Below are 56,659 nucleotides of genomic sequence, written 5' to 3'. Positions count from 1 at the left end.
GCCCACCAGCACCGCGAACGCCGAGATGCCGATCCACAGCAGGACCGCCACGGGCGCGGCCAGCGAGCCGTAGATGGTCGGCCCCTCCACGGTGTTGGTGAGGTAGATCCGCAGCAGGAAGGAGCCGAACACCCACATCGCCAGGGCCACCAGCGCGCCCGGCACGTCCTCGATCCACGGGGAGCGGACCGGTACGGATACGTGGTAGAGCGTGGTGAGGAAGGCGATCGACAGCAGGGTGACGGTCGGCCAGTACAGGACCGCGATCAGGCTGGTCCCCCAGGGCACCAGCCGGACCACCGCGTCGGGCCCCACCACCATCAGCGGCAGCACCACCGCGCCGATCAGCAGGGCCACCACGTACAGCAGGAAGGCCAGCAGCCGGGTCTTGACGATCCCGCGCTGCCCGTCCAGCCCGTACATCACGGTGATGGTGTCGATGAAGACGTTCACCGCCCGGGAGCCGGACCACAGGGCGAAGGCGAAGCCCAGCGAGACCAGGTCGGGCCGGCCGGTGCGGGTGACGTCGTCCAGGAGGGGTTTGGCGATGTCGTTGACCCCCCGGTCGGACAGCACCGTGCCCACCGCGCGCAGGATGTTCTCCTCGATGCTGGCGACGGTGGTGGTGTCGCTCCAGTTGTCCACGTACCCGAGCAGGCCGAGCAGACCGAGGAACAGCGGCGGCAGTGACAGCAGCGTGAAGAACGCCGCCTCGGCGGCGAGACCGAGGATCCGGTACTCGATGCACGAATTGACGGTGTCCTTCAGCAGCAGCCAGGCCATCTTGCGTTTGGAGACGTTGCGGTAGAGGGCACGCGCCCGGTGTAGCCGCCCCGGGGGCCGCTCGGGTGTTTCTTTTGCTGGCTGCACGTCTTTACCGTATCGGCATGGCAGCCACCACCCACACAGTCAGCAACCAGACCCCACCCCTTGTGGGGTACGACGTCTACGGCGGTGACCGGGCGCTCACGGAGGGAGTGGAACGGCACCTGGCCCCCGAACTCCTGGACACCGCAAGGGAAGAGCTCACTCTGCTCGGGCGCGCCGCGGGCTCCGCGCAGGCCCAGGAGTGGGGGGTGCTGGCGAACGAGAATCCGCCTCGGCTGCGCACCCACGACCGGTTCGGGAACCGGATCGACGAGGTGGAGTTCCATCCGGCCTGGCACCGGCTGCTGGGGAAGGCCGTGTCCTCGGGGCTGACGGACGCCTGGGGACGGCCGGGCGGGCATCTGCGGCGGGCCGCCGGGTTCTTCGTCTGGTCGCAGGCCGAGGCCGGGCACGGCTGTCCGGTGTCCATGACGCACGCGGCGGTGCCCGCGCTGCGGGCGGACCCGGAGCTGGCCGCCGTCTGGGAGCCCCGGCTGACCTCCCACGTGTACGAGGAGGGGCTGCGCCCGGCCGCGGAGAAGGGCGGGGTGCTCTTCGGCATGGGGATGACGGAGAAGCAGGGCGGCAGCGACGTCCGGGCGAACACCACCTCGGCCGTGCCGCTGAACGCCTCCGGGGAGTACCTGCTGACCGGGCACAAGTGGTTCTGCTCGGCGCCGATGTCGGACGGGTTCCTGGTGCTGGCGCAGGCCCCTGCCGGACTGAGCTGCTTCCTGGTGCCGCGGGTGCTGGAGGACGGCGGGCGGAACGTCTTCGCCGTGCAGCGGCTGAAGGACAAGCTGGGGAACCGGTCGAACGCCTCGGCGGAGGTGGAGTTCGACGGGACCTGGGGGCGGCTGGTCGGGGAGGAGGGCCGGGGGGTGCGGACCATCATCGAGATGGTCGCGGCGACCCGGCTGGACTGCGTGATCGGTTCGGCGGCGCTGGTGCGCCAGGCCCTGTCGCAGGCCGTGCACCACGCGGAGCACCGCTCCGCCTTCGGGGCGAAGCTCTACGACCAGCCGCTGATGCGGAACGTGCTGGCCGACCTGGCGCTGGAGTCGGAGGCGGCCACCGCGCTGATGCTGCGGCTGGCCGCGGCCTACGACGCGGGCACCGAGCGGGAGCGGGCCTTCCTGCGCCTGGCGGTGCCCGCCGCGAAGTACTGGGTGACCAAACGCTGTACGCCCGCTGTCGCGGAGGCCCTGGAGTGCCTGGGCGGCAACGGCTACGTCGAGGAGTCGGGACTGCCTCGGCTGCTGCGCGAGTCCCCGCTGAACTCCATCTGGGAGGGCTCGGGCAACGTCCAGGCCCTGGACGTGCTGCGGGCCCTCCAGCGGGAGCCGCTCGCCCTGGACGCCTTCCTCCGGGAGGTGGGGCTGGCCCGGGGCGCGGACCACCGGCTGGACGCGGCCGTCAAGGACCTGCTGACCGAACTGGCCGACCTGGACGGGATCGAGGCGCGGGCCCGCCGGGTGGTGGAGCGGATGGCCCTGGTCCTCCAGGGGTCGCTGCTGGTGCGCTGGGCGCCGCCGGCGGTGGCGGACGCCTTCTGCGCCTCCAGGCTGGGCGGCGACCGCGGTTCCGCCTTCGGCACGCTGCCGCACACCCTGGACCTGCGGGCGGTGGTGGAACGGGCGCGGATCACGGGTTAGGCCGGGGCCGTCAGACGGCCCGGGGGTGTCCTGAACACCCCGCGGTCCCCAAACCGCTCCGAGTCCGGATCCGGGCCCGTTGCCGGGAACGGAGGTGGCACCGCGCCGACTCGGCACCACCCCTGCTCCCGTAGTAAGCCCCGAGGAGGAGCTGGACGCCGCAGGGCGGCGTCGCGCACAGTTTCGGTCGGGTGACCGGGGCTTGGCCAGAGTTGCATACCGTTGCACCCTGTAGGTCCTTGTCAGTCACGGGGAGGCACCGGTGGCCCACACCGCGGTGGATTTGGCCCGGCTCGCGGCCATGGACGCGCGCGAGGCGGCGCGGCTCCTCAAGGGGGTCCGCGAGGCGGCGCTGGCCGGGGACCGGCCGCCGGCCGTACCGCGCCCGGAGATCGCGGAGTCCTGGCGGCGGATGCTGGCGGGCGGGGTGCACCCGGACCGGGACAGCCGGTCCCGGATGCTGAGCGCCGCCGAGATGGAGGAGCGGCGGCAGCTGTCCCCGCTGCGGCAGCTGCTGCCGGTGCTGCGGGAGGGACTGCTGCCGGCCCTGGACGAGTCCCTGCACATCATGGTGGTCGCGGACGCGGACGGCCGGCTGCTGTGGCGCGAGGGCGCCCCCTCGATCCTGCGGAAGGCCGACCGGCTGGGCTTCGGGGTGGGCGCGGACTGGGACGAGGCGGTGGTGGGCACCAACGGGGTGGGCACCGCGCTGGTGACCCGCCGCCCGGTGCAGGTGTTCTCGGCGGAGCACTTCGTCTCCTCGCACCACGACTGGACCTGCGCGGGGGCCCCGGTGCACGACCCGCGGGACGGCCGGCTGCTGGGCGTACTGGACGTGAGCGGGCCGCTGGCCACCATGCACCCGGCGACGCTGACCTGGGTGAGCTCGGTGGCCCGGCTCGCGGAGCGGGAGCTGCGGGTGCGGCACCTGGAGTCGCTGGAGCGGCTGCGCCGGGTGGCCGCCCCGCTGCTGGCCAGGCTGCCGGGGCAGGCCCTGGCGGTGGACGGCAACGGCTGGACGGCGGCGGTGACCGGGCTGGCGCCGGTGGACCGGATCGCGCTGGCCAAGCCGCTGGCCGCGGGCCGGATGTGGCTGCCGCGGCTGGGCGAGTGCCTGGTGGAGCCGCTGCCGGGCGGCTGGCTGCTGCGGGTGGACCAGGCTCCGGCGGCCGGGTCGGCGGCCGGCCGGGTGGTGCTGGACCTGAGCCGGCCGGGGGCCGCGAAGGCCACCGTGTACGGGGCGGCCGGCAGCTGGTCTCAGGAGCTCAGTCCGCGCCATGCGGAGCTGTTGTTCCTGCTGGCGGAGAGCCCGCGCGGGCGGACGGCGGCGGAGCTGGCCCGGGAGATGTTCGGGGACGCCACCCGGACGGTCACCGTGCGGGCGGAGCTGTCGCGGGTGCGGCGGAACCTGGCGGGGGTGCTGGCGCACCGGCCGTACCGGTTCGCGGAGGAGGTGGAGGTGGAGCTGGTGCGCCCGGCCGATCCGGCCCGGCTGCTCCCGCATTCCACGGCTCCGGCCGTGGTCAGGGCCCGGATCGCCGGTCCCGGGCCGGGCGTGGTTCCCTGAACGGCATGAGCGATTCCGGCACTTTCACCCTGACCACCTGGTCCCTGGAGATGACCTCTCCGGCCGATCTGGTCCCGTCCGCGGCACCGCCCGGCGACGATCTGCGGATCGTCCGTTCCGAGGTGCCCTCCCCCGAGTTCAGCCGCTTCCTGTACGCCTCGGTGGGCGGGGACATCCACTGGACGGACCGGCTGGCGCTGACCCGCGCCGAGTGGGTGGCCCAGCTGGACCGGCCGGGCGTGGAGACCTGGGTGGCGTACGAGCGGGGCACCCCGGCCGGTTACGTGGAGCTGGATCCGCAGCCGGACGGGGTGGTGGAGATCATGTACTTCGGGCTGCTGCCGGAGTTCCGGGGGCGCCGGATCGGCGGGCACCTGCTGTCGGTGGGGGTGTCCAGGGCCTGGGACCTGGCCGAGCGCTGGCCGGCGGACCGGGAGCCGACCCGCCGGGTCTGGGTGCACACCTGCAGCCTGGACGGGCCGACCGCGATGGACAACTACCTCAAGCGCGGCTTCCGGCTCTTCCGGACGGAAACGGAACCGAGGACGGCCGCCCCGACCCCGGGCCCCTGGCCGGGCGCCTGACCGGCGGAGGAAGGGCGGCGGAACGGGTCCGGCGGACCCGCCGCGGGTGACCCGGAACACACTGTCCCACCATCCGGGACGGATCTGTCCGGATTATGGACAGTAGTGGACTCCTCCAAGACACGCATGCCACGCTTCCCCCCATGAATGGAGCTGGAATCGCCTTGGTGAGTCGACGGCACGTCGATCTCTGCCGCATGTCCAGCGCCATCTGTCCGGCGGGCTGACGGAACCAGCACCTCCGAACAGCGCCCGTCGTCCCCGCAGCGCAGCGGTATCAGACGCGTCGAAACCCTTGAAGGCCGAATCGGCCCGTGCCCACCGGCAACGGGCCGGCTCAGCCGCACCTGCCCCCCGTTTCGCAGGCCTCCCGCCCTTGCCCTGAGCCGCCGAAGAAGGACGTACCGCCATGGCCGCCACCCCCGAAAAGCCCGCAGCCGCTCCCGCTGCCGCGCGCCGCAAGACCGGCCGTCACCGCGGTGAGGGCCAGTGGGCCGTCGGACACCACACCCCCCTCAACGGCAACGAGCAGTTCAAGAAGGACGACGACGGTCTCAATGTGCGGACACGCATTGAGACGATCTACTCCAAGTCGGGATTCGACTCGATCGACCCCAACGACCTGCGCGGCCGGATGCGCTGGTGGGGTCTCTACACCCAGCGCAAGCCCGGGATCGACGGCGGCAAGACCGCGATCCTGGAGCCGGAGGAGCTGGACGACAAGTACTTCATGCTGCGCGTCCGGATCGACGGCGGCCGGCTGACCACCGAGCAGCTCCGGGTGATCGGCGAGATCTCCGAGGAGTTCGCGCGGGGCACCGCCGACCTCACCGACCGGCAGAACGTGCAGTACCACTGGATCCGGATCGAGGACGTCCCCGAGATCTGGCGCCGGCTGGAGGCCGTCGGCCTCTCCACCACCGAGGCCTGCGGTGACACCCCCCGCGTCATCCTCGGCTCCCCGGTCGCCGGCATCGCCGAGGACGAGATCATCGACGGCACCCCCGCCATCGACGAGATCTACCGCCGCATCGTGGGCAACAAGGACTTCTCCAACCTGCCCCGCAAGTTCAAGTCCGCGATCTCCGGCTCGCCGCTGCTCGACGTGGCGCACGAGATCAACGACATCGCCTTCGTCGGGGTGAACCACCCCGAGCACGGCCCCGGCTTCGACGTCTGGGTCGGCGGCGGCCTCTCCACCAACCCCAAGCTCGGCGTCCGGCTGGGCACCTGGGTCTCCCTGGACGAGGTCCCGGACGTCTACGAGGGCGTCATCTCGATCTTCCGCGACTACGGCTACCGCCGGCTGCGCACCCGCGCCCGCCTGAAGTTCCTCGTCGCCGACTGGGGCCCGGAGAAGTTCCGCCAGGTCCTGGAGGACGAGTACCTCAAGCGGAAGCTGACCGACGGCCCCGCCCCCGAGCAGCCCTCCGGCCAGTGGCGCGACCACGTCGGCGTGCACCGCCAGCAGGACGGCCGCTTCTACGTCGGCTTCGCCCCGCGGGTCGGCCGGGTCGACGGCGCCACCCTCACCAAGATCGCGGACGTCGCCGAGCGACACGGCTCCGGCCGACTGCGCACCACCGCCGAGCAGAAGATGGTCGTCCTCGACATCACCGAGGACAAGGTGGACTCGGTGGTCGCCGCCCTGGAGGCGCTGGACCTGCGGGTCAACCCGTCCCCGTTCCGCCGCGGCACCATGGCCTGCACCGGCATCGAGTTCTGCAAGCTGGCCATCGTCGAGACCAAGGCGCGCGGCGCCTCGCTGATCGACGAGCTGGAGCGCCGGCTGCCCGGCTTCGAGCAGCCGCTCACCATCAACATCAACGGCTGCCCGAACGCCTGCGCCCGTATCCAGGTGGCGGACATCGGTCTCAAGGGCCAGCTGGTCCTGGACGAGGACGGCAACCAGGTGGAGGGCTACCAGGTCCACCTGGGCGGCGCCCTCGGCCTGGAGGCCGGCTTCGGCCGCAAGGTCCGCGGCCTCAAGGTCACCTCCGCCGGACTGCCCGACTACGTGGAACGCGTGGTCAAGCGGTTCGAGGAGCAGCGCGAGGACGGCGAGCGGTTCGCCGCCTGGGTCGGCCGGGCCGGCGACGAGGACCTCTCATGAGCGAGCGCGCCGCCCCCTTCTACTGCCCCTACTGCGGCGACGAGGACCTGTTCCCCAACGAGCAGGGCCACGGCGCCTGGGAATGCCGGGCCTGCAACCGGGCCTTCCAGCTCAAGTACCTCGGGCTGCTCGCCCGCGGCCTGACGGGCAACGGCACGGAAGGGGAAGCGATATGACGACCGCTCGGACCACTGCGGTCACCGGCGACGAAGACCTCCGGGAACTGGCCGAGCAGGCGGGCCGGGACCTGGAGGACGCCTCCGCCCTGGAGATCCTGCGCTGGGCCGCCGACACCTTCGGCAGCGGCTTCGCCGTGACCTCCTCCATGGAGGACGCGGTCGTCGCCCACCTCGCCTCCCGGGTCCGCCCCGGCGTGGACGTGGTCTTCCTCGACACCGGCTACCACTTCGAGGAGACCATCGGCACCCGGGACGCGGTGGAGGCGGTGATGGACGTCCACGTCATCACCCTCACCCCCCGCCAGAGCGTCGCCGAACAGGACGCCGAGTACGGCCCCAAGCTCCACGACCGGGACCCGGACCTGTGCTGCGCGCTCCGCAAGGTCAAGCCCCTCGAAGAGGGTCTGACCGGCTACCGGGCCTGGGCCACCGGCCTGCGCCGCGACGAGTCCCCGACCCGGGCCAACACCCCGGTGGTCGGCTGGGACCAGAAGCGCCGCAAGGTCAAGGTCTCCCCGATCGCCCGCTGGACCCAGGACGACGTGGACGCCTACGTCGCCGAACACGGCGTCCTCACCAACCCGCTGCTGACGGACGGCTACGCCTCCGTCGGCTGCGCCCCCTGCACCCGCCGGGTCGCCGCGGGCGAGGACGCGCGGGCCGGCCGCTGGGCCGGACTGGGCAAGACCGAGTGCGGACTGCACGGCTGATGACCGCACGGCCGACGACTACGGAGAAGAAGCAGATGAGCGTGAGCGACCAGGGCGCCACGGTGTGGCTGACCGGGCTGCCCAGCGCCGGCAAGACCACCATCGCCTACGCGCTGGCCGAGCGGCTGCGCGCGGAGGGCCACCGGGTGGAGGTCCTCGACGGGGACGAGATCCGCGAGTTCCTCTCCGCCGGACTGGGCTTCACCCGCGAGGACCGGCACACCAACGTCCAGCGGATCGGCTTCGTCGCCGAACTGCTCGCCAGCAACGGCGTCAAGGCGCTGGTGCCCGTCATCGCCCCGTTCGCCGACAGCCGCGAGGCCGTCGCCAAGCGGCACGCCGCCACCGGCACCCGCTACCTCGAAGTGCACGTGGCCACCCCGGTCGAGGTGTGCTCCGAACGCGATGTGAAGGGCCTGTACGCCAAGCAGGCCGCGGGCGAGATCTCCGGGCTCACCGGGGTCGACGACCCGTACGAGGCCCCGGAGTCCCCGGACCTCCGTATCGAGTCGCACACCCAGTCCGTCCAGGAGTCCGCCTCGGCCCTGCACGCGCTGCTCACCGAGAGGGGTCTGGCATGACCACCGCCGCACACCTGCACGCGGACACCGGTTCCGACGCTCCGTACGCCCTGTCCCACCTGGACGCCCTCGAATCCGAGGCCGTGCACATCTTCCGCGAGGTGGCGGGCGAGTTCGAGAAGCCGGTGATCCTGTTCTCCGGCGGCAAGGACTCCATCGTCATGCTGCACCTGGCGCTGAAGGCGTTCGCGCCGGCCCCGGTGCCGTTCACCCTGCTGCACGTGGACACCGGGCACAACTTCCCCGAGGTCCTCGAATACCGCGACCGCACGGTCGCCCGGCACGGCCTGCGGCTGCACGTGGCCTCCGTCCAGGACTACATCGACGCCGGCAAGCTGCGCGAGCGCCCCGACGGCACCCGCAACCCGCTCCAGACCCTGCCGCTCACCGAGGCCATCCAGAACCTGAAGTTCGACGCCGTGTTCGGCGGCGGCCGCCGGGACGAGGAGAAGGCCCGCGCCAAGGAGCGCGTCTTCTCCCTGCGCGACGAGTTCTCCCAGTGGGACCCGCGCCGCCAGCGCCCCGAGCTGTGGCAGCTCTACAACGGCCGGCACGCCCCCGGCGAGCACGTCCGGGTGTTCCCGCTGTCCAACTGGACCGAGCTGGACGTCTGGCAGTACATCGCCCGCGAGGGCATCGAGCTCCCGGAGATCTACTTCGCCCACGAGCGCGAGGTGTTCCTGCGCAACGGCATGTGGCTGACCGCCGGCGAGTGGGGCGGCCCCAAGGAGGGCGAGGTCCCCGAGACCCGGCTCATCCGCTACCGGACCGTCGGTGACATGTCCTGCACCGGTGCCGTCGACTCCGACGCCACCACGCTGGACACCGTGATCACCGAGATCGCCGCCTCCCGGCTCACCGAGCGGGGCGCGACCCGCGCCGACGACAAGATGTCCGAGGCCGCGATGGAAGACCGCAAGCGCGAAGGGTACTTCTAGCCATGACCTCCACCACCGATCAGGCCGCCCAGCTGGCCGACCTGGCCGCCACCACCCTGCTGCGCTTCGCGACCGCCGGATCCGTCGACGACGGCAAGTCCACCCTGGTGGGCCGGCTGCTGCACGACTCCAAGTCGGTCCTGACCGACCAGCTGGAGGCCGTCGAGGCGGTCTCCCAGGCCCGCGGCCAGGACGCCCCCGACCTGGCGCTGCTCACCGACGGCCTGCGGGCCGAGCGCGAGCAGGGCATCACCATCGACGTGGCCTACCGCTACTTCGCCACCGCCCGCCGCCGGTTCATCCTGGCCGACACCCCCGGGCACGTGCAGTACACCCGGAACATGGTGACCGGCGCCTCCACCGCCGACCTGGCCGTGGTCCTGGTCGACGCCCGCAACGGGGTCATCGAGCAGACCCGCCGGCACGCGGCCGTGGCCGCCCTGCTGCGGGTGCCGCACGTGGTGCTGGCCGTCAACAAGATGGACCTGGTCGGCTACGCCGAGGACGTCTTCGCGAAGATCGCCGAGGAGTTCACCGCCTACGCCTCCGACCTGGGCGTCCCGGAGATCACCGCGATCCCGATCTCCGCGCTGGCCGGGGACAACGTGGTCGAGCCCTCCGCGAACATGGACTGGTACGGCGGCCCGACCGTGCTGGAGCACCTGGAGACCGTCCCGGTCAGCCACGACCTGACGGCCTGCCCGGCCCGCTTCCCGGTGCAGTACGTGATCCGCCCGCAGACCGCCGAGCACCCCGACTACCGCGGCTACGCCGGCCAGATCGCCTCCGGCGTGCTGCGGGTCGGCGAGCCCGTCACCGTGCTGCCCTCCGGCCGCACCTCGGTGATCGAGGGCATCGACGCGCTGGGCGAGTCCGTGGACATCGCCTGGGCCCCGCAGTCGGTGACCCTGCGCCTCAAGGACGACATCGACATCTCGCGCGGAGACCTGATCGCACCGACCGCGAGCGCCCCGGCGACCACCCAGGACGTCGAGGCCACCGTCTGCCACGTGGCGGACCAGCCCCTCTCCGTGGGGGCCCGGGTGCTGATCAAGCACACCACCCGCACGGTGAAGGCCATCGTCAAGGAGATCCCCTCGCGGCTCACCCTGGACGACCTGTCCCAGCACCCGGCCCCCGGGCAGCTGGTGGCCAACGACATCGGCCGCGTCGTGGTGCGCACCGCCGAGCCGCTGGCGCTCGACGCGTACGCCGACTCGCGGCGCACCGGATCGTTCCTGCTGATCGATCCGGCCGACGGCACCACCCTGGCGGCGGGCATGGCGGGCGACTCCTTCGCCTCCACGGCCCGGACCACCGTCCAGGCGGATGAGGAAGGGTGGGACTTCTAGACCATGCTCGCCGACATCTACTCGACCTTCGCGAAGGAGGGCGGCCGCGTAGGCAGCGGCGCCCTCGGCAGCGGCCAGGGAGGGGTGGCGCGATGTGCGCGATGACGTACGCGCACCGCATGCGCGCCCTCACCCCCCACGAGCCGTACCTGCCCCCGCACCACCGACGAAGACGTGTGTCATGAGACCACGTGCCGAGAGGAAAGCCTCCCGTGTCTGCCAACGGAAACACCCGCACCACCCGTAACACGCTGCGCCGCAGCATCGTCGCCGCCGCCGCGCTGCCGCTCCTGGTCGGTGCCCTCGCCTCCTGCGGCTACGGCTCCGACGCCAAGAAGGACGAGCCCTCGGACCCGAAGGCCAACGTCGCGGCCGACGCCAAGAAGCTCTCCGCCGACGAGGTCCGGATCGGCTACTTCCCGAACCTGACGCACGCCACCGCGCTGATCGGCGTCCAGGAGGGCCTGATCGCCAAGGAGCTGGGCGGCACCAAGCTCAAGCCCCAGACCTTCAACGCCGGCCCGTCCGAGATCGAGGCCCTCAACGGCGGCTCCCTGGACATCGGCTTCATCGGCCCCTCGCCGTCCATCAACGCCTACGTCAAGTCCAAGGGCCAGAACCTCCGGATCATCTCCGGCTCCGCCTCCGGCGGCGTGAAGCTGGTCGTGAACCCGGCGAAGATCAAGACCCTGGACGACCTCAAGGGCAAGAAGATCGCCACCCCGCAGAAGGGGAACACCCAGGACGTGGCGCTCCTGAACTGGATCGCCGAGAAGGGCTGGAAGGTCGACCCGGAGTCCGGCAAGGGCGATGTCTCCGTCGTCCGCACGGACAACAAGGTGACCCCGGACGCCTTCAAGTCCGGCTCCATCGACGGCGCCTGGGTGCCCGAGCCGACCGCCTCCAAGCTGGTCTCCCAGGGCGGCTCGGTCCTCCTCGACGAGACCACCCTGTGGCCCGACAAGAAGTTCGTGATCACGAACATCATCGTGTCGCAGAAGTTCCTCAAGGCCCACCCGGACGTGGTCGAGGCCGTGCTGACGGGCACGACCAAGACCAACGCCTGGATCAACGCCAACCCGGACCAGGCCAAGGCCGCCGCCAACAAGGCCCTGGAGGCCCTGAGCGGCAAGCCGCTGGACGCCAAGGTCATCGACCCGGCGTGGCCGAGCATCGCCATCACCGACGACCCGCTGGCCGCGACCCTGAAGACGCAGTCCGAGTGGGCGGTCAAGGCCAAGCTCATCAAGCAGCCCGACCTGGCCGGCATCTACGACCTGACGCTCCTCAACAAGGTGCTGAAGGCCGCCGGCAAGCCCGAGGTCTCCGACGCCGGTCTCGGCGCCAAGTAACCCCGCCGAGAACCCGAAGTCAGCGAATCCGTAACCCCAGGAGGTGACGACCATGGCCACGACGCTCGCCAAGGCTGCCGAGGGCACCGTAGCGGAGCAGACGCACGCCGCCCGGATCGAGCACGTCTCGAAGTCCTTCTCCGGCCCGGCCGGAAACCAGCTCGTCCTGGACGACATCAGCCTCGATGTCGCGCCCGGCGAGTTCGTCACCATCCTGGGTGCCTCGGGGTGCGGAAAGTCCACCCTGCTCAACCTGGTCGCCGGACTGGACCGGCCGACCCAGGGGTCCATCGCGACCCCGGGCGGCCGGCCGGCCCTGATGTTCCAGGAGCACGCCCTCTTCCCGTGGCTGACCGCGGGCAAGAACATCGAACTGGCCCTGCGGCTGCGCGGGGTCCCCAAGTCCCAGCGCAAGCCCGAGGCCGAACGGCTGCTGGAACTGGTCCGACTCGGCGGCGCCCACGGCAAGCGGGTCCACGAACTGTCCGGCGGCATGCGCCAGCGCGTGGCCCTCGCCCGGGCACTCGCCCAGGACAGCCGGCTGCTGCTGATGGACGAGCCGTTCGCGGCCCTCGACGCCATCACCCGCGACGTCCTGCACGGTGAACTCACCCGCATCTGGGCGGAGACGGGCCTGTCGGTCCTCTTCGTCACCCACAACGTGCGGGAGGCCGTGCGCCTCGCCCAGCGGGTGGTCCTGCTCTCCTCCCGGCCCGGCCGGGTCGCCAAGGAATGGACCGTGGACATCCCGCAGCCGCGCCGCATCGAGGACGCGGACGTCGCCGAACTGTCCCTTGAGATCACCGAACACCTGCGTGGGGAGATCCGCCGCCATGGCCAGCACTGACATCACGCCCAAGCCGGCGGCGAAGGCCGGCGGCCAGGACGACCTGGCCGGCCTGGAGGCCGGGCTCGACGCCCTGGACAGCGTGGAGATCCGCCGCACCCCGGTCCGGGAGGTCCTCCTCAAGAAGGTGCTGCCGCCGTTCGTCGCGGTCACCCTGGTCCTCGCCGTCTGGCAGATCCTGGTCTCCGCGGAGGTCACCGACGAGACCAAACTGCCCTCGCTGACGGCGGTCGGCTCCAGCCTCGCCGACATGTGGGCGCAGGGCACCCTGCTGGAGGTCATCTGGACCTCCGTCTCCCGCGGTCTGGCCGGCTTCCTGCTGGCCCTGGCCATCGGCACCCCGCTGGGCCTGCTGGTCGCCCGGGTCAAGTTCGTGCGCGCCGCGATCGGCCCGATCCTGTCCGGACTCCAGTCGCTGCCCTCGGTGGCCTGGGTGCCGCCCGCCGTCCTCTGGTTCGGCCTGAACGACGCGATGATGTACACGGTGATCCTGCTCGGCGCCGTCCCGTCCATCGCCAACGGTCTGGTCTCCGGCGTGGACCAGGTCCCGCCGCTGTTCCTGCGGGCCGGCCGCACCCTGGGCGCCACCGGGCTGCGGGGCACCTGGCACGTGGTCATGCCGGCCGCGCTGCCCGGCTACCTGGCCGGTCTCAAGCAGGGCTGGGCCTTCTCCTGGCGCTCCCTGATGGCCGCCGAGATCATCGCCTCCTCGCCGGACCTGGGCCTGGGCCTGGGCCAGCTGCTGGAGAACGGCCGCAACAACATCGACCTGCCCGGCGTGTTCCTGGCGATCCTGCTGATCCTGGTGGTCGGCATCGCCATCGACCTGCTGATCTTCAGCCCGCTGGAGCGGTGGGTGCTCCGCAGCCGCGGCCTGCTGGTGAAGTGACCGCCATGCACCACGCCACGCACCACGCCACACCCTGCGCCACGCCCCGGCAGGCGCCCCCCGTCCTCCTGGTGATCGCCCACGGCAGCCGCGACCCGCGGCACGCGGCGACCGTGCACGCCCTCACCGGGCGGGTCCGGGCGCTGCGGCCGGGGCTCCGCGTGGAGACCGCCTACCTGGACTTCAACGCCCCGTCGGTGCCGAGGCTGCTGGCCTGGCTGCACGCCTCGGGGGTCCGGGAGGTGGTGGCCCTGCCGCTGCTGCTGACCCGCGCCTTCCACGCGAAGGCCGACATCCCGGCGGTACTGGCCGAGTCCACCGCCCGGCTGCCCGGACTCTCGGTCCGGATCGCCGAGGTGCTGGGCCCGGACCCGCTGCTGGTGGCGACCCTGGAGCGGCGGCTCACCGAGGCGGGCCTGGACCTGTCCACCCGGGCGGCCCGTTCCACCACCGGCGTGGTCCTCGCGTCCGCCGGTTCCACAGACCCGGAGGCGATCGCGGTGATCGCTGAAATCGCGCGGGAGTGGCGGCACACCGGTTGGTGCGCCGTGCGGCCCGCGTTCGCCTCCGCTGCCCTGCCCCGCGTGGAGGACGCCGTACGCGCCCTCCGCGCGGAGGGGGTCCGGCGGATCGCCGTGGCCCCGTACGTGATCGCCCCCGGCCGCCTCCCGGACCGCATCGCGGCGGGCGCGGCCGCCGGCGGCGCCGACATCACGGCCGAGGCCCTGGGCCCCTCCCCCGAACTGGCCCGCCTCCTCCTCACCCGCTACGACTCCGCCACCGCGCTCCCCGCCCGAACCCCCCTCCCGGCCCTGTCGGCATAATGGCTCGCGCGTACGAATTCCGCGGAACCGGGAGGCGCACACAGCCATGGAGAACGCCGAACTCGCCGTCAAGGCCGACGAGCTGACCAGGCTCGCCGACGCGCTCGACGTGATGCAGGGGCGTCTGGAGAAGCAGGCGGAGAAGATGGACGGCATCGTGGCCGCCATCGGAGCGGGCTGGAGCGGCGCCACGGCCACCGCCTACCGGAGCCTGCACCGGGGCGTGATCGAGGACGCCGTACGGATCCGCCAGGTTCTGGTCCTCCTCGAACAGGCCGCCCGGCTCGGCCGCGACGGATTCAGCGCCCAGGACCTCGACGTCCTCGCCGAGATGCAGCGGGTCCAGGGCTACCAGAACGTCTCCGCGGTGGCCCGGGCCATGGTGGCACCCGGCCCGATGGCGGCCTCCGGTGCCCCGGCCGCCCCGCAGAGCCGCCTCGAAGCCCTCTGATGGGCGACCACGACGACCGCATCACGGTCGACTTCCCCACCCTGCGCCGGCTGTCCGGCGAGACGCGGGCGGCGCCGGCACCGACGCCACCGCGTTCTCCCAGGAGTACATGAAGATCGGCAACCGCTGGCTGGAGGTCTGGGCCAAGGGCGTCGTCGGCGTCGGCGGGGTCGCGGTCGGCTTCGTGGAGACCGCCAACGCCTACAGCCGGGCCGAGGCCGCCGCCCACCCGAAGGCCGGTACCTCCCCCGAGCAGCGGCCCCGACCCGCCGGAATCATCGAGAAGGCCCCGTCGTACGGCACGGTGCCCGACCTGAAGTGGGGGGACGACGACGGTGGTGACGACTTCCTCCGCTCCCTGATCGAGTCCATCCCGTCGGCGGTCCGGGGGGTCCTCCAGCCGGTCATCCGCAAGACGTTCCGGGTCGGCAAGGTCGCCGAGGTCTACCCGTACCCCCAGCAGCACTACCTGCGCTTCCTCTCGCAGAGCTGGGCGCGCAGCCTGAACTGCCTGAGCCTGGTGTCGGGTTCGCTGACCTCGGAGGTCGGCACGATCACCAACCCCAACCAGGCGGACTGGCACGACGCCATGACGGTGTTCTGCAGCGCGCTGTGGGGGGCGACCGGCTGGGGCGGGCAGCGGGAGGGCTACCAGTGGGCCCAGTCCACCGACAGCGGGCCCGGCACGCCCAAGGTGCCGACCGGCAGCCAGCCGGTGATGACGGTCCTCTTCGACACCGCCTACAAGATCAGCAAGATCCTGTACGAGTACGCCCAGGCGGCGGTGGTCCTCAACCGCGAGGTGTGGGAGGAGTACCGGAAGGCCGTGGCTCGGGAAGACCGCCGGCAAGGGCCTGGAGCTCCTCACCGAGTTCAACGTCCAACTGATCTTCAAGCTGGACACTGCCGCCCTCAACCGGATCGTCACCGATTACCAGAACACCCTGCGCGAGCTCACCACCCGCTTCGCCGCCCTGAAGGGCCCCTTGGACGAGGCTTACCTCTCCGCCCCCGAGTTCGAGGCGGGCGTGGCCCGCGCCCAGGGCTACGGCGCCCGCGCCCTGGACGAGTTCAAGGAGCCGCAGCACTGGCTGGCCCAGGACGGCAAGACGGGCCACTACACCCTGGACCTGGCGGGCAACGAGTGGCTGAACAACGGCCACACCCTGGACAAGCACGTCGGCAAGACCGATGAACAACTCCTCCAGCGGCTCCGGGACGAGCAGGTGCCCGCCTCGCAGACGGCCTGGCCGCATGGCCGACCCCGGCCCAGCGCCTCATCGTCGTTCCCCGACTACGCCACCGCCGAGCGACTCACCCAGTACAACATCAACAACAACAAGGCGGAGATAGCGGCCTGGCTGGCCGGGCCGCCGAGTCCGCCGACGCGCAACCTCCTCCTCACGGAGACCGCCCCCGGCAACGATTTCAGCGGCCGCAGCGTCCAGCGCAACGCCGATCCCAACCACCCTCCGTCGGGCTGGCGGTACAACGGCATGAACGCGGAGGTCGTGGACGTCAAGGGGATCCAGACGATAGTGAAGTACAACCGGGACACCGATCCCCCGTTCACCGTACTCACCTCGATGCCGACCAAGTGACGCCCCCGTGACGACCGGAAGGAAGCACCCCGCGTGTCCGTAGACCAGGCCGGCTGGGAGGCCACCGTGCAGTTGCTGTACGACGGCTCGTTCGCGTTCGTCGCCACCGGGCCGCGGCGGCACGCGGACTGGCGTGCCGACGTGCTCGACGTGATGGCGCGGGCGGTCCCCGACCCAAGGGGCTGGGCCCGGCTGGACGACTGCCCGGGGGGCTACGCGGAGGACGGCGACGAGCGGCCCCCGTATCCCTTCCTGCCGACCACGGCGGAGGCGCTCGGCGGACAGCTGTACGAGATCGAACCGGAGGCGGCGGCCGAGCAGCTGATCGCCATGACGGCAGCGCCCGGCGGGATGCTCTCGAAGGCCCTGCTGGGCTTCGCCGAGAGCCGGGAGGAGCTGCTGGCCTCGGCGGGCACCCTGCTGGCCCGGCACGGCCCGGACATCACCTGCCACACCAACCTCACCCGGGCCCACGGCAACCGCCACCCCGACTACGACGCCACCGCCCTCGGCTGGCACTCCCTGACGGTCTACGTCCAGGACCTCGGCCTGGTCGTGGCCTCACCCACCGAGGTCGGCCTGTACTGGGTCTTCACTCCCGAGTACTGACCCGTGAGGGAGAATGACGCCCGGGCCCGGCTCACCATCGAGGCCGAGTGGCCGTCCCGCGAGGAGCCGATCGGACGGGTCGCGATCCAGGCCATGGCGCTGGCCGGCCGGGACCCCGTCGACGTCCGGGCCGCCCGGGTGGTGCTGCGGCGGGAGCCCGGCGTGCCGCACGGCTTCGTCGTGCAGGCGTCCTTCCCGATCTACCTCTGAGGCCCCGCCATGCCCATGAAGCCCCTTGAGCACGACCGCCGCTACGGCGAGCTGGACCAGGTGATGCGCGCCTACCTCGGCCGCCCGGGCGACGACACCGCCGAGAAGAGCAGCGCGGCCCTGGACGCCTATCTGCGCCACACCTGGCACACCCGTCCCTGGGCCCTCGCCGAGGCGGAGCGCCAGCTGCGCGAGTACGCCCGGACCCCGCCCGGCCGGCTGCGGGTCGGACTCGGCGAGTACTACGCCGTCCCGGACGTCGGCCTGCCCGAAACAGCCGTCCAGGACTGGCTGCTGGTCCTCGCCGACCACCTCGGGCGGAGCATCGGGGAAGGGGCAGTCCCGCCGCCCGCCACCCCCGAGACCCACTGGGAGTGGCACGCCCGGTTCCCGGAGACCGCCCAGCTGCTGGGCGGCTGGTTCTCCCAGGACATCGTGGACGAATTCCCGGACCACGAGGCAGCCGTACGGGACTACGCCGCGACCACCCACCCGCAGCTGGTGGCCCGGCTGGTCGGGGAGCTGCACGAACTGCTCGCGCTGGCGCTCTCCGACTCCGAGTACGCCTGGGCCGCCGCCGAGCTGGGCATGGAGGTGCAGCCCCCGGAGCCGTTCTCGCACGGCGCCTGGTTCCGTTCCGTGGCCGACGGGCTGGCCGGCTGAGCGGCCGGCGGGCCGGGTGGTCCGGTGGGCGGGAGGCTAGCCGCGGGTGGTGGCCTCGTCGGCGAGGGCGGTGAGGTCCTCGATGGACATGGCGCCCGGCGGGAGTCCTTCGCGGGCCAGGATGTTGGCGGTGTGGCGCAGGACCTCGTTGACCGGGGTCGGGATGCCGTGCAGGCGGCCCAGCAGGGAGATCTCCCCGTTGAGGTAGTCGGCCTCGATGGAGCCGGTGCCCCGGCGGAGGCTCTGCCAGGAGGAGCCGCCGCGGTCCCCGGGCGGCTGGTTCACCTTGCCGTCGCGGGCGGCGGACTGCTCCTCCGGGGTGGCGTACGCGATTCCGGCCGCCTCGAACACCGCCTCGGCCTCGCGGACGGCCCGGCCCGTCAGGGCCGTCTTGGCCGGGTCCGGGCGCGGGCCGGTGACCGCCTGGATGGCGTTGCCGAGATTGCCGAGGAGTTTGGCGTACTTCCAGCGCATCACGTCCGCGACCACCGGTGCCTCGAACCCGGAGGCGGCGAGGTCCGCGGCGATCCGCTTGGCGGTCCGGTCGGTGCCGCCGGCCGCCCGGCCCAGGTGCAGGATGCCGGTGAGCGGGGCGCAGAGGGCGGAGACGGTGCCGGGCTCCAGGAAGGTGGCCGGGAGCCATACGCACACCCCGTAGACCCGGGCGAACCGGCGCAGCGCGAGCCGTTCCCCCTCCACCCCGTTCTGCAGACAGAGCAGTGGCAGCCGCTGGGCGGCGGTGCCGCCGCCGGCCACCTCGGCGTCGCTCCAGCTGTCCAGGGCGGCCGTGGCGTCCTGGGTCTTGACGGTGAGCAGCAGGACGTCGTCGGGGCGGAGCTCGCCCAGCTCGGCGGGGCCGGAGGCGACCGGGAGGCGGTGCTGCCGGGTGCCGTCGGCGGTGGCGAGCCGGAGTCCGGCGGTCCGCAGGGCCTCCGCGTGGGCTCCGCGCGCGACCAGGACGACCTCGTGGCCGGACTGCGCCAGGCGTCCGCCGATGGTGGCGCCGACCGCGCCCGCGCCGATGATGATGTAACGCATGGGGGGAGCCTGGCACACCGGGCGGTCCGGGCTACGGTCGGGGGCATGGAGACTTCGGTGTTTCACATCGGCGGGGACCTTCCGGTGCGTCGGCTGGGCCTGGGGACCGGCGGGCTGGTGGGTCAGGGGTACTGGGGGCCGCGCGCGGGCCGGGCGGAGGCCCGGGAGCTGCTGCGGTCGGCGGTGGAGCGGGGGGTCACCCTGATCGACACGGCCGACAACTACGGTCCGGAGCTGGCCGAGGAGCTGATCGCGGAGGCCCTGTACCCGTACCGGGAGGGACTGCTGGTCACCACCAAGGGCGGGGTGGTGCGCACCGGCTCGGACCGGTGGCACGCGGCGGGGCGTCCGGAGCAGCTGCGGGCGATGTGCGAGGCGAGTCTGCGGCGGCTGCGGGTGGACTCGATCGGCCTCTACCAGCTGCACCGGTTCGATCCGGCGGTGCCGGCGGAGGAGCAGTTGGGCGCGCTGGCCGAGTTGCGGGCCGAGGGGAAGATCCGGCACATCGGGCTGGACACGGTGACCCGGGAGGAGGTGGAGGCGGCGCTGCGGACGACGCCGATCGCCTCGGTGCAGAACGCCTACAACCTCCTCGACCGTTCCTCGGAACCGTTGTTGGAGCTGTGCGAGGCGCGGGGGATCGCCTTCCTGCCGTACTACCCGCTGGGGCGGGGGGCGTTCGGCCGGGAGAGTCCGGGCGCGCTGACCGCGGTGGCGGCGGAGCACCGGGCCACGCCGGGGCAGATCGCCCTGGCCTGGCTGCTGCACCGCTCGCCGGTGCTCTGCCCCACCCCGGGCACCGGCTCCCCGGAGCATCTGGCGGAGAACCTGGACGCGGCCGCGGTCCGGCTGTCCCCGCGGGAACGGGAACTCCTGGACGTCCTGGCCGACACCCCCTAGAGCAGCCCCCCGGCGACGGGCTCCTCTAGGGGGTGTCCTGGGTGAGTTCGACCAGTTTGCGGACGGTGTTCCAGTTGCGGGTGGTGGTGTCGAGGCCCTTGAGGAGCGAGGGGCGCAGGATGGTCTCGGCGAGGCGGGAGCGGCCCAGGCCGTCGGGGAGGTGGAGGTAGAGGACCCGGTCGCCGAGGGCGAACTCCTCCGGGAGGAAGGCCTCGGGGTCGATGCCGGCGAACCGGTCCGGGTCGGGCTGCTCGGAGAGGAAGGTGGCGTGCAGCTGCTTGCCGTCCAGGGCGTCCGCCGGGTACGGGCAGGCCTCGGCGACGGCCCGGAGGTGGGCGCCGTCCATGACCAGGCAGGCCACCGGGAAGCCGAAGTGGTCCTCGATGGCCCGCTCCAGCGCGCGGGCGAGGGGTTCCGGTTCCGGCCCGGTGCTGCGGAACACGGCGTTGCCGCTCTGGAGGTAGGTCCGGACGCCGGTGTGGCCGAGGCCTTCCAGCAGGGTGCGGAGCTCGGCCATGGGGACCTTCTTGGCCCCGCCGACGTTGATGCCGCGCAGCAGGGCCGCGTACGTCTTCATCATGGCCGAACCATAGGACGGGGCTGTGACATCGGCCGTGACATCGGCCGTGACATCGGCCGTGAGGTCAGCGGGTGGGCAGTTCGGCCTCGATGAGGTCGGCGGCCTGCCGGGTGCCTCCCTCGGTGGCCATCTGCCGGCGGATGGCGTCGGCGCGGGCGGCGACCTCGGGGTCGGCGGTCAGTTCGAGGACCGCGGTGCGCAGGGCCTCGGGGGTGGCCTGGTCCATCGGGAGGTGGCGGGCCACACCGAGTGCGGCGAGCATGTCGGCGTTGCCGAACTGGTCCACGGCCTGGGGGACGGCCACCATCGGGGTGCCGGTGGCCAGGCCCTCCTGGCTGCCGCCGGCTCCGGCGTGGGTGATGAAGGCGTCGGCCTGGCGCAGCAGGTCCAGCTGGGGGACCCAGCGGTGGACCTCGGCGTTGGCGGGCACCTCGCCGAGTTCGGCCTCGTCGGTGAACTTGCCGATCTGGAGGACCAGGTGCCAGTCCGGGAGGCCGGCGAAGGCCTCCAGGCAGGCCCGGTAGAAGGCGGGCTGCCTGGTGAAGGTGGAGCCGAGGGAGACCAGGGCGGTCTTCCTGCCCTCGGCGGCCGGGGGGCGCTGCCAGCGGCCCTGCGCGGAGCGGTCGCCCTGGCAGGCGCCGACGAAGGTGTACACCTTCTCGTCGACCCGGTCGGCGTGCGGCTGGAGGGCCTTGGGGATCAGCACGATGCTGCGGGGCGGGCGGCCGACGAACCGGTCGGGGTCGTCGGGGATGCCGTTCTCGTCCAGCCAGGAGCGGAAGCGGGCGTAGTACGCCCGTCCGCGCTCGGAGGCCTTCAGCGGGGCGAACATGGGCTCGGAGACCTCCTGCTCGTATCCCTCCCAGGCGACCAGGTTGGGTGAGAGGGAGACGGCGGGGACGCCCCAGCGGCGGGCCAGGACCATCGCCGGATAGGCGGTGATGTCGTGGATCACCAGATCGGGTTCGTCCCCCTCGAAGGCGGCGGCGAGCTGCGGGAGGGTCTGGACGGCGTCGTCCAGGAAGGGCTCGATGTTGTCGATGAGCTCGGTGCCCCAGGCCTCGGGGTCCTCGTCGGTGGGGAGGGTGGAGGTGTAGATCACCGGGGTGGCGCCGGTCTCGGCCACCTTCTCGGCGAAGGAGGCGGGGATGGCGTAGCTGACGCGGTGTCCGCGGGCGACGAGTTCCCGGATCACCTCGATGCTCGGGTTGACGTGTCCGTGGGCGGCGATGGAGAACATCGCGATGTGCGCGGGGCGGACGGCGGCGTCGGTGATGTCGGCTGCGGGGGTTCCGGCTGAGGTCATGGCCACACAGTAATACGAGACGAGACGTCTCGTCTAGTATTTTCGATACGGAACGGTGCGGGACGGTGCGAGACTGGCCCGATGGACGAAGCACGGGCCAGGGAACTGCTGCGGAGCGCCGGGATCGACGGGCCCGCGGAACTGCTCGCCCTGGGCGAGAACGCGGTGTTCGCCGTCGGCGGGCTGGTGGCCAAGGTGGGCCGGGCGGCCGAACTGCTGCCCCGGGCCGAACGGGAACTGGCGGTGGCCCACTGGCTCGCCGGGGCCGGAGTGCCCGCGGTCCGGGCGGCCGAGCCCCGCCCCCGGTCCGCCGACGGCCACCCGGTCACCCTCTGGCACCGGCTCCCGGACGCCACCGGGCCGGCCGGCCCGGAGGACCTCGCGGAACTGCTGCGCGCCGTCCACGCCCTGCCCGCGCCGCCCTTCGCACTGCCCGGCCGGGACCTGCTGGGCGGCGTGGAGCGCTGGCTGGGGCTGGCCGGCGAGGCGATCGACCCGGCGGACGCGGCCTATCTGCGGGCCCGCCGGGACTCCTTCGCCGCCGAAGCCGCCGCCCTGATCCCGCACCTGCCGCGCGGTCCGATCCACGGGGACGCGCTGCCGCGCAACGTCCACCGCACCGCGGACGGACCCGTCCTGGTCGACCTGGAGACCTTCGCCACCGACCTCCGCGAACACGACCTGGTCGTGATGGCCCTCTCCCTGGACCGCTACGGGCTCCCGGCCGACTCCTACCGGCGCTTCACCGAGGCCTACGGCTGGGACGTCCGCGACTGGGAGGGCTGCGCGGTGCTCCGGGGCGCCCGCGAGACCGCCAGCTGCGCCTGGGTGGCCCAGCACGCTCCCGCCAACCCCAAGGCCCGCGAGGAGTTCGCCCGCCGGGTCGCCTCCCTGCGCGACCGCGCCCCCGAGGTCCGCTGGCACCCCTTCTAGAAAGGGGAGCGGCCGACACCCCCGGCCGGCCCGCCCACCCGCCCACCCGCCCACCCGGCCACCCGGCCCGTCAGGCGGCCCCACCGCCCGGTCAGACCGTGGCACCCGCCGGGGTCAGCCCGCGCAGCGGCCAGGCCGTGTCGATCACCGCGTCCGCGGTGCCCTGGCGGCGCAGATAGGACTGGAAGTCGGCCGCCCAGCGGGCATGCCAGCGGACCTGCTCCCGGTGCAGCTCGGCCGGGGTGAGCCCGGCCACCGCCGGATGCCGGTCGGCTATCGCCCGGGCCACCTGGACCGCGGCCAGCGCGTCCGCGCCCGCGTCGTGCGCGTCCTCCAGCCGCACCCCGTACACCCCGCAGACCGCCTCCAGGGTCCGCTTGCCCCGGCGGTACCGGTCCACCGCCCGGTCGATGGTCAGCGGGTCGACCACCGGACCGGTCTCCGCCCCGTCGAGCCGCTCGGCCAGCGAGGGCAGGCCGTACCGGGCCAGCTCCGCGGCCAGCAGGGACAGGTCGAAGGCCGCGTTGTAGGCGACGACCACCGCCCCGCGCCGCCACAGCCCGGCCAGGGCCGCCGCGAGCTCCTCGGCCACCTGCGGGGCCGGCCGGCCTTCCCGGGCGGCCCGCTCGGTGCTGATGCCGTGGATGGCGGAGGCCTGCTCGGGGATCGCCGTCCCCGGGTCCGCCAGCCAGCCGCGCCGCGCGCCGACCACTCCGCCGGTCACCTCGACCAGCGCGGCCGTGACGATGCGGGACTCCGCCGGCTCCGTCCCGGTGGTCTCCAGATCGAATCCGACCAGTGTGCCCCCGTGCCACTCCCCCATGACGCCCCTCCCCCGTACCCCTGCACCTCTGCGGTCAACGGGTTTCAGCCTGCCACGGGGCACTGACAGCCCGGCCGCCGGGGCTCGCCGACCGGCCGGGACCCGGGGGCCGGCCGGGCCGGACCCGGTTCCGGAGCGGCTCAGGACACCGGCCGGGAGTCGTCCCAGACCGATTCGAACTCCTCCCGGTAGGTGGTGAACAGGCCGTGGTCGGCGTCCTTGGGGACGCCCCGGCCGCCGCCCCGCAGCACCAGCACCGGGGCCTCCATGCCCCGGGCCCGGCGCAGGTACGACTGCACCACCGCGATGCCCGCCGACTCGCCCTCCACCAGATAGGCGGTGAACCTCGGGGTCTCGTCGAACACGTGGATGGAGAATCCGGAGGGGTCCCGCAGCCCCGCCCGCACCCGGCGGACGTGCAGGATGTTCATCTCCACCGAGCGGCTCAGCTCCCCCTTGCGCAGCCCCAGCTCCCGCTCCCGCCGCTTCACCGCACTGCTGGCCGGGTTCAGGAACAGCAGCCGGACCCGGCAGCCCGCCTCCACCAGCCGGACGAGTCTTCGGCCCGAGTAGTTCTGCACCAGCAGGTTCAGCCCTATCCCGATGGCGTCCAGCCGGCGGGCCCCGCCGAAGAGGTCCTCGGCGGGCAGCTGCCGCTGGAGCCGGACCCGGTCCGGGTGCACCCCGATGACGTCCGCGTAGCGGTCCCCCACCAGGTCCTCGACCGCGTCGATCGGCAGCCGGTCCGCGGAGGGGCTGCCGGCCCCGCCGCCCAGCACCTCCAGCAGCCGGGCCGAGGCCCGTTCCGCCTGGCCCAGCACGGCCTGCGACAGGGCCCGGTTGCGGGAGACCACGTTGCGGGCGACCTCCAGCTCGTCGAGGGCGAGCTCGATCTCCCGGCGGTCGTCGAAGTACGGTTCGAAGCACGGCCAGTGCTGGACCATCAGCTCCCGCAGCTGCGGCAGGGTGAGGAAGGACAGCACGTTGTCGTCGGCCGGGTCCAGCAGATAGCCCTTGCGGCGGCTGACCTCGCGGACCGCCACCGCCCGCTGCACCCACTCCTGCCCGGCCGGTCCGGCGGCGGCGACCACCCAGTCGTCCTCGCCGTGCACCGGGTGGTAGATGGGCCGCAGGACCGCGCCCACCACGGACCGCAGCCGCTGCTCGATCAGATTCAGCCAGATGTACGCGCGGCCGGCCCGCTGGGCCCTGGTGCGGACCTCCGTCCAGACGTCGGCTCCCCAGTCCAGTTCCGCCCCGGCCGGCGCGTTCCCGCCCGGTTCCGGTCCCGCCAGCGAGACCGTACCGGCCTCCGCGGCGCCGCCCTCGTGACCAGGGTCACCAGGGGGCAGCTCCAGACCTCCCGAGCTCACCCGCGTACCGCCTTCCGCTACCCCTCCAGTGATCAAGGAAGGGTACTCCGCGCACCGGGCCCCATGCAGCCGGATGGCCCTTGTGCCGCCGCCCTGTTGACCCATCATCGGATTCCCGGACAGTCTGCTGACCCGCATATCAGGTAGACGGAGTCACCCGGTAGGACCCGTGCAAGTCCCCCCGCTGAGCCCCCCTTTCGGGGAAGATCTGCCGGAGACCATCCGACGCCGGATCAGGAATGGAAGAGTCGCATCTATGCAGGTCTGGCCCGGACAGGCGTATCCACTCGGCGCGACGTACGACGGCGCCGGCACCAACTTCGCGGTCTACTCGGAGGCCGCCCGACGCATCGAACTGTGCCTGCTGCACGAGGACGGTTCGGAGACCGCGGTGGAACTCCGCGAGACGGACGCGTTCGTCCGGCACGCCTACCTGCCCGGGGTGATGCCCGGTCAGCGCTACGGCTTCCGGGTGCACGGACCGTACGAACCCGAGCGCGGCAACCGCTGCAACGCCGCCAAACTGCTGCTGGACCCCTACGCCCGGGCCATCAGCGGATCCGTGAAATGGGGCGAGGAGGTGTACGGCTACCACTTCGGCCGCCCCGACTCCCGCAACGACCTGGACTCCGCCCCGCACACCATGAGCTCGGTGGTGGTGAACCCGTACTTCGACTGGGCCAACGACCGGCCGCCGCGTCACGAGTACCACCACACCGTGCTGTACGAGGCGCACGTCAAGGGGCTGACCATGCGCCACCCCGACCTGCCGGAGGAGCTCCGCGGCACCTACGGGGCACTGGCCCACCCGGCCGTGATCGGGCACCTGGTCAAGCTGGGGGTGACGGCGCTGGAGCTGATGCCGGTGCACCAGTTCATCAACGACCACCGGCTCGTCGACGACGGCCTCAGCAACTACTGGGGCTACAACACCATCGGCTTCTTCGCCCCGCACAACGGCTACGCCTCCGGGGACCGCGGCCAGCAGGTGCTGGAGTTCAAGTCGGCGGTCCGGGCCCTGCACGAGGCCGGGATCGAGGTCATCCTCGACGTGGTCTACAACCACACCGCCGAGGGCAACCACCTGGGCCCCACCCTGTCCTTCCGGGGGCTGGACAACTCCTCCTACTACCGGCTGTCCGAGGACGCCCGCTACTACACGGACACCACCGGCACCGGGAACTCGCTGCTGATGCGGTCCCCGCACGTACTCCAGCTGATCATGGACTCGCTGCGGTACTGGGTCACCGAGATGCACGTGGACGGGTTCCGCTTCGACCTGGCCGCGACCCTGGCACGGCAGTTCCACGAGGTGGACCGGCTGTCCTCGTTCTTCGACCTGGTCCAGCAGGACCCGGTGGTCAGCCAGGTCAAGCTGATCGCCGAGCCCTGGGACCTGGGCGAGGGCGGCTACCAGGTGGGCAACTTCCCGCCGCTGTGGACGGAGTGGAACGGCAAGTACCGGGACACCGTCCGGGACCTGTGGCGCGGCCAGCCCCGCACCCTGGCCGACTTCGCGGGCCGGCTCACCGGCTCCTCCGACCTCTACCAGGACGACGGCCGGCGCCCGCTGGCCTCGATCAACTTCACCACCTGCCACGACGGGTTCACCCTGCACGACCTGGTGTCGTACAACGAGAAGCACAACGAGGCGAACCGGGAGGGCAACCGGGACGGGGAGAGCCACAACAGGTCCTGGAACTGCGGGGTGGAGGGCCCCACCGAGGATCCGGAGGTGCTGGAGCTGCGGGCCCGCCAGATGCGGAACTTCACCGCCACCCTGATGCTGTCCCAGGGCGTGCCGATGCTCAGCCACGGGGACGAGTTCGCCCGCACCCAGGGCGGCAACAACAACGCCTACTGCCAGGACAACCCGCTGGCCTGGGTCGCCTGGCCGGAGCCCGGCAAACAGGCCCCGGGACTGCTGGAGTTCACCCGGCAGATGGTCTGGCTGCGGCGGGACCACCCGGTGTTCCGGCGCCGCCGCTTCTTCCACGGCCGGCCCGTGGAGGGCACCCCCGACGAGCTGTCGGACATCGCCTGGTTCACCCCGCACGGGGAGGTGATGCGGGCCCGGGACTGGCAGGCCCAGAGCACCCGGGCGCTGACCGTGTTCCTGAACGGGGAGGCCATCTCCGAGCCCGGCAGCCGGGGCGAGCGGATCACCGACGACTCGTTCCTGCTGATGTTCAACGTGGGCGCGGAGGCACAGGAGTTCACCCTGCCGGCCGGGCACGGCGACCGGTGGCGGCTGATCGTGGACACGGCCCGCACGGAGGTGCTGCCACCCGGCACCGGACCGCAGTTCGCGGCCGGCGACCGGGTGGCGCTGACGGGACGGAGCCTGGTGGTGCTTCAGCGCCCCGCGTAGCTGCGGGTGCCGTCGCCGCGGACATCGGCGACGTCGACGTCTACGTCTACGTCTACGTCGTCAGCGTCGGCGGCGGCGGCCGGTGAGCCGGTCTGCGGGGCCGGGATGAACGCGGTGGTGCGGGTGTGGGTGCGGGCGGCCGGCACCCGGGTCAGCAGGGCGAGCAGGAAGCTGAGGCCGGCCGCGCCGACCGCCACCGCGAAGGCGCCGGACGGCCCGTACCCCTCGGCGAGCCGCCCGGACAGGGCGAGCGCGAGGGCCTGCCCGGCCACCAGCGAGCTGGCCGCCAGGGCCATCGCCTCGGCCAGCCGGGCGGGCTCCACATGCCGTTCGGTCAGCGAGAACGCGGTGATCAGATGGGGGGCGTAGGCGGCACCGAGGAAGGTCACCACCAGGTACAGGCCGAGCAGCCCACTGGTGAGGAGCAGCGGTACGGACAGCACGAGGGCCGCGCCGGTGGCGGCCCGCCAGCGCATCCGCAGCCCGAAGCGGGCCGGTAGTGCGCCCAGCGCCAGGCCCACCACGGCACTGACCACGCCCATCGCCGCGTAGACGATCCCGGCCTGGCCGGGGACCCCCAACTCGGCGGTGAGGGAGGCGATCCCGGCCTGGCAGCCGCCGAACATGGCGCCCTGGAGGGCGAGCGAGACGCGGACGGAGCGGACCACCCCCGGCGGCCTGGTCCGGGGCTGCCCGGCGGGGCGGCGCGGTGCGGGGGACCCGGCCGTGACGGCGGCGGTCGGGTGCAGGGCGTAGGCCGTGGCGAAGACGGCGACCAGGGCGGCGGCGCCGGCCAGGGCCACGGCCGGGTGGGCGGCCAGGGCGGCCAGCCCGACCAGGGCCGGTCCGATGACGAACGAGACCTCGTCCAGGGTGCCTTCGAGCGAGTGCACGGCACCGACCACGCCCTCGTCGGCCTTCGCGCGGTGCGCGAGGGCCACCGAGCGGGTCCGGGCGAGCGGTCCGATGAGCGGGACGGAGGCGCCGGTGACGGCACCGATCGCGGCCAGCGGGAGGGTGTCCAGTCCGCCGAGGGCCCCGGCGACCAGGGCGCCGGTGGCCAGGGCGTTCACCGCGGCGGCGGCCAGCACCACGGGGCGCTGTCCGCGCCGGTCGGCGATCCGGCCCAGGACGGGTCCGAAGACCACCTGGCCGGCCGAGAGGGTGCCGCCCACGACGCCGGCCGTGGCCAGTGATCCGCTGGTCTCGGCGACCAGCAGCACGCTGCCGAACTGGGACATGGCGACGGGGAGTCGGGCGAAGAAGGAGACGAGCGGGAGAAGGGGCCCGGTCAGGGCGATGACTTTTCGATAGGTGTCGACGGTTCCAACCACCGGGCCGACGCTAACCCACCGCAGTCACCCGGATGCACTGGGCAATGGCACGGAATCGGCGTCGCTGGGTACGTAGGTTTCCATGACCCAGGAGTATGCGAACGCGATCTCGTCACCCGGGGAACACCCCACGTCCACCTATCGGCTCCAGCTGCGGCCGGGCTTCGGCTTTGCGGATGCGGAGGCGGCCGTCCCCTATCTGGCCTCGCTCGGCGTGTCCCATCTGCACCTGTCCCCGGTCCTGGAGGCGGTGCCCGGTTCCACGCACGGGTACGACGTGGTGGACCACGGCCGGGTCCGGGCGGAGCTGGGCGGGGAGGCCGGCCTGCGGGCACTGGCCGGGACGGCCCGCCGGCACGGTCTGGGGCTGGTGCTGGACATCGTCCCCAACCACATGGCGGTGCCCTCCCCGCTGCGGCTCAACCGGCCGCTGTGGGAGGTGCTGAGGGAGGGCCCGGACTCCCCCTACGCCCGCTGGTTCGACATCGACTGGGCGGCCGGCGACGGCCGGCTGCTGCTGCCGGTGCTGGGCGGGGAGCCGGACTGGGAGCGGGCCGGGACCGGCGGCGGGCTGCTGTCGTACGAGGGCCACGAGTTCCCGCTGCGGGAGGGCACGGAGGGGCTGCCGCTGCCGGAGCTGCTGGCCGCCCAGTGGTACCGGCCGGCCTGGTGGCGGGAGTCCCGGACCTCCCTCAACTACCGCCGTTTCTTCACCATTTCGGAGCTGATCGGGGTCCGGGTGGAGGATCCGGAGGTGTTCGCGGCCACCCATGCCAAGGTGCTGGAGCTGGTCCGGGACGGGGTGCTGGCCGGACTGCGGATCGACCATGTGGACGGGCTGGCCGACCCGGAGGGCTATCTGCGGCGGCTGCGGGAGGCGGTGGGCGACGGCTGCTGGGTGGTGGTGGAGAAGATCCTGGCCCGGACCGAACGGCTGCCCTCGGGCTGGCCGGTGGCGGGCACCACCGGCTACGACGCCCTGCACCGGGTGGACGGGGTGTTCGTGGACCCGGCCGGGGCGGAGGCCCTGGCGGTCCGGTTCCGGGCCGCCACCGGCTCCGCGGACTGGCCGGCGGTCGCCGAGGCGGCCGGGACCGCGGTACTGACCGAGGACCTGGCCCCGGAGCTGACGGCCCTGCTCCGGCTGGCCGCCGCCGGGCCGGAGGACGGTTCCCCGGAGCCGCTCTCCGGAGACGGTCCGGGCTCCGGCGGGGCGGTGGCGGAACTGGCCGGGGCGGTGGTGGCCCTGCTGGTCGCCTATCCGGTCTACCGGCCCTACCCCGGGGACGGGAGCCTCGACGCCGGGGCGCTGGCCAGGGCCCGGAAGACGGCCGGGGCCGGCGCCGTGGACCGGGTGGCCGCCCTGGTGCGGGACTCGCCCGCGTTCGCGGCCCGGTTCGCGCAGACCTCCGCCGCGCTGCGCGCCAAGTCCCTGGAGGACCGGGCGTTCTACCGGTACGCGCCGCTGCTGTCCGCCACCGAGGTCGGCGGGGACCCCGGGCGGCCGGCGGTCAGCCCGGCCGAGTTCCACGCCTACTGCGCGCACCTGGAGGAGGACTGGCCCGCCTCCGGGACCGTCCTCTCCACCCATGACACCAAGCGCAGCGCCGATGTCCGGGCCCGGATCGCCGCCCTCTCGGAACGGCCGTCGGCCCTCGCCGCGCCCTCCCCCTCCCCGGCCGGAGGTCAGGGCGCCGGGCCGGGGGATCCCCAGCTCGCCTGGGTGGCGGCGCAGAGCGCCCTGGGCCTGGGGGTGGTCCCGGACGGACCGGAACGGCTGGCCGGAGCCCTGCTGAAGGCCGCCAAGGAGGCCGCCCTGCACACCAGTTGGATCGATCCCGATCCGGCGTACGAGAAGACCGTGCCGGTCTGCGCCGACCGCAGCGCCGGCCCCGGCATCGGCGCCCTGACCGGTCTGGCACCGGCCGTGCGCGGCAACACCCTGGGGGCGGCGGTGCTCCAGCTCACCATGCCCGGGGTGCCGGAGGTGTACCAGGACTGCGAGGCGGAGTACCGGGCCCTGGTGGACCCCGACAACCGGCGGCCGGCCCGCTTCCACCGGGAGGTGCTGGCCCGGCTCGACGGCGGGGCGGCCCCGGTGGGCCTGTCCGAGGAGAAACTGGCCCTCAGCGCCTCCCTGCTGCGGCTCCGCCGGGACCGGCCGGAGCTGTTCCGCGGCTACGCCCCGCTCGCGGCGCGCGGCCCGGCCGCCGAGCACTGCCTGGCCTTCACCCGGGCCGCGGACTCCCTGCTGGTCGCCGTGACCCGGCTGGCGCTGCGGCTCGCCGACGCGGGCGGCTGGCGGGACACCGTCCTGCCGCTCCCGGCCGGCCGCTGGAGCCCGCTGCCCGCCCCGGGAGCGGCGGCCGGGGCGGCCGGGGGCACCGGGGCGGGCGGACCGGTGCACGAGGGAACCGTCGCCCTGTCCGCGCTGCTGGGCTCCGGCCGGCCGGTGGCGGTGCTGCTGCGGCAGCCGACCTGATCGGCGCACGGCCGGGAGCCGCTCAGGAGCATCCCGGGCGCGCCTTTACGGCGCGCCCGGGAGGGGCATCTCACCACGGTGACCCTGACCCGAGACATGTGCTATCCCACACCCCGTGAACTGGCCCTGGCCGCCCGCGCCCTGGCCGACGCCCACCCCGGCCAGGCGCGGCTGCGCCGGGCCGGGACCTCCCGGGGCGGCCGCCCGCTGTGGCTGCTGTCCGTCGCCCCCGGCACCGCCCGGGGCCCGGGGGTGCTGGTGGTCGCGGGGGCGCACGCCAACGAGCCGGTGGGCGGGCCCACCGCGCTGGCGCTGGCCCGCCGGATGCTCCGGGACCCCGCCGCCCTGGGCGGCCGGGCCTGGCACTTCCTGCTCTGCGCGGACCCGGACGGCGCGGCCCTGCACCGGACCCCGCGCCCGTACTCGCTGCTGGACTACCACCGGAACTTCTTCCGGCCGCCCGGGCCCGAACAGCCTGAATGGGCGCCGTCGTTACTGCCGGGCGACCTGCTGCCGCCGGAGACCCGGGTGCTGACCGGTCTGATCGACGAACTGCGGCCCGTCCTCCAGGTCTCGCTGCACGGCACCGACCTGGGCGGCAGCTGGGTGCAGCTCACCCGGGACATACCGGGGCTGGCGGAGCCGTTCGGGAAGTCGGCGGCGGAGCTGGGGATCCCGGTGGAGACCGGGGCCTCGGACGCGGCCGGCTGGCCCTCCTCCGGGCCCGGGGTCTTCGTGATGCCGGGCCCGGCGGGCGGGCCCGGCGCCGGGGACTTCCACCCGGAGGACGCCCGGCTGAGCACCTGGTACCGCGCGCACCGGTACGCGGGCACCACCGCGATCGTCGAGGTGCCGATGTGGGCCAGTGACCTGGTGGACGACCCGGCCCCGCACCCGGACCCGCGCCGGTCGCTGCGGGTGCTGGCCGGCCGGCTGGACCGGGACGCGGCCCTGGTCGCCGGGATCCTGGCCCGGGCCCGCCCGGACCTGCCCGCCGCCGGACCGGACCTGACCGCCCCGCTGCTGCGGTCGGTGGACTGGACCCTCGCCCTGATCCCCCGGATCGCGGCCGAATGGTCCGGCCCGGGCGCGCCCGCCGAGGCCACCGCCGCGTACATCGGCAGCATCGACGCCTTCGGCCGGCGGCTGGCGCTGCGCGCGGCGGCGATGCTGCTGCGGGTCCTGCGGGCCTCCGGGCATCCGGCCGCGCCGGAGCTGGACCGGCTGGTGACGGGGTGGTGCGAGGACTTCGCCAACCGGTTCGGGGCCCGCTGGATCCCGGTGGCCACCCAGGTGGAACACCAGTCCCGTACGGTCCTGGCGGCCTACGAGCGGCTCACCGGGCACCAGCAGCCGTGACGGGCCGGGTCAGCCGGTGACCGGCAGGGTGTAGCGGAGCTTGGGCCGGCCGGTCGCGCCCAGCCGGTCGTAGAACCTGATGGCGCCCTCGTTCCATTCGGGGGTCTGCCATTGGACCTCGGGCAGGCCGAGTTCGCGGGCGAGGGCGGAGACCGCGTCCATCAGGGCGGCGCCGAGACCGAGGCCGCGGGCGTCCTCGGCGAGGTAGAGGCAGTCCATGTGGAGGTAGCGGGCGGCGTCCCAGAAGGAGAACTCGGTGGAGCAGGCCGCGTATCCGACCACCCGGCCGGCCGGGTCCTCGGCGAGCAGGACGTGGAGTCCGGCGCCGGGGTCCAGGAGCAGCGGTCCGAGCCGGTCGGCGAGACCGGGCGGGCGGGGGGCGGACTTCTCGTAGGCCACGTGCTCGTGGATCAGTTCGACCAGCCGGGGCAGGTCCTCGGGGCGGGCGGCGCGCACGCCGTGGTGATCGGTCATGCCCCCATCCTCCGGGTCCGGCCCGCCGGAGGCCCGCTAGTTCGTGGAGAGGCGGAAGCTCATCCGGCCGAAGGACACCTGGTCGCCGTCACGGACCACCGCGGAGCCGGTGACCCGGCGGCCGTTGACCGTGGTGCCGTTGGTGGAGCCCAGGTCGCGCAGCACCCACAGGCCGTCCCGCAGGCTGAGCTCGGCATGGCTGCGCGACACCGTCTCGTGGGTGAGCCGCAGCCCGTTGCCGGGGTCGCGGCCGATCTGCAGGGTGCCCGCGCCCGGCATCGGCAGCAGCAGCTTCGGCAGCCGTTCCGCGTGCCAGGCCGAGGTGATGCCCGCGCGGACCGCGGAGACCCGCCCCACCCAGCCGAAGAGCTTCGCGGTCCAGCCGCCGGCCGGCCCGCCGCGGACGGCCAGGTCGGCGGTCAGCGCCGCGAGTTCCTCGGACCGCCGGGCGACCAGCGCGAGCTCCATCCGCCGCATGAAGGTGTCGTGCGACAGCTTCCCGTCCGCGGCACCCTCCCTGAGCTGGAACAGGGCACGGTCGCGCTCCGCGTCGGAGACCCGCGGCACCGGGTGCGCGGGATAGGCGGGGAACTCGAAACTCGACGTCACAGGGTGATTGTCGGCCCGTCGGGGCCGGAGTGTCCAGAAGTCCCCCGTCCGGCCCTGGATGATGGCGGTGATTCGTGGAGGATCGTGAATGCCGGTCACCGCCGGCCCCGCCGAAGACAAGGGGACCGTCCGTGCAGTTCGAGGTGTGGGCGCCGCATGCGGCGGCGCGCGTGGACATGCGGCTCAACGGGAACACCCACCCGATGGAGCGGGATCCCGATCCGGGGCGGCCCGGCTGGTGGCGGGCCGAGGTCCCGGCCGCCGCCGGCGACCGCTACGGCTTCCTGCTGGACGGCGGGCCCGCCGTGCTCCCCGATCCGCGCGGCCGGCGGCTGCCGGACGGCCCGGACGGGCTCTCCGCGGTGGCCGATCCGGCCGCCGACCGGCCAGCCGGCGCCGCACCGCCGCCGCGGATCCCGCTCCAGGACTCGGTGCTGTACGAGCTGCACATCGGCACGTTCACCCCCGAGGGCACCTTCGACGCGGCCGCCGCCCGGCTGGGGCACCTGGTCTCGCTGGGCGTCACCCATGTGGAACTGCTGCCGGTCTGCCCCTTCCCCGGCCGGCACGGCTGGGGGTACGACGGGGTCGCCCCGTGGGCGGTCCACGAGCCCTACGGCGGGCCGGCCGGGCTGGTCCGGTTCGTGACGGCGGCGCACGCGCACGGGCTGGGCGTGGTCCTGGACGTGGTGCACAACCACCTCGGCCCGTCCGGAAACCATCTGCCGGCCTTCGGACCGTACTTCACCGACACCCACCACACCCCGTGGGGCGCGGCGGTCAATCTGGACGCGGCCGGCTCCGACGAGGTCCGGGCCTATCTGCTGGGCAGCGCCCTGGCCTGGCTGCGGGACTACCGGATCGACGGTCTGCGGCTGGACGCGGTGCACGCGCTGGCCGACGGCCGGGCCCTGACCTTCCTGGAGGAACTCTCGCAGGCCGTCGACGACCTGGCGAAGGAGACCGGGCGACCGCTGTTCCTGGTCGCCGAGTCCGACCGGTGCGATCCGCGGACCACCACCCCGCGCGGCTCCGGGGCCACCGTCGGCTCGGACACCTCCGGAGGGCTGGGTCTGCACGCCCAGTGGAACGACGACTTCCACCACGCCCTGCACTGTGCGCTCACCGGCGAGTCCCAGGGCTACTACGGGGACTTCGCCCGGGCACCGCTGGCCGCCCTGGCCAAGACGATGACCCGGGTGTTCTTCCACGACGGCACCTGGTCCTCCTTCCGGGGCCGCACCCACGGCCGCCCGGTGGACCGGCGGCGGACCCCGGCGCACCGGTTCCTGGGCTACGCCCAGACCCATGACCAGATCGGCAACCGGGCGCTGGGCGACCGGCTGGCCTCGGGGGTGCCGGCCGGACTGCTGGCCTGCGCGGCGGCGCTGGTGCTGACCGGCCCGTTCGTGCCGATGCTGTTCATGGGCGAGGAATGGGGCGCGCGGACGCCCTGGCAGTACTTCACCGACCATCCGGACCCCGGGCTGGCGGAGGCCGTACGGGCGGGCCGGCGGCGGGAGTTCACCGCGCACGGCTGGTCGGCGGAGGAGATCCCCGACCCGCAGGACCCGGCCACCCGGGACCGGTCCTGCCTGGACTGGTCGGAGCCGGACCGCCCCGAGCACGAGCGGCTGCTCGGCTGGTACCGGACGCTGGTGGCGCTCCGCCGGACCCATCCGGACCTGCGCGATCCGGACCTGGGCGCGGTGCGGGTGGCCTACGACGAGGAGCGGCGCTGGCTGACCTTCCGGCGCGGGGACGTCCGGGTGGCCGTCAACCTGTCGGCGGAGCCGGTGACGATCGCGCTGGGGCGCAACGGGGTCCGGGTGCTGGCGGCCTGGGAGCCGGTGGAGCATCCCGGCCCGGACGGCCGGATCCATCTGCCGGGCACCTCGGCGGTGGTGCTCGGGCCGTAGGTCCTCCCGTCCCGGGGCCGTGGGAGGTGGGCGGCGGCCCGGGAGTCCCCTGTTCTCCCGGGTCGCCGCCGGTCGGTGCGGCGGACGCGGCCGGTCACCGGCCGCCGGGCTCCGCCGTGCCCGTCAGCGGCCGCCCCTGCCCGTCGTAGGCCCGGAACCGGGGCGGTTCGGCACCGGCGGCGGATCCGGCGGCCGTCAGGCCGGTGGCCACGTACCAGCCGTGGTCGATGACGGCGACCGCGGTGTTCCCGCCGTAGGTGACGGTGAGCCGGTCGACCTCCGGCGCGACCCGCCCGAAGTCGCTCCATCGGGACGGGAGTTCACCGGCAGGCCGTGGCGGGCGCAGTGCGGTGGCCTCCGGGCTGCGGCGGAGCGGCGGCCCGCCGGGGAGCGTCAGGGAGTCCTGGGCCTCCCCCGGAGTGGTGTGGAGCGGGACGAACTCCTCCACCTGGCCGTCGGCGATCCCGCAGCGCACCCCGGCCCCCGGGACGGTGGTGGAGACGGCGACCAGCCAGTACCGGCCGGGCGGGCCGTCGGTGCGGGCCTGGGCCAGGAGCAGCCGCATGTCGGCGGGGCGCTGCGGCTGGAGGGTGTTGCGGAGGCAGTCGGCGAGCCAGCCGGCGGCCTGACCGTAGGTCACCCCGTCCACCAGCTGATCGGCGGTGGCGGGCCGGCCGGGCCCGTGCGGGCCGGGGTCGGGGGTCTCGGTGGGGCGGCCCATCACCACCGTGCCGGCCGGCCGCTCCTCGTACCCCCCGCCGGCCAGGAGCAGTCCGGCGAGCACGGCCGGGGCTCCGGCCAGCGCGCACACCAGGGCGGCGACGGCCACCCGGCGGCGGCGCCGGTCGGCCCGTCCGTCACGGAGGATCTCCGGGTAGGGCGGGAGGCAGGGGCGGAGCGCGGCGGCGTCCTCGGCCAGCAGGGCGCGCAGCCGCGCCTCGAAGGCCTCGTCCACCCCGACGGCGGCCGCCGGCTCCCCCTCCCACCGGGCGCCGGTCACCGGACCGCCCCCGCCCGGACGCCCTCGACCACCTGGTCCAGCCCGGGGAAGGCCCGGAGCTTGGCCAGCGCCTTGGAGGCCTGGCTCTTGACCGTGCCCACCGAGCAGCCGAGGGCGTGCGCGACCTCCCCCTCCGCGAGGTCCTCCCAGTACCGCAGCACCACCACGGCCCGCTGCCGGTCCGGCAGGGTCGCCAGCGCCGACACCAGGGCGTTGCGCTCGTCCGCCCAGGCGGCCGTGGGATCGGCCGAGAGGGTGTCCGGCGGGGCGGCGGTGAGGCGCTCCGCGACCCGCCGCTTGCGGAACCGGTCGTTGTTGCAGCTCACCAGCATCCGGCGGAGGTAGGCCTCCGGGTTGTCCGTGCCCAGGATCCGCCGCCAGGAGCGGTAGGCCTTGGTGAGGGCGGTCTGGGTGAGGTCCTCGGCATCGTGCGGGTCGCCGGTCAGGAGGTACGCGGTCCGCACCAGATGGGCCCAGCGCGCACGCACGAAGGCCTGGAACTCGGCCTCCGCGTCCTGGTGTCCCGGCATCGCTCACCCCCTCGCCCTCCAGACCACCTCCGGGGCCGATCCGGTTGCCCGGGAACGGGGGCCAGTTCCGGCCAATTCCCTTGCGGGCCTGACTCATTCGACGATGGCGAGCTCCCGGGGAGCCAGGTTGAGGCGGCGTCCGCCGTCCTCCGTGACCGTCACGATGTCCTCGATCCGGACCCCGAACCGGCCCGGCAGGTAGATCCCCGGCTCGATGGAGAAGCACATGCCGGGCAGCAGCGGCTGCTCCTCCCCCTCGACCATGTACGGCGGCTCGTGGGTGGTGACGCCGATGCCGTGGCCGGTGCGGTGGATGAACCGGTCGCCGTACCCGCCGTCGGCGATCACCGCCCGGGCCGCCCGGTCCACCTCCTGGCAGGCGATGCCCGGGCGGACCGCCTCGAAGGCGGCCTGCTGGGCCGCCCTCACCAGATCGTGCACCGCCCGCTCCTCGGCGGTCGGCTCCCCGACGTGCACGGTGCGGGAGATGTCGGAGCCGTAGCCGTGCCTGAGGCCGCCGAAGTCGAGGACCACCATGTCGCCGCGCCCGATGGTGCGCTCCCCCGCCTCGTGGTGCGGGTTGGCGCCGTTGGGGCCGGAGCCGACCACGGTGAAGTCCACCTGGGAATGGCCGTGGGCGCGCAGCAGCGCGGCGAGGTCGGCGGCGACCTCGGCCTCCCGGCGGCCGGCGAAGCGGACCCGCAGGATCTCCGCGTACGCGGCGTCGGCGGCCGCCCCCGCCGCCGCGAGCCGGTCCAGCTCCCGGCGGTCCTTCACCGCGCGCAGCAGCGGCAGCGCCTCGGTGAGCGAGGCGTACGTCGTCCCGCCGGGCGCGTTCCGCTGCAGCCCCAGCAGGTGCGCGGCCCAGGTGTTGTCGCTGACCGCGTAGCGGCCGGCGGCGGCGAGCAGCGGGGCGGCCACGGCGTACGGGTCCTCGCCGTCGGCCCACTCCCGCAGCGTGAACCCCGGCGCCCCGGCGGCGGCCGCCGCGTCGGGCGCCTCCAGCGCGGGCACCACCAGCACCGGCTCCCGCCCGACGGCCAGCACCAGCAGCGTGAGCCGCTCGGTCTCGGCGGGCCGGTACCCCGTCAGATGCACCAGATCCGCCCCCGGCGCCACCAACACCCCCTCCAGCCCCGCCCCTTCGGCGGCCCGCACCGCGGCGCCCATGCGCGCGACGTAGTCGGCGGGACCGAAGGGGGCGGGGGGCTCCTGGGGGGCCCGGCCGGGGCGCTGCCCGGGCTGGGGTGCGGGCTGGGGTACGGGCCCGGGTACCGGCTCGTCCCCGGGCCCGCCCTCGTGTGCGTGCTCGTGTGCGTACTCGCGTTCCACGTCATCAGCCATACCCGCATCCTGGCGGACCCCCGTCCCCCGGACCTGCGATTCCGGTCGGGGGGTCGGGGGCGGATGCTGGGGGGATGGATCCGCATCTGCTCCGGACCTTCGTCGCCGTCGTGCGGCTCGGGTCGTTCTCCGCCGCCGCCCGCGAGCTCGGTTACACCCAGTCCGCCGTCTCCCAGCACATCGCCGCCCTGGAGGGCGACCTGCGCGCCGAGCTGCTGACCCGGCGGCCGGTCGGGCCGACCACGGCCGGGGCGCGGCTGCTGGAGCACGCCGGGCCGCTGCTGCTCCGGCTGGACGCCGCCCGCGCCGATGTCCTCCGGCTGGCCGCCGCGCCGCCCGGCCGGGTCACGGTGGCCGTGTCTCCGCTGGCCGTCGGCCCGCGCCTGCTCGCCGCGCTGCCGCCCACCGGGGTGACCCTGCGGGTGCTGCCCGCGACCGAGGTGCCGGCCGCCGTGGCCACCGGCGGCTGCGATCTCGGGCTGGTCGACGGCCCGGCCGCGCCCAGCGATCCGCTGCGGCTGCCGGACGTCGCCCCGCTCAGCGTCACCGGCCTGGGCGAGGAGGAACTCGCCGTGCTGCTGCCCGCCGGGCACCCCTTCGCGGACCGGTCCGCCGTCCGGCTGGAGGACCTGGCCGACGCCCGCTGGCTGGACGCCCCCGAGGCCGGGATCCCGCTGTCCGCGGTCCGCACCGCGCTGGGCGCCGCCGGCCCGCGGCCGGCCCCCGCCCTGCACTACTCCGGCACCGACCTGCGCGCGCTCTGCGCCCTGGCCGCCGGCGGCCACGGGCTGGCCCTGCTGCCGCGCGGGGTGGCGGAGTCGGCCGGGGCCGGGGTGGCGGTGCCGCTGGCCGGCCCGCGCCTGGTGCACCGTACGGAGCTCCTCTCGCCCGGCGCCCCGGCCGGGGCCGCCGCCGTCCTGGCCGACCGGCTCCGCCCGCCCGCCACCACTCATCAGCAGCACTGATGGGTCGTGCAGAAACCATCGTTGGACGTGAACCACCGCCCGCCCCGACGCTGGTCCCATGACGACCACGACCACGACCGCACCCACCACCGCACGGATCGCCCTGGTCGGCGACCGTTCCCCGCACGTCACCTCGCACGCCCGGATCCCGCTCCTCCTCGACTCCCTCGCCACCCGCGACGGACTGGTCCTCGACGCGTACTGGATCCCCACCGCCGACGCCGAGGCGGCCGCCGCCTCCGGATCGCTGGCCCGGTTCGACGCCGTCTGGGTGCTGCCCGGCAGCCCGTACGCCAGCGAGGCCGGGGCGCTCGCCGCCGTCCGGACCGCCCGCGAGCACGGCATCCCCTTCCTCGGCACCTGCGGCGGCTTCCAGCACGCGCTGCTGGAGTACGCCCGGAACGTCTGCGGGCTCACCGGCGCCGCGCACGCCGAGAACGACCCGGCCGCCGAGGACCCGCTGATCGCCCCGCTGGCCTGCTCGCTGGTCGGCCACGAGGGCGTGGTCCGGATGGCGCCCGGCTCGCTCGCCGAACGCGTCCTGGGCGCCGAGCGCTCCACCGAGCGCTACCACTGCACCTACGGGCCGGACGCCCGCCGGCTGCCCACCCTGGCCGAGCACGGGCTACGGCTCTCCGGCCACGACGAGAACGGGCAGGTCCGGATCGCCGAGCTGCCCGGGCACCCCTTCTTCCTCGCCACCCTCTTCCAGCCGGAACTGGCCGGCGACGGCAGCCGCCCGCACCCGGTGGTCCACGCCCTGGCCGCCGCCGCCGTGACCCGCGCCACGACCGCCCGCGCCACGGCCTAGTACCGGCCGGGCGGCGACTGGGCGGCGGGCGGGCGGCGGGCGTCAGGGGCACGTCAGCACGCACAGGACCACTCCGCTGATCGGCTATGCTGTGCGTGCACGACGACGGGCGGCTGGCCGCCCTTCGTGGTGGGTGTAGCTCAGCTGGTAGAGCACCTGGTTGTGGTCCAGGTGGCCGCGGGTTCAAGTCCCGTCACTCACCCTGTCCCCGTGGGGGGTACGAGATCTCTCTCGTACCCCCCACGGGCTTTTCCGGTCCGCCGCCCGGACCCCCGCCACCGGGTGCCCCGGGGCCGCCGGGCGGGACGCCTGGCAGGATCAGGGGATGCGCAGCGATACCCGGACACCGACGTCCGCCCACCCCGTCCCGGCCCGGCCCGCCCGAACCCGCCGCGCGCCCCGCACGCCGTCGCGTACGTCCGGTACATCGGGTACGTCCGGTACGCATCGCCGGGTCGGCTGAGCCGTGGCCCTGGACTCCCGGCTGATCCTGGTCCTCTCGATCCTCCTCGCCTGCGCGGTCCTGGCCGGCACGGTCCGGATCTGGCCCCGGCTGTCCCGCTCCGGCGCGCGCCCGGTGCTCGGCCGGATCGGCCTGCAACTGGCGATCACCCTCACCATGGGCCTCCCACTGCTCCTCGCGGTGAACTCCCACTACGGGTTCTACGCCTCCTGGGGCGACCTGCTGGCCTTCTCCCGCGAGGCCGGCCAGGACCGGGGCGGCTCCGACGGGGTCCGGGTCCGCGGCACCCACTCCTGGCGCCACCAGGGCACCACCGACCCCGCCGTGATCGGGCGGATCGACGCGGTCACCGTACGGGGCACCCGCAGCGACCTCACCACCGAGGCCTACGTCCACCTCCCCCCGGCCTATCTGAAGGCCTCCCCGGCCGACCGCCGGCGCTTCCCGGTGGTGGTGGCCCTCAGCGGCTACCCCAGCACCACCCGGGTCCTGATCGACCTGTTCAAGTACCCCCAGATCGCGGTGGACGCCGTCCGGGCCGGCACCATGCGCCCCACCGTCCTGGTGATGCTCACCCCGACCGTGGCACCGCCCCGGGACACCGAGTGCGTCGACATCCCGCGGGGCCCGCAGACCGAGACCTTCTTCGCCGAGGACCTCCCCGAGGCCGTCGCCCACCACTACGGCCTCACCCGCGACCCGCGCGCCTGGGGGGTCATGGGCAACTCGGTGGGCGGCTACTGCGCCCTCAAGCTCGCCCTGCGCAAACCCGGCTCCTACCGCGCCGCCGCCGGCCTCTCCGCCAACTACGCGGCCGCCGAGGACCCCACCACCGGCAACCTCTTCGGCGGCGACGACCGCTACCGCCGCGAGAACGACCTGCTGTGGCGCCTGGACCACCTCCCCCAGCCCCCGGTCTCCCTGCTGGTCGCCAGCAGCCGCAAGGGCGAGCACCAGTACCCCGACACCCAGCGGTTCATCCGCTCGGTGAAGGCCCCCGCCCGGGTCTCCTCCATCACCCTGCCGGTGGGCGGCCACACCTACGAGACCTGGAACCGCGAAACCCGCCCCGCCCTCGAATGGCTCACCACCCGCCTCACCACCCCCAACTGACCCGCGCGGAGCGGGTCGCCCTGGCCGTTGGTTCAGGGGCGGAGGAAGGATTCGGTGGTGGTGACGAGGGCGACCGGGGATTCCTGTGGGGGGTAGTGGCCGGTGCCGGGGAGGGTGTGGACGGTGGTGTGGGGGTACCAGGCGGCCCAGGTGGCGTGCATCAGGTCGGCGGTCAGGGCCAGGTCGTACTCGCCGACCAGGACGAGGACCGGGACCGGGTTGCCCTTGACGGCCGGGGTGAGGTCTAGGGGCTGCCAGCTCGCCAGGTAGCCGGCGAAGGCCTCCGGGCGGGACACCTCCAGGGAGTGGGCGACCATCCGGTCCAGCCAGTGCGGGGCGGCGCGGTGGCCGGTGACCAGGTCGAGGATGATCCTGCGGTTCTCCGGGGAGGCGGCGGCGCCGTGGAAGAGGGCGTGGGTGGGCTCGTCCATGGGGTAGGGGCCGGCCGGGACGGGGGCCAGGCCGACCAGCTTCTCCACCCGGTGCGGGGCGCGGGCCAGGACCTGCTGCATGGCCTTGCCGCCCATGGAGTGGCCGATAAGGGAGAAGGAGTCCCAGCCGAGTTCGTCGGCGAGGGTCAGGACGTCCTCGGCGATCTCGGGGAGGGTGTAGCGGCCGGGGACGTCGCGGCGGTCGCCGTAGCCGCGGTAGTCGAGGAAGGCGTAGGAGAAGGCCTCGGGGTCGAAGTAGTCCAGGACGGAACCCCAGTTGGCGGAGGTGCCGAACCAGTCGTGGAGGACGATCACCCGGGTCGGGCCGGTGCCGATGCGGCGGTGGGGGGTGGTGGCGGCCATGGGGGCTCCCTCGCGAGACGTGGCGCACGGTCGGAGGGAACACTGCCCAGTGGGGTCGGCGTCACACCGTTCGCCCACGCACACCGCCCCTGGCCCGTGCGCATGCGCGGGCGCAGGCGCGGGCGCAGGCGCGGGCGCAGGCGAGGGCGCGGGCGCGGGCGAGGGGCGGACGTGCCTCAGGTGGTGCGGATGGCCGGGTCGGAGATGCCGGGGGTGCCGTTCTCGACGTGGCCGGCGAAGCGGCGGAGGAAGGTGGTGTCCAGGTCGGACACCACCGAGACGTCGTACCAGCGGCCGGTGGTGCGGAGGTCGACCGTGTGGGTGGTGGTCGATCCGGCGGCGACGCGCAGGGTCTGCGGGGTGCCCCCGTAGGTGTTGGTGACGGTGAGGTTGACCGCCGTGGTGCCGCCGTTGGCCAGGGTCAGGCGCAGGTTGCCGGTGGTGGCGTCATGGCGGGCGGTGACCTCGGGGCCGGCCTTCTTCGCCGGGCCGCGGAAGCCGCGCAGGAAGCCGTTCGGTCCCCAGACGGTCAGGTTGATCTGGTTGCCCGTGGAGGCGGAGGTGCTCCAGGTGTCGGAGAGGGTCTTGCCCGCCTCGACGGTGTAGGGCCAGGGGCCGTCGGTGCGGTTGCCCGAGGTGATGTGGAAGTGGGCGCCGAGGGCGGGGCCGGAGCCGAAGCTCAGGGTGAACTTGCCGGTGGAGGTGGTGCGGGCGCCGTCCACGTACGGGGCGTAGCCCAGCGCTCGGGAGGGCTTGGAGCCGGGTTCCTGGCGGGGCAGGGTGCCGGTGGCGGGCGGGGTGGGGACGTAGTCGGGGTGGCGGTTGCGGTCCGGCGGGAGGTAGCCGGCGGTGGAGGGGAGGGCGGCCGGGGCGGGGTCCGCGGCGGTGAAGTCGAAGGCGGAGGTGAGGTCTCCGCAGACGGCGCGCCGCCAGGGGGAGATGTTGGGCTCCTGGACTCCGAAGCGCTTCTCCATGAAGCGGATGATCGAGGTGTGGTCGAAGGTCTCGGAGCAGACGAAGCCGCCCTTGCTCCACGGGGAGACGACGATCATCGGGACGCGCGGGCCCAGGCCGTACGGTCCGGCCGCGTATCCGCCGCCGCCCGCGTAGAGGTCGCGGGTGACGTCGGCGGTGGACCGGCCCCAGGCGGCGGAGGTGGGCGGGTAGGGCGGGACGACGTGGTCGAAGAAGCCGTCGTTCTCGTCGTAGGTGATGAAGAAGGCGGTCCTGGCCCAGACGTCGGGGTTGGTGGTCAGGGCGTCCAGGACCTGGGAGATGTACCAGGCGCCGAAGTTGACCGGCCAGTTGGCGTGCTCGCTGAAGGCCTCGGGGGCGGCGATCCAGGACACCTTGGGGAGGGTGCCGGCGGTGACGTCCGCGCGCAGCCGGTCGAAGAGGCCCTCGCCGGCGGCCGCGTTGGTGCCGGTGCGGGCCTTCTCGTAGAGGGGGCTGCCGGGCTGGGCGTTGCGGAAGGAGTTGAAGTAGAGGAGGGAGTTGTCCCCGTAGTTGCCGCGGAAGGCGTCGCTGATCCAGCCCCAGTGGCCGGCGGCGTTCAGGCCGTCGCCGATGTCCTGGTAGACCTTCCAGGAGATTCCGGCCGCCTCCAGGCGCTCGGGGTAGGTCTTCCAGCCGTAGCCGAGTTCCTGGTTGCCGAGGACCGGGCCGCCGCCGGTGCCGTCGTTGCCGGTGTGGCCGGTCCACATGTAGTAGCGGTTGGGGTCGGTGGCCCCGATGAAGGAGCAGTGGTAGGCGTCGCAGACGGTGAACGCGTCGGCCAGCGCGAAGTGGAACGGCATGTCCTGGCGGTTCATGTAGGCCATGGTGTTGGCCGTCTTGGCGGGCACCCACTTGTCGTACTTGCCGTTGTTGTAGGCCTGGTGGCCGCCGGCCCAGTCGTGGTTGAGGCCTTCCAGGAACTGCATGCCGAGGTCGGGTGCGGTGGGGTGGAACGGCAGGACGTCCTTGGTCCCGTTGGACTGCTGGAAGACGGTCTTGCCGTTGTCCTGGAGCACGGGGCGCGGGTCACCGAAGCCGCGGACGCCCTTCATCGTGCCGAAGTAGTGGTCGAAGGAACGGTTCTCCTGCATCAGGACGACGATGTGCTCGATGTCCTGGAGGGTGCCGGTGGCGCCCTGGGCGGGGATGGCGGCGGCGCGGGCGATGCTGTCGTTCAGCATGGCGATGGCGGCGGTGCCGCCGGCCATCTGGAGGAACCGTCGACGGTTGACTTCAGCCATGGGTGAGGACCTCGGGGGGTGAGGGGGCCGGGTGGAGGGGCGCCCCCAGGAGAGCCTCCGAGGGGGGCCGGCCGGGGGTGCTTGTGTGACGCGCGGTCGTACAGCCGGCGAAGCCCTCCGGAACCGGCCCAGGTCAAGCCCGCCCCGGCCCGGGCCAACCCGCCCGGCCCAGGTCAACACCGCCCGGCCCGGGTCAACACCGCCCGGCCCCGGTCAACACCGCCCGTCCCGGGTCGGTCCGGGACGGTCCGGGTCAGTCCAGGACGGGGTGGAGTTCCGGGCGGGCGTCCCACCAGGCCCGGTGGAAGGGGTTGTTGTCCAGGTTGGCCAGATAGGCGCGGGCCGTCGCCTCGAAGAGCAGTCCGGCCTGCGCGGCGGAGACCGCGGAGCGGTTCCAGGCCAGCCGGATCCGGCCGGTCACCGGGTCCCCGGTCAGCGGGCGCAGTACGGTGCCGGGCGCGGGCGGCGCGGTGGGCTGGCTCATCGAGACCGCGCGGCCGGCGGCGATCAGTCCGTACCCCATGGTGCGGTCGGTGATCCGGTAGCGGAGGGCGGGGCTGAAGCCGGCCCGGGCGCAGGCGGCGACCAGGGCCTCGGGGCCGCCGTCGTCGTCCTCCGCGAGGGCCATCCAGGACTCCCCCGCGAGGTCGGCGAGGTCGATCCGGGAGCGGGCGGCGAGCGGGTGCCCGGCGGACAGCCGGACGCAGAAGGGTTCCTTGGGGATCACGGTGCGCGCGGTGGTGCCCTCGGGGAGCGGGACCTCGTGGTCGTTGACCTCCCCGTACGCGATCACGTCGTAGTGGCCGGAGCCGAGGAGCCGGGTGAGGGCGGTCACCGAGTGCTCCACCTCCAGGGCGACCTCGCGTCCGGCGACGACCTGGTCGAGGCGTTCGAGGAGTCCGTCGATCAGGACGAGCAGGATGCAGCCGAGGCGGAGCGGGCTGTGGGTGGCGGCGGTGCGGGCGCCGGCGGCGAGGGCGTCCATCTCGCCCAGCACCCGGCGGGCCGTGGAGAGCACGAACCGGCCGAGCGGGGTGGGGTCGACACCGTGCCGGCCGCGGACGAAGAGTTCCCCGCCGGCGACCTGCTCGATCCTGCGGAGCTGGGCGGACAGGGCGGGCTGGGACACCCCCAGGCGGCCCGCCGCGCGGCCGAGACTCCCGGCTTCCGCGATCCGGCAGACGGCCTCTAGATGTCTCAACTCCAGCTGCATTTCGGCAGCGTACGAGAGGTGCGGGCGGCGCACCATAACCCGCGTCTTATGACGTCAGGGATGTCCCCCGCCGGTCATGTCCACGCCCATACTCGGCGCGTTCCACCGTCTCCCCCCACCACGAACGGAGCAGACGTTGCAGCGCACCCGAATGACCGCGGCCGTGGCGGCCCTCGCGCTCACCGCGAGCCTGGCCGGCGCCGTCGCCGGCACCGCCTCCGCCGCGGCGCCCTCGCCGCAGCCCGCACCCCCCGAGCGCGGCAAGGCCATGGCCCTCGCGGCCGCCGACCAGGCCGCGAGCAGCGGACTCGACGGGCTCACCCACGGCACCGACGAGGAACTGGTCCGCACCACGGTCACCCCGTGGTCGAACGGCCTGTACTACGCCGCCTACCAGCGGACCTACCGGGGCCTCCCGGTGGTCGGCGGGGACGCGGTCGTGCTCTCCGACAGCGCGGGCAAGGTCCGCGAGGTCACCGCCGCACCCGCCCCCCGGATCCGGATCGGCACCCGGGCCGCGGTGACCGCCGCCGCGGCCGAGAAGACGGCCCGCAAGCAGCTGGCCTCCGTGGAGAGCGCCGCCGCCCCCGAGCTGAAGGTGCTCCTCAAGGACGGCAAGCCGCTGCTGACCTGGCACACCGACGTGATCGGCCGGACCGCGAAGAACCTACCCAGCGCCCTGGACACCTACGTCGACGCCCGTACCGGCGCGATCGTCCAGGCCACCGACAAGGTCCGGCACGCCGACGGCCGCGGCTACCACAACGGCAACGTCACCATCGACACCGCCGCCTCCTCGATGACCGACCCGAACCGCTCCGGCTTCCGCTGCGGCGGCCAGAACGGCAGCGCGTACACCGGCTCCTCCCCCTGGGGCAACGGGACCGCAAACGACCTGGTCACCGCCTGCGTGGACATCATGTACGCGGCCCAGCGCGAGTCCGACATGCTCAAGCAGTGGCTCGGCTACAACGGGATCAACGGGCAGGGCGGGATGGTCCCGGCCCGGGCCGGGCTCAGCGAGGTCAACGCCTACTACGACGGCCAGAAGACCACCTACGGCCGGAACCAGAACGGCACCAACCAGCTGACCGGCATCGACGTGGTCGCCCACGAGTACGGCCACGAGATCTTCGACAAGACCCCGGGCAGCGCCGGCGGCAGCAACGAGAACGGGGGCATGAACGAGTCCACCGGCGACATCTTCGGGGCGCTCACCGAGCACTTCGCGAACAACCCCAACGACACCCCGGACTACACCGTCGGCGAGAAGCTGAACTTCACCGGCGACGGCAAGCCGATCCGCTACATGTACAACCCCTCGCTGCACAGCGGCGACCCCAACTGCTACAACCAGCTGACCAGCGGCACCGAGGTGCACGCCGCGGCCGGCCCGCAGAACCACTGGTTCTACCTGCTCGCCGAGGGCTCCAACCCCGGCGGCGGCAAGCCCGCCAGCCCCATATGCTCCGGCGGTCCCTCCTCGGTGACCGGGATCGGCATCCAGAAGGCCGGCAAGATCTTCATGGGGGCGCTGCTCGCCAAGACCTCCTCCTGGAACCACCTGGCCGCCCGCAAGGCGACGCTGACCAGCGCCAAGAACACCTACGGCAGCGCCGAGTGCCTGGCGGTGAAGGCCGCCTGGGACGCGATCCGGGTCCCCGCGCAGTCCGGTGAGACCGACTGCGGCGGCTCCACCACCCCGGACTTCTCGCTGGCCCTGAACCCGGCCACCGGCTCGGTGCAGCCCGGCAACTCGGTGACCAGCACGGTGTCCACGACCACCGTCGGCGGCAACGCCCAGACCGTCCAGCTGTCCGCGAGCGGCCAGCCGAGCGGGGTGACCGTCAGCTTCAGCCCCTCCTCGGTGACCTCCGGGAGCTCCGCCACCATGACCGTCGCGGTCGCCGCCGGCACCGCGCAGGCCACCTATCCGATCACCGTCACCGGGACCGGGACCGCCACCCACACCGTCACCTACAACCTGACCGTGGGCACCGGCACCCCGCCCACCGGCTGCGCGGGCTCGGAGTTCACCTACCGGGGCACCCTGGCCTCCGGCCAGACCGGAGTCCAGCCCGACGGCTCCTACTACTACTCGACGGTCTCCGGCCGGCACACCGGCTGCCTGCGCGGCCCGGCCGGCACGGACTTCGACCTCTACCTGCAGAAGTGGAACGGCTACGGCTGGACCGACGTCGCGGTCTCCGGTGACGAGGACGCCGACGAGGACATCAGCTACAACGGCACCGCCGGCTACTACCGCTACGTGGTCCACGCCTACAGCGGCTCCGGGGCCTACACCCTGGGCGTGACCAACCCGTAGCGCCCGCACCGACCGCCGGACCTGACCACCCGGCGGGCTCCCGTCGCCTCCCCGCACGGGGGGGGCGGGGCCGGACCCTGGACAAGGGTCCGGCCCCGCTGCCGTTCCCGGCCCCGCTGCCGTCCTCCGGGGCGGCGGTGCGCTCAGTGCGCAGACCCGGCCATCCGCTCCCGCAGGCTCCGGGGCCGCATGTCCGTCCACACCCGCCCGATGTGGTCCAGGCACTCCTGCCGGCCCCCCTCGGTGCCCTCGGCCTCCCAGCCGGCCGGCAGCTCCCGGTCCAGCCGCCAGACCGAGTACTGCTCCTCCTCGTTGCGCACGACCCGGTAACCGGTCCCGCCGCTCACGCTGTTGGCACTCATCGTGTCCGCTCCTCCTCTTGGCTTCGGTCGCCGGGGCCAGCGTGCCCGGCGCCCCCGCCGGCCCATAGGGACAAACGCGCAGCAGCACCGGCGGAAGACGCTGCCGCTCCTTCCCTGTCAGCGGGGTGCCGTCCACCGGCAGTGTTCGGGGCAGCCAGCCTGGAAGGAGTTCGTCATGTCGGAGCAGCCGGAGCAGCCGGAGATGCCGGAGATCCCGGATACGCCGCACAGTCCGGAGAGCGTGCATCTCCCCACCGGGGGGTGGCGGCTGTGGGAGCACTTCGCCCTCCGCGGCCCCGGCTTCCCGGCCGAGGGGGTTCTCCGGATGGCCCCGCCCGGACTGGCGCCCGCCGCCGACAAGTTCGGACCCGGCGACACCCTGGCCGGGCCCGAGTGGGAGGCCTTCCTCGACACCTTCGACACCGGGGCGGTCCGCACCGCCGGGCTGCTCCAGGAGATCGCCGGCTCGCCGCGCTTCCGGGCCGCCGTGGCCTGGCAGAACCCGGCCGTGCTGCGCACCGGCATCGCCCCGTTCCTGAACTGGACGCCGACCGCCGCGAGCCGGACGAGCATGCCCCGGCAGCGCGAGGAGCTGGTCGCCCACTACTGGCAGCGGTTCTGCGTCAAGAACGACACCATCGGCTTCTTCGGCCCGGTCGGCTGGGGCCGCTGGGACCTGGCGACCCGGGGCATCGAGGTGGACCCGGGCCCGCCCGGCACCGGATTCCTCGCCGACTCCCGCGTCTACTTCGCCTCCTGGGCCATCGACGCCCTCGCCAGGACCCTGGGCGCCGACCCGGCCCTGATGGCCTGGATCCCGCCGCGCCGGGTGTCCTTCGTCCGGGTCACCGACGGCACCGTACGGATGCCGGGCCGGCCCCCGCAGGAGATCGGCGCCACCGCCCGGACCGTCCTGGAGCTCTGCGACGGCGTCCGTACGGTCGCCGGGATCGCCGAGGCCGCCGCCCTCTCCGTGCAGGAGACCGAGGACGCGGTCCGGACCCTGGTCGGCAAGCGCTGGGCGCACTGGCGCCTGGACGTGCCCTCCGCCACCCACCCCGACCGCGAACTGCGGGTGATCCTGGAGCGGATCGGCGATCCGGCCGTCCGGGAGCCCGCCCTGGAGAAGCTGGACGTGCTGGTCCGGGGCCGTGACGCGGTGCAGGCGGCCGGCCAGGACGCCGAGGCGCTGACCGCCGCGATCGGCGCCCTGGAGGCCGAGTTCGCCGCGCTCACCGCCACCGACGCCCAGCGCTCCAAGGGCTCCCGCACCGCGCCCTGCCGCGGTCTGGTCTACTCCGACGCCCGCCGGGCCGCCACCGCCACCCTGGGGACCGTCCTCCACGAGGAACTGGCCCCGCTCGCCCAGTGCCTGACCGCGGCCCGCTGGATGACCAACCGGGTGGCCGAGGGCATCCGGGCCGGGATCCGGGAGGCGTACGGGAAGCTCGCCGCGGCCGGCCCGGTGGACCTGGGCTCCCTGTGGATGGCCACCCTGCCGTCCCCGCACCCGCGGGCCGGCGCGATCATCGACGCCGTCCAGGACGAACTGCGGGCCAAGTGGGCGGAGATCCTGGCCGTCCCGGAGGGCGCGCGCCGGGTCCGCCGCAGTTCGGCCGAGATCGCCGACCGGGTCCGGGAGGCCTTCGAGGAGCCCGGTGCCGGCTGGTCGCTGGCCCGCTACTTCAGCCCGGACGTCCTGGTCCTGGCCGAGGACCGGGCCGCCGTGGAGCGCGGTGAGTTCGAACTGGTGCTCGGCGAGATGCACTCGGCGCTGAACACCATGGGCGCCTCCCTCTTCGTCCACCAGCACCCCGACCGGGACCAGCTGATCGCCGAGGTGGACCGGGACTTCCCCGGGCCGCGGCTGCTGCCGCAGCTCCCCAAGGAGCTCCCGCTGAAGTGGTCCACCCGCAGCCGGCCCTCGCTGGACCGGGACGAGGACTACTACGTCGCGGTGATCGACGACACCGGCGACCCGCACCGCCCGCGGACCCTGCTCGGCGCCGACGTACGCGTCGAGGACCGGGAAGGCCGGCTGACCGCGGTCCTGCCGGACGGTGCCGCGTTCGACCTCCTCGACGTCTACGCCAACACGCTGACCCAGCGGGTGATGGACCGCTTCACCCTGCGCCCGGAGGGCGAGCACACCCCGCGGATCACCATCGACAAGATGATCGTGGCCCGCGAGACCTGGTCGGTGCCGGTCACCGAACTCGCCTTCGCCGAGGAGAAGTCCGAGGCCAAGCGGTACGTCCGGGCCCGGCACTGGCAGACCGGCCGGGAACTCCCCCGCTACGTGTTCGTGGTCTCCCCCACCGAACCCCGGCCGTTCTACGTGGACTTCGACAGCCCGGTCTATGTCACCATCCTCGCCAAGGCGGCCCGCCGGCTGGCCCGCAAGGACCCCGCGGCCCGGCTGAAGTTCAGCGAGATGCTGCCCACCCCCGAGCAGGCCTGGCTCACCGACGACGAGGGCTCCACCTTCACCTCGGAGCTCCGGTTCGTCGCCGTCGACCAGACCGCCGTGGAGGGCGCCGGCCCCGGGGGCGGTGCGCGGTGATGCGGACCTTCGTCGACGACATCCTGGAGCACGCCGCCCGGCACCCCGGACGGACCGCCCTGACCACCCCGGACGGAGACATCGGCTACGGCGCGCTCGCCGCCCGCATCGAGGAGACGGCGGCCCTGCTGCGGGCCGCCGGGGCCGGCCCGGAGACCGTGTGCGCGGTGGCCGTGGAACGCGGCGCCGACTCGGTGGCGGCCCTGGCGGCCGTGGTCCGCTCCGGCGCCGCCTTCCTCGGCCTGGACGTGGAGCAGCCGCCCGCCCGGCTGGCCGCCCTGGTCCGCAGCGGTGGCGCGGACCTGCTGCTCACCACCTCGGCCCTGGCCGGCCGGACGGCCGCGCTCGGCATCCCCGGGCCGCCGGTGCTGCTGGACCGCCCGGCCGGGACGGACCCCGGCCGCCGGCCGGCGGCGGCGTACGGCCCCCGGCACGAACGGCAGCTCGCCTACGTCAGCCACACCTCCGGCAGCACCGGGGAACCCAGCGCCGTCCTGGTCGAGCACCGGGGCCTGGACAACTACCTGCGGTTCGTGGCCCGGGACTACGCCCTGGGCCCGGACACGGTGGCCCTCCAGGTCGCCCCGCCCGGCTACGACGCCTCCCTGCGGGACACCTACGCCCCGCTGCTGGCGGGCGGCCGGCTGGTCCTGGCACCGCGCTCGGCCCTGCTGCGGCCCGAGGAGTTCGGGGCCGTGGTGCGCGCCCACGGGGTGAACACCCTGCTGAGCGTCACCCCCTCCTTCCTGTCCTTCCTGGCCGGGCAGCCGGATCCGGCCGGACTGCTCGCCGGGATCACCCTGGTGGTGTCCAGCGGGGAGTCCCTGCGGCCCTTCCTGTCGGCGGGCGGCCGGGCCCTGCTGGGCGGCCGCCTGGTCAACCAGTACGGGCCGACCGAGTGCACGATGACCTCCACCCGGCACAGCGTCCCGGCGGACCCCGACATCGCGGCCGACCTGGTCGGGACCCCCATCGACGGGGTGCTGGTCCGGCTGCTGGACGCGGGCCTGCGGCCGGTCGCCGACGGGGAGACCGGCGAGGTGTACATCGGCGGGGCCGGGGTGGCCCGCGGCTACCGCGGGCTGCCCGCCCGGACCGCCGAACGGTTCGTACCGGACCCCTACGGCCCGCCCGGCAGCCGGCTCTACCGGACCGGGGACCTGGCCCGCAGCGGCCCGGACGGGCTCGAATACCTGGGCCGCGGCGACCGCCAGGTCAAGATCCGCGGCTACCGGGTGGACCCGGCCGAGGTCGAAGGGGCGCTGCTGGCGCATCCCGCGGTCACCGGGGCCGTGGTCACCTCCGACACCGACGGGCAGGGCCGGGTGTACCTGGTCGCCCATGTCACCGGGGACCTGGCGGACACCGGCGATCCGGCGCTGCGCACCCATCTGGCCGGCACCCTGCCGCCGCATCTGATGCCGCGCCGGTTCGTCCGGCTGGACCGGCTGCCCACCACCCGCGGCGGCAAGGCGGACCGCCGGGCCCTCGCCGGGACGGGAGGCCGGCCGTGACCACCGCCCCCACCGCGCCCGGCCCGGACCTGGACCCGGCGGACCTCGACCCGACCGCACTGGACCCGACCGCACTCGACCGGACCGCCCTGGACGCGGCCCTGGACGCCGCCCTGGCGGAGCTCCCGCCGGAGCGGCCGCTCGGCCCCGCCGACGTGGCCGCGGCCGCCGAACGGATCGCCGGACACGTCCGGCACACCCCGCTGCTGCCCGGACTGCCCGCCCCCGGGCGCCGGCGGAATGGCTGGGGGCTGCTGCTGAAGGCCGAACACCTGCAGTACAGCGGCTCGTTCAAGATGCGCGGCGCCGTCAACGCGGTGCTCGCGCTGGGCGCCCGGGAGATCGTCGCCGGTTCCTCCGGGAACCACGGGATCGCGCTGGCCCGGCTGGCCGTCCCGCTGGGCGTCCGGGTCACCGTGGTCCTCGCCGACGGCGCCAGCCCCGCCAAGACCGCCCTGATCCGGGCGCTCGGCGGACGGACCGTCGGCGTCCCCGGCGGGGTCGCCGAACGGGACTCCACCGCCCGGGAGCTCGCCGCCCGGACCGGCGCCCTGCTGGTCCCCTCCTCCGACCACCCCCTGGTGGTCGCCGGCCAGGGCACCGTCGGCCTGGAGATCCTCGCCGACGCCCCCGACACCCGTACCGTCTACGTCCCGGCCGGCGGCGGCGGACTGCTCGCCGGGATCTGCCTGGCCGTCCGCGACCTCCCGGTCCGGGTGGTCGGGGTGGAACCCGCCGGCACCGACCGGTACGCCCGCTCGCTGGCCGCCGGCCGGCCGGTCCGGCTGGCGCCCGGCGACACCGTCGCCGACGGGCTGCGCGGCCAGCAGCCCGGGGCCGTCACCTATCCGATCATCCGGGACCGGGTCGACGACCTGGTCTCCGTGTCCGACGCCGAGATCCTCGCCGCCGTCGCGCTGCTGCGCCGCCGGGGCATCGAGGCCGAACCCAGCGGCGCCGTCGCACTGGCCGGCGCCCTGCGCGCCGACCGCGACGCCGGCCGGGCCGTCGCCGTCGTCTCCGGCGGCAACACCGGCGCGGCCCTGACCGCCGCCCTCACCGACCGTACCCGGAACGCGCGTTCTCACAACGCCCGCATCCAGCCCGACCGCATCCCGACGGAGGACCCCTCATGACCGCGAACACCGCCGCCCTGCCCACCGGAACCGCCCTCACCGACCTGGTGGTGGAGGTCTACCGGGAGACCCTCGGGGTCGCCGAACTCGACGAGCAGAGCGACTTCTACGAGTGGGGCGGCGACTCCCTGAGCGCCTTCCGGATCACCGCCCGGCTGGAGGAGGTCCTCGGCGCGGAGGTGCCGGTGGCGCTGGTCTTCGCCTACCCCTCGCCCGCGGACCTGGCCTCCGTCGTCGAGTCCGACCTCGTCCAGGTGTGAGGGCGGCCCACCATGATCGACACCGATACCGACAGCGGCACCGGGCCCGCGCCCCGGCTGCCCGGCGGGGGCCGCCGGCTCTGGGACCAGTTCGCCCTGCGCGGCGCCGGGTTCCCGGCCTCCGGGGTGCTGCGGCTGGCCCCCGACGGGCTGGCCGCGGCCGCCGACAAGTTCGGCCCCGAGGACCCGCTCGGCAAGGGCGGCGACCCGGCGGACAGCGGCTGGGGCGACTTCGCCGCACTGTTCGCCGAGGCGGCCGTGGAGACCGCGCACGCCCTCCAGGACATCGCCCGCACCCCGGCCTTCCGGGAGGCGGTGGCCTGGCAGAACCGCCCGGTGCTCGCCTCCGGCATCACCCCGTTCCTGAACTGGACGCCCAGCGCGGCCGGCCGGACCAGCATGCCCCGGCAGCGCGAGGAGCTGGTCGCCCACTACTGGCAGCGGTTCTGCGTCAAGAACGACACCATCGGCTTCTTCGGCCCGGTCGGCTGGGGCCGCTGGGACCTGGACACCGAGGGGGTGACCGTGGACCCCGGCGGAGGCGGGCTGATCGCCGCCTCCGAGGTGTACTTCGCCTCATGGGCCGTCGACGCCCTGGCCTCCGTCATCGGGGCCGAACCGGCCCTGCTCGACTGGGTGGCGCCCCGCCGGGTGCCGTTCGTCCGGCTGGCCGGCACCGAGGTGACCGTGCCCGGCCGGCCGGCCGCCGCCCTCGACCCGGAGCCCGCGGCCGTGCTCGCCCTGTGCGACGGCACCCGGACCGCCCGGGAGATCCGGGCCGCGCTGCCCGGCACCGACGTGCCCGCCGTGCTGGCCGACCTGGTGGCCCGCCGCTGGGTGGTGTGGAAGCTGGAGATCCCGGCCGACGCCCGCCCGGAACGCTTTCTGCGGGCCTGGCTCGACCGGATCGGCGACCCCGCGCTCCGACGGCCCGGACTGGCCGCGCTGGACGCGCTGGAACGCGGCCGGGACGCGGTGGCCGCCGCCGACGGAGCCGACGGCCTGCTGGCCGCCCTGACCGCCCTGGAGGCGGAGTTCACCGCCCTCACCGAGACCGCCGCCGTCCGCGAGAAGTCGGCCGGCACCGCCCCCTGCCGGGCCCTGGTGTACTCCGACACCCGGCGGGCCGCCACCGCCACCCTCGGCCGGGCCGTGCACACCGCCCTGGCCCCCCTGGACCCGCTGCTGACCAGCGCGGACTGGCTGACCGCACGGCTGGCCGAGGCCGTGATGGCCCGCGCCGGGGAGGTGCACGCCCGGCTCGCCGCCGACGGCCCGGTGGACCTGGCCGCGTTCTGGTTCGCCTGCATGCCGATCCTGCACGGGGCGGCCCGGGAGGAGACCGCCGCCCTCCAGCGGGAGTTCCGTCGGCGCTGGGACACCGTCCTGGCGGCCCCGCCGGACGTACGGCACCTGCGGCTGACCCTCGACGACATCGCCGGGCCGGTCGCCGAGCAGTTCGGCGGGACCTCCGGCACCGGCTGGACCGCCGCCCGCTATCTCAGCCCCGACATCATGATCGCGGCGACCGGCACCGAGGCCATCGCCCGCGGGGAGTTCGAACTCGTCCTCGGCGAGCTCCACATGGCCGCCAACACGCTCGGCGCCTCGCTGTTCGTCAACCAGCACCCCGACCCCGCCGAACTCCTCGCCCTGACCTCCCGCGACCACCCCGGACCCCGGCTGCTGCCGCTGCTGCCCAAGGAGCACCGCTCCCGGCTCTCCGCCCGGATCCGGCACACCCTGGTCCGGCCCGAGGACTACTACGTGGCCCTGGTCGACTTCACCGCCGACCCCGGCCGGCCCCGGACCGTCCTGAGCGCCGACGTCACCGTCACCGAACGGGACGGCGAACTGCGGGTGGTCCTGCCCGACGGGGCCGAGTTCCCCGCCGTGGACGTGTTCTCGCACGTCCTGACCACCCTGGCGATGGACCTGTTCCAGATCCTGCCGGAGGAGGCGGAGCACTCCCCCCGGGTCACCGTGGACCGGCTCGTCGTCGCCCGCGAGACCTGGCGGCTGCCCGCCGGGGACCTCGGCTTCGCCGAGGAGAAGGACGAGGCCCGCAGGTTCGTCCGGGCCCGCCGCTGGCGGGAGCGGCACGGGCTGCCGCGCTTCGTGTTCACCGTCCTGCCCACCGAGACCCGCCCCTTCTACGTGGACTTCGACAGCCCGGTCTACGTCAACATCCTCGCCAAGGCGGTCCGCCGGATGGCCCGCAAGGACCCGGCCGGCCGGGCCGTGTTCACCGAGATGCTGCCGAACCCCGAACAGGTCTGGCTGACCGACGAGGAGGGCCGCGGCTTCACCTCCGAACTGCGCTTCGTGGCCGTGGAGGAGGCATAACCCCCTCCCCGCCCCGCGCCCGCACGGCACCCCGTGCGGCGGCTTCCCACCGGCGGCGGGGGGGGGGGGGGGGGGGCCCCCCCCCGCCCCCCCCCCCCGGCGGGGGGGGGGGGGCGGGGGCGCGGGGGCGGGGGGGGGCGGGGGGGCGGGGCGGGGGGGGGGGGGAGAATAGTGGGGGGGGGAAAAACC

49 protein-coding genes, 1 tRNA gene and 1 pseudogene (1 of these 51 cut by a window edge) are annotated in these 56,659 nt (G+C 74.0%); 35 read left to right on the top strand and 16 right to left on the bottom strand.

Features of this window, described 5'->3' with window-relative positions; translation table 11 throughout:
• Positions 1-870, bottom strand: partial view of a YihY/virulence factor BrkB family protein gene (locus ACZ50K_RS30770; protein WP_468909017.1) — the 5' portion only. 258 nt of this gene lie to the left of the window's left edge; the window shows 870 of its 1,128 coding nt (coding positions 1-870); its start codon is at positions 868-870; its stop codon lies off the left edge, out of view.
• A gap of 17 nt (positions 871-887) precedes the next feature.
• Here ACZ50K_RS30770 and ACZ50K_RS30765 point away from each other — a divergent pair, with 17 nt between their 5' ends.
• The 19 genes and pseudogenes from ACZ50K_RS30765 to ACZ50K_RS30675 all read left to right on the top strand — a co-directional run bounded on the left by ACZ50K_RS30765 (position 888) and on the right by ACZ50K_RS30675 (position 17,992).
• On the top strand, positions 888-2,522 hold the full coding sequence (locus ACZ50K_RS30765) for an acyl-CoA dehydrogenase family protein (RefSeq protein WP_468909015.1): 1,635 nt from the start codon (positions 888-890) through the stop codon (positions 2,520-2,522).
• Positions 2,523-2,784: 262 nt separating this feature from the next.
• Positions 2,785-4,089 (top strand): GAF domain-containing protein, encoded by a 1,305-nt coding sequence (locus tag ACZ50K_RS30760; protein ID WP_468909012.1) that lies wholly within the window; start codon positions 2,785-2,787, stop codon positions 4,087-4,089.
• Positions 4,090-4,094: 5 nt separating this feature from the next.
• Positions 4,095-4,673, top strand: a complete 579-nt coding sequence (locus ACZ50K_RS30755) for a GNAT family N-acetyltransferase (protein WP_468909009.1) — start codon at positions 4,095-4,097, stop codon at positions 4,671-4,673.
• Between the two features lie 95 nt (positions 4,674-4,768).
• The gene (locus tag ACZ50K_RS30750) at positions 4,769-4,900 is read left to right on the top strand and encodes a putative leader peptide (protein ID WP_468909007.1); all 132 of its coding nucleotides are present in this window, start codon (positions 4,769-4,771) and stop codon (positions 4,898-4,900) included.
• A gap of 182 nt (positions 4,901-5,082) precedes the next feature.
• On the top strand, positions 5,083-6,786 hold the full coding sequence (locus ACZ50K_RS30745) for a nitrite/sulfite reductase (RefSeq protein WP_468909004.1): 1,704 nt from the start codon (positions 5,083-5,085) through the stop codon (positions 6,784-6,786).
• Complete coding sequence (locus ACZ50K_RS30740) at positions 6,783-6,962, top strand: hypothetical protein (protein WP_468909002.1); 180 nt, start codon at positions 6,783-6,785, stop codon at positions 6,960-6,962. The genes ACZ50K_RS30745 and ACZ50K_RS30740 overlap by 4 nt, the downstream gene beginning before the upstream one ends.
• Complete coding sequence (locus tag ACZ50K_RS30735; protein WP_468908999.1) at positions 6,959-7,675, top strand: phosphoadenylyl-sulfate reductase; 717 nt, start codon at positions 6,959-6,961, stop codon at positions 7,673-7,675. The genes ACZ50K_RS30740 and ACZ50K_RS30735 overlap by 4 nt, the downstream gene beginning before the upstream one ends.
• Positions 7,675-8,256 (top strand): adenylyl-sulfate kinase, encoded by a 582-nt coding sequence (gene cysC / locus ACZ50K_RS30730; protein ID WP_468908997.1) that lies wholly within the window; start codon positions 7,675-7,677, stop codon positions 8,254-8,256. Before ACZ50K_RS30735 ends, cysC begins: the two co-directional genes overlap by 1 nt.
• Complete coding sequence (gene cysD, locus ACZ50K_RS30725) at positions 8,253-9,194, top strand: sulfate adenylyltransferase subunit CysD (protein WP_468908994.1); 942 nt, start codon at positions 8,253-8,255, stop codon at positions 9,192-9,194. Before cysC ends, cysD begins: the two co-directional genes overlap by 4 nt.
• 2 nt (positions 9,195-9,196) lie before the next feature.
• A complete protein-coding gene (locus tag ACZ50K_RS30720; protein ID WP_468908991.1) occupies positions 9,197-10,546 on the top strand; it encodes a sulfate adenylyltransferase subunit 1 in 1,350 nt (449 codons plus the stop codon).
• Positions 10,547-10,737: 191 nt separating this feature from the next.
• Positions 10,738-11,898, top strand: a complete 1,161-nt coding sequence (locus ACZ50K_RS30715) for an aliphatic sulfonate ABC transporter substrate-binding protein (RefSeq protein WP_468908988.1) — start codon at positions 10,738-10,740, stop codon at positions 11,896-11,898.
• A gap of 52 nt (positions 11,899-11,950) precedes the next feature.
• Positions 11,951-12,745: an ABC transporter ATP-binding protein gene (locus ACZ50K_RS30710; RefSeq protein ID WP_468908985.1), complete on the top strand. Its 795-nt coding sequence runs from the start codon at positions 11,951-11,953 to the stop codon at positions 12,743-12,745.
• A complete protein-coding gene (locus ACZ50K_RS30705; protein ID WP_468908982.1) occupies positions 12,732-13,634 on the top strand; it encodes an ABC transporter permease in 903 nt (300 codons plus the stop codon). Before ACZ50K_RS30710 ends, ACZ50K_RS30705 begins: the two co-directional genes overlap by 14 nt.
• Before the next feature lie 5 nt (positions 13,635-13,639).
• A complete protein-coding gene (locus ACZ50K_RS30700; RefSeq protein WP_468908979.1) occupies positions 13,640-14,458 on the top strand; it encodes a sirohydrochlorin chelatase in 819 nt (272 codons plus the stop codon).
• Between the two features lie 46 nt (positions 14,459-14,504).
• Complete coding sequence (locus tag ACZ50K_RS30695; RefSeq protein WP_468908976.1) at positions 14,505-14,909, top strand: WXG100 family type VII secretion target; 405 nt, start codon at positions 14,505-14,507, stop codon at positions 14,907-14,909.
• Between the two features lie 986 nt (positions 14,910-15,895).
• Positions 15,896-16,510, top strand: coding sequence for an RNase A-like domain-containing protein (locus tag ACZ50K_RS30690; protein ID WP_468908973.1), 615 nt, complete (start codon positions 15,896-15,898; stop codon positions 16,508-16,510).
• 33 nt (positions 16,511-16,543) lie between these two features.
• Positions 16,544-17,119: a hypothetical protein gene (locus tag ACZ50K_RS30685; protein WP_468908970.1), complete on the top strand. Its 576-nt coding sequence runs from the start codon at positions 16,544-16,546 to the stop codon at positions 17,117-17,119.
• 21 nt (positions 17,120-17,140) lie between these two features.
• A pseudogene (locus tag ACZ50K_RS30680) lies at positions 17,141-17,329 on the top strand (RNase A-like domain-containing protein); the annotation flags it as partial.
• Between the two features lie 9 nt (positions 17,330-17,338).
• Positions 17,339-17,992: a contact-dependent growth inhibition system immunity protein gene (locus tag ACZ50K_RS30675; protein WP_468908967.1), complete on the top strand. Its 654-nt coding sequence runs from the start codon at positions 17,339-17,341 to the stop codon at positions 17,990-17,992.
• A gap of 36 nt (positions 17,993-18,028) precedes the next feature.
• Here the strand turns inward: ACZ50K_RS30675 and ACZ50K_RS30670 are convergent, their stop codons facing one another.
• Complete coding sequence (locus ACZ50K_RS30670; RefSeq protein ID WP_468908964.1) at positions 18,029-19,030, bottom strand: ketopantoate reductase family protein; 1,002 nt, start codon at positions 19,028-19,030, stop codon at positions 18,029-18,031.
• Positions 19,031-19,075: 45 nt separating this feature from the next.
• Between ACZ50K_RS30670 and ACZ50K_RS30665 the strand changes: the two genes are divergently transcribed.
• Positions 19,076-19,930, top strand: coding sequence for an aldo/keto reductase (locus ACZ50K_RS30665; RefSeq protein ID WP_468908961.1), 855 nt, complete (start codon positions 19,076-19,078; stop codon positions 19,928-19,930).
• A 25-nt stretch (positions 19,931-19,955) separates the two neighbouring features.
• Here the strand turns inward: ACZ50K_RS30665 and ACZ50K_RS30660 are convergent, their stop codons facing one another.
• Positions 19,956-20,510: a DUF1697 domain-containing protein gene (locus ACZ50K_RS30660; protein ID WP_468908959.1), complete on the bottom strand. Its 555-nt coding sequence runs from the start codon at positions 20,508-20,510 to the stop codon at positions 19,956-19,958.
• A gap of 64 nt (positions 20,511-20,574) precedes the next feature.
• A complete protein-coding gene (gene mgt / locus ACZ50K_RS30655; protein ID WP_468908956.1) occupies positions 20,575-21,816 on the bottom strand; it encodes a macrolide-inactivating glycosyltransferase in 1,242 nt (413 codons plus the stop codon).
• Between the two features lie 81 nt (positions 21,817-21,897).
• Between mgt and ACZ50K_RS30650 the strand changes: the two genes are divergently transcribed.
• Positions 21,898-22,749: a phosphotransferase enzyme family protein gene (locus ACZ50K_RS30650; protein ID WP_468908953.1), complete on the top strand. Its 852-nt coding sequence runs from the start codon at positions 21,898-21,900 to the stop codon at positions 22,747-22,749.
• Positions 22,750-22,840: 91 nt separating this feature from the next.
• Here the strand turns inward: ACZ50K_RS30650 and ACZ50K_RS30645 are convergent, their stop codons facing one another.
• Both ACZ50K_RS30645 and ACZ50K_RS30640 read right to left on the bottom strand, forming a co-directional pair.
• Positions 22,841-23,572, bottom strand: a complete 732-nt coding sequence (locus ACZ50K_RS30645; protein WP_468908950.1) for an exonuclease domain-containing protein — start codon at positions 23,570-23,572, stop codon at positions 22,841-22,843.
• A gap of 140 nt (positions 23,573-23,712) precedes the next feature.
• Positions 23,713-24,945: an SAV2148 family HEPN domain-containing protein gene (locus tag ACZ50K_RS30640; protein WP_468908947.1), complete on the bottom strand. Its 1,233-nt coding sequence runs from the start codon at positions 24,943-24,945 to the stop codon at positions 23,713-23,715.
• Positions 24,946-25,201: 256 nt separating this feature from the next.
• Between ACZ50K_RS30640 and glgX the strand changes: the two genes are divergently transcribed.
• Entirely contained in the window at positions 25,202-27,316 is a 2,115-nt protein-coding gene (gene glgX / locus ACZ50K_RS30635; RefSeq protein ID WP_468908944.1) for a glycogen debranching protein GlgX, read from the top strand.
• On the opposite strand, the gene ACZ50K_RS30630 is transcribed toward glgX, so the two are convergent.
• Positions 27,301-28,650 carry an MFS transporter gene (locus ACZ50K_RS30630; protein ID WP_468908941.1) on the bottom strand — a complete coding sequence of 450 codons (1,350 nt, stop codon included), beginning with the start codon at positions 28,648-28,650 and terminating at the stop codon, positions 27,301-27,303. The genes glgX and ACZ50K_RS30630 overlap by 16 nt on opposite strands.
• An 82-nt stretch (positions 28,651-28,732) precedes the next feature.
• Between ACZ50K_RS30630 and treY the strand changes: the two genes are divergently transcribed.
• Together treY and ACZ50K_RS30620 are read left to right on the top strand one after the other, a co-directional pair.
• Complete coding sequence (gene treY, locus ACZ50K_RS30625) at positions 28,733-31,132, top strand: malto-oligosyltrehalose synthase (RefSeq protein ID WP_468908938.1); 2,400 nt, start codon at positions 28,733-28,735, stop codon at positions 31,130-31,132.
• 96 nt (positions 31,133-31,228) lie between these two features.
• A complete protein-coding gene (locus ACZ50K_RS30620) occupies positions 31,229-32,491 on the top strand; it encodes a M14 family zinc carboxypeptidase (protein WP_468908935.1) in 1,263 nt (420 codons plus the stop codon).
• A gap of 9 nt (positions 32,492-32,500) precedes the next feature.
• Here the strand turns inward: ACZ50K_RS30620 and ACZ50K_RS30615 are convergent, their stop codons facing one another.
• Positions 32,501-32,965, bottom strand: a complete 465-nt coding sequence (locus ACZ50K_RS30615) for a GNAT family N-acetyltransferase (protein ID WP_468908932.1) — start codon at positions 32,963-32,965, stop codon at positions 32,501-32,503.
• Positions 32,966-33,001: 36 nt separating this feature from the next.
• On the bottom strand, positions 33,002-33,574 hold the full coding sequence (locus ACZ50K_RS30610) for an FHA domain-containing protein (protein ID WP_468908929.1): 573 nt from the start codon (positions 33,572-33,574) through the stop codon (positions 33,002-33,004).
• A 131-nt stretch (positions 33,575-33,705) separates the two neighbouring features.
• On the opposite strand from ACZ50K_RS30610, the gene treZ reads away from it, so the two are divergent.
• Positions 33,706-35,493 carry a malto-oligosyltrehalose trehalohydrolase gene (gene treZ, locus ACZ50K_RS30605; RefSeq protein ID WP_468908926.1) on the top strand — a complete coding sequence of 596 codons (1,788 nt, stop codon included), beginning with the start codon at positions 33,706-33,708 and terminating at the stop codon, positions 35,491-35,493.
• 94 nt (positions 35,494-35,587) lie between these two features.
• Here treZ and ACZ50K_RS30600 read toward each other — a convergent pair whose 3' ends face one another.
• From ACZ50K_RS30600 to ACZ50K_RS30590, 3 genes are all read right to left on the bottom strand, one after another.
• Positions 35,588-36,493, bottom strand: coding sequence for a hypothetical protein (locus tag ACZ50K_RS30600; RefSeq protein WP_468908923.1), 906 nt, complete (start codon positions 36,491-36,493; stop codon positions 35,588-35,590).
• On the bottom strand, positions 36,490-37,023 hold the full coding sequence (locus ACZ50K_RS30595) for a SigE family RNA polymerase sigma factor (RefSeq protein ID WP_468908920.1): 534 nt from the start codon (positions 37,021-37,023) through the stop codon (positions 36,490-36,492). Before ACZ50K_RS30595 ends, ACZ50K_RS30600 begins: the two co-directional genes overlap by 4 nt.
• Before the next feature lie 93 nt (positions 37,024-37,116).
• Positions 37,117-38,193 (bottom strand): M24 family metallopeptidase, encoded by a 1,077-nt coding sequence (locus ACZ50K_RS30590; RefSeq protein WP_468909106.1) that lies wholly within the window; start codon positions 38,191-38,193, stop codon positions 37,117-37,119.
• Between the two features lie 248 nt (positions 38,194-38,441).
• Between ACZ50K_RS30590 and ACZ50K_RS30585 the strand changes: the two genes are divergently transcribed.
• From ACZ50K_RS30585 to ACZ50K_RS30570, 4 genes are all read left to right on the top strand, one after another.
• Positions 38,442-39,332: a LysR family transcriptional regulator gene (locus ACZ50K_RS30585; protein ID WP_468908917.1), complete on the top strand. Its 891-nt coding sequence runs from the start codon at positions 38,442-38,444 to the stop codon at positions 39,330-39,332.
• 58 nt (positions 39,333-39,390) lie between these two features.
• Positions 39,391-40,143 (top strand): CTP synthase C-terminal region-related (seleno)protein, encoded by a 753-nt coding sequence (locus tag ACZ50K_RS30580; protein ID WP_468908914.1) that lies wholly within the window; start codon positions 39,391-39,393, stop codon positions 40,141-40,143.
• Positions 40,144-40,272: 129 nt separating this feature from the next.
• Positions 40,273-40,345: transfer RNA gene (locus ACZ50K_RS30575), tRNA-His, on the top strand.
• A gap of 264 nt (positions 40,346-40,609) precedes the next feature.
• Positions 40,610-41,719 carry an alpha/beta hydrolase gene (locus tag ACZ50K_RS30570; RefSeq protein ID WP_468908911.1) on the top strand — a complete coding sequence of 370 codons (1,110 nt, stop codon included), beginning with the start codon at positions 40,610-40,612 and terminating at the stop codon, positions 41,717-41,719.
• A 32-nt stretch (positions 41,720-41,751) separates the two neighbouring features.
• Here ACZ50K_RS30570 and ACZ50K_RS30565 read toward each other — a convergent pair whose 3' ends face one another.
• From ACZ50K_RS30565 to ACZ50K_RS30555, 3 genes are all read right to left on the bottom strand, one after another.
• Entirely contained in the window at positions 41,752-42,513 is a 762-nt protein-coding gene (locus ACZ50K_RS30565) for an alpha/beta fold hydrolase (protein WP_468908908.1), read from the bottom strand.
• Positions 42,514-42,689: 176 nt separating this feature from the next.
• Positions 42,690-44,750 (bottom strand): phosphocholine-specific phospholipase C, encoded by a 2,061-nt coding sequence (locus ACZ50K_RS30560; protein ID WP_468908905.1) that lies wholly within the window; start codon positions 44,748-44,750, stop codon positions 42,690-42,692.
• Between the two features lie 253 nt (positions 44,751-45,003).
• Positions 45,004-45,963, bottom strand: coding sequence for a LysR family transcriptional regulator (locus ACZ50K_RS30555; protein ID WP_468908902.1), 960 nt, complete (start codon positions 45,961-45,963; stop codon positions 45,004-45,006).
• A 136-nt stretch (positions 45,964-46,099) separates the two neighbouring features.
• Between ACZ50K_RS30555 and ACZ50K_RS30550 the strand changes: the two genes are divergently transcribed.
• The gene (locus ACZ50K_RS30550; protein ID WP_468908899.1) at positions 46,100-48,289 is read left to right on the top strand and encodes a M4 family metallopeptidase; all 2,190 of its coding nucleotides are present in this window, start codon (positions 46,100-46,102) and stop codon (positions 48,287-48,289) included.
• Between the two features lie 143 nt (positions 48,290-48,432).
• On the opposite strand, the gene ACZ50K_RS30545 is transcribed toward ACZ50K_RS30550, so the two are convergent.
• Positions 48,433-48,651, bottom strand: a complete 219-nt coding sequence (locus ACZ50K_RS30545) for an MbtH family protein (protein ID WP_468908896.1) — start codon at positions 48,649-48,651, stop codon at positions 48,433-48,435.
• A 175-nt stretch (positions 48,652-48,826) separates the two neighbouring features.
• Here ACZ50K_RS30545 and ACZ50K_RS30540 point away from each other — a divergent pair, with 175 nt between their 5' ends.
• The 5 genes from ACZ50K_RS30540 to ACZ50K_RS30520 are packed head-to-tail and all read left to right on the top strand — an operon-like array spanning position 48,827 to position 56,470.
• Positions 48,827-51,214 carry a lantibiotic dehydratase gene (locus ACZ50K_RS30540; protein ID WP_468908893.1) on the top strand — a complete coding sequence of 796 codons (2,388 nt, stop codon included), beginning with the start codon at positions 48,827-48,829 and terminating at the stop codon, positions 51,212-51,214.
• A complete protein-coding gene (locus tag ACZ50K_RS30535; protein WP_468908890.1) occupies positions 51,214-52,728 on the top strand; it encodes an amino acid adenylation domain-containing protein in 1,515 nt (504 codons plus the stop codon). Before ACZ50K_RS30540 ends, ACZ50K_RS30535 begins: the two co-directional genes overlap by 1 nt.
• Positions 52,725-53,864, top strand: a complete 1,140-nt coding sequence (locus tag ACZ50K_RS30530) for a threonine ammonia-lyase (RefSeq protein WP_468908887.1) — start codon at positions 52,725-52,727, stop codon at positions 53,862-53,864. Before ACZ50K_RS30535 ends, ACZ50K_RS30530 begins: the two co-directional genes overlap by 4 nt.
• Complete coding sequence (locus ACZ50K_RS30525; RefSeq protein WP_468908884.1) at positions 53,861-54,124, top strand: acyl carrier protein; 264 nt, start codon at positions 53,861-53,863, stop codon at positions 54,122-54,124. The genes ACZ50K_RS30530 and ACZ50K_RS30525 overlap by 4 nt, the downstream gene beginning before the upstream one ends.
• A 12-nt stretch (positions 54,125-54,136) precedes the next feature.
• Positions 54,137-56,470 carry a lantibiotic dehydratase gene (locus ACZ50K_RS30520; protein ID WP_468908881.1) on the top strand — a complete coding sequence of 778 codons (2,334 nt, stop codon included), beginning with the start codon at positions 54,137-54,139 and terminating at the stop codon, positions 56,468-56,470.
• Positions 56,471-56,659: the final 189 nt, after the last annotated feature.

Source organism: Streptomyces sp. NPDC033845 (assembly GCF_055576225.1).
Note: the sequence above shows the minus strand (reverse complement) of the source record. Positions and strands in the feature narration are given on the sequence as shown.

Bases quoted from the DNA above. Each gene is read 5' to 3' on its own strand.
- ACZ50K_RS30590 (WP_468909106.1), bottom strand. From the start codon at position 38,193: ATGGGCGCCGCGGTGCGGGCCGCCGAAGGGGCGGGGCTGGAGGGGGTG.
- ACZ50K_RS30650 (WP_468908953.1), top strand. From the start codon at position 21,898: ATGGACGAAGCACGGGCCAGGGAACTGCTGCGGAGCGCCGGGATCGAC.
- cysD (WP_468908994.1), top strand. From the start codon at position 8,253: ATGACCACCGCCGCACACCTGCACGCGGACACCGGTTCCGACGCTCCG.
- ACZ50K_RS30670 (WP_468908964.1), bottom strand. From the start codon at position 19,030: ATGCGTTACATCATCATCGGCGCGGGCGCGGTCGGCGCCACCATCGGC.
- ACZ50K_RS30740 (WP_468909002.1), top strand. From the start codon at position 6,783: ATGAGCGAGCGCGCCGCCCCCTTCTACTGCCCCTACTGCGGCGACGAG.
- ACZ50K_RS30735 (WP_468908999.1), top strand. From the start codon at position 6,959: ATGACGACCGCTCGGACCACTGCGGTCACCGGCGACGAAGACCTCCGG.
- glgX (WP_468908944.1), top strand. From the start codon at position 25,202: ATGCAGGTCTGGCCCGGACAGGCGTATCCACTCGGCGCGACGTACGAC.
- ACZ50K_RS30700 (WP_468908979.1), top strand. From the start codon at position 13,640: ATGCACCACGCCACGCACCACGCCACACCCTGCGCCACGCCCCGGCAG.
- ACZ50K_RS30535 (WP_468908890.1), top strand. From the start codon at position 51,214: ATGCGGACCTTCGTCGACGACATCCTGGAGCACGCCGCCCGGCACCCC.
- ACZ50K_RS30620 (WP_468908935.1), top strand. From the start codon at position 31,229: ATGTGCTATCCCACACCCCGTGAACTGGCCCTGGCCGCCCGCGCCCTG.
- ACZ50K_RS30665 (WP_468908961.1), top strand. From the start codon at position 19,076: ATGGAGACTTCGGTGTTTCACATCGGCGGGGACCTTCCGGTGCGTCGG.
- ACZ50K_RS30580 (WP_468908914.1), top strand. From the start codon at position 39,391: ATGACGACCACGACCACGACCGCACCCACCACCGCACGGATCGCCCTG.
- ACZ50K_RS30585 (WP_468908917.1), top strand. From the start codon at position 38,442: ATGGATCCGCATCTGCTCCGGACCTTCGTCGCCGTCGTGCGGCTCGGG.
- ACZ50K_RS30645 (WP_468908950.1), bottom strand. From the start codon at position 23,572: ATGGGGGAGTGGCACGGGGGCACACTGGTCGGATTCGATCTGGAGACC.
- ACZ50K_RS30710 (WP_468908985.1), top strand. From the start codon at position 11,951: ATGGCCACGACGCTCGCCAAGGCTGCCGAGGGCACCGTAGCGGAGCAG.
- ACZ50K_RS30595 (WP_468908920.1), bottom strand. From the start codon at position 37,023: ATGCCGGGACACCAGGACGCGGAGGCCGAGTTCCAGGCCTTCGTGCGT.
- ACZ50K_RS30520 (WP_468908881.1), top strand. From the start codon at position 54,137: ATGATCGACACCGATACCGACAGCGGCACCGGGCCCGCGCCCCGGCTG.
- ACZ50K_RS30675 (WP_468908967.1), top strand. From the start codon at position 17,339: ATGCCCATGAAGCCCCTTGAGCACGACCGCCGCTACGGCGAGCTGGAC.
- ACZ50K_RS30615 (WP_468908932.1), bottom strand. From the start codon at position 32,965: ATGACCGATCACCACGGCGTGCGCGCCGCCCGCCCCGAGGACCTGCCC.
- ACZ50K_RS30660 (WP_468908959.1), bottom strand. From the start codon at position 20,510: ATGATGAAGACGTACGCGGCCCTGCTGCGCGGCATCAACGTCGGCGGG.
- ACZ50K_RS30765 (WP_468909015.1), top strand. From the start codon at position 888: ATGGCAGCCACCACCCACACAGTCAGCAACCAGACCCCACCCCTTGTG.
- ACZ50K_RS30545 (WP_468908896.1), bottom strand. From the start codon at position 48,651: ATGAGTGCCAACAGCGTGAGCGGCGGGACCGGTTACCGGGTCGTGCGC.
- ACZ50K_RS30565 (WP_468908908.1), bottom strand. From the start codon at position 42,513: ATGGCCGCCACCACCCCCCACCGCCGCATCGGCACCGGCCCGACCCGG.
- ACZ50K_RS30695 (WP_468908976.1), top strand. From the start codon at position 14,505: ATGGAGAACGCCGAACTCGCCGTCAAGGCCGACGAGCTGACCAGGCTC.
- ACZ50K_RS30525 (WP_468908884.1), top strand. From the start codon at position 53,861: ATGACCGCGAACACCGCCGCCCTGCCCACCGGAACCGCCCTCACCGAC.
- ACZ50K_RS30745 (WP_468909004.1), top strand. From the start codon at position 5,083: ATGGCCGCCACCCCCGAAAAGCCCGCAGCCGCTCCCGCTGCCGCGCGC.
- ACZ50K_RS30720 (WP_468908991.1), top strand. From the start codon at position 9,197: ATGACCTCCACCACCGATCAGGCCGCCCAGCTGGCCGACCTGGCCGCC.
- ACZ50K_RS30705 (WP_468908982.1), top strand. From the start codon at position 12,732: ATGGCCAGCACTGACATCACGCCCAAGCCGGCGGCGAAGGCCGGCGGC.
- treY (WP_468908938.1), top strand. From the start codon at position 28,733: ATGACCCAGGAGTATGCGAACGCGATCTCGTCACCCGGGGAACACCCC.
- ACZ50K_RS30750 (WP_468909007.1), top strand. From the start codon at position 4,769: ATGGACAGTAGTGGACTCCTCCAAGACACGCATGCCACGCTTCCCCCC.
- mgt (WP_468908956.1), bottom strand. From the start codon at position 21,816: ATGACCTCAGCCGGAACCCCCGCAGCCGACATCACCGACGCCGCCGTC.
- ACZ50K_RS30540 (WP_468908893.1), top strand. From the start codon at position 48,827: ATGTCGGAGCAGCCGGAGCAGCCGGAGATGCCGGAGATCCCGGATACG.
- ACZ50K_RS30560 (WP_468908905.1), bottom strand. From the start codon at position 44,750: ATGGCTGAAGTCAACCGTCGACGGTTCCTCCAGATGGCCGGCGGCACC.
- ACZ50K_RS30555 (WP_468908902.1), bottom strand. From the start codon at position 45,963: ATGCAGCTGGAGTTGAGACATCTAGAGGCCGTCTGCCGGATCGCGGAA.
- cysC (WP_468908997.1), top strand. From the start codon at position 7,675: ATGACCGCACGGCCGACGACTACGGAGAAGAAGCAGATGAGCGTGAGC.
- ACZ50K_RS30755 (WP_468909009.1), top strand. From the start codon at position 4,095: ATGAGCGATTCCGGCACTTTCACCCTGACCACCTGGTCCCTGGAGATG.